This is a genomic window from Nitrosospira sp. Nsp18, assembly GCF_900103145.1.
In the GTDB taxonomy this organism is placed as follows: Bacteria; Pseudomonadota; Gammaproteobacteria; order Burkholderiales; family Nitrosomonadaceae; genus Nitrosospira.
The window spans coordinates 115,343-156,031 of sequence record NZ_FMWY01000004.1; the positions used below are offsets into that span (position 1 = coordinate 115,343).

Here is a 40,689-nt window from a genome sequence, read left to right on the forward strand (position 1 = left end):
TCTTGGCCGAGCCGATACAGACCGTAATGCGCCGCCATGGCATACCGGATTCGTATGAGCAGTTGAAAGAGTTGACTCGTGGCAAAGAGGGTATCAACAGAGATACATTGCACAAATTTATCGACAGTCTCACCCTGCCGGAAAGCGAAAAAATACGCTTATGCAAAATCATGCCGCAGAATTATATTGGCGATGCCGCTGCGCTGGCCCGAAAAATCGGCATTGAAGACAGTTGATTTCTGTGTGCCCTGATTCCTGGGTATCGGTTTTTCCCAATCTTCTTCGGCTCGACACATGGGTACAAGCCACAGGTACAAGCCGGGCGCGACGCCCGTGAGGATTCGGATCTTTCAGTAACATGCCCAAACGAGGTCTTGCTCAACCTGCCGTGGTATTCTCTAGAGCTTGAAATTGAAAAAACTATCCCGATATAGTGATGAACGAAATTAGGAGAAGCGCCATGACTGAGTTAAATCGACCCCAATCAGACCCGACGGAACTGACTGCAGCGATGGATGAAACAAGCGCGTCTGAGGCCAAAGTCAACGAAGACAAGGCACCGGAACCGGCGACGGAATCGATGCCGAGCCTGGAACAGTTACTGAAAAAAGCCGAACTCGATGCGGAGGAGCATCACGATGCATGGCTGCGCGCCAAGGCGGATGCCGAGAATATAAGAAAGCGAGCGCAAATAGACATCGCCAGCGCGCATAAATATGCAGTAGAGAATTTTTCTACTGAACTGCTCGCGGTAATGGACAGCCTGGAAGCCGCGTTGGCGGTCGAAAACGCGACGGTCGAGAATTTCAAAAGCGGGATGGAATTGACGCTCAAGCAACTGACTGCCGCTTTCGAAAAATTCAATATCAAGGTGATCAATCCGGAAGGCGCGAAATTTGATCCGCATCTGCATCAGGCTATGTGTACGGTAAATTCCGATCTCGCCCCCAACACAGTAGTACAGGTGATGCAGAAAGGTTACGTTTTGAACGACCGGGTGATTCGACCGGCATTAGTGTCTGTTTCCAAGGCCGGAGAGACTTGAAATTACAATCTTGATCCCCATTTTCTGCACAAGCGGATATTTTGCATAGTCGAATATTCGATACCAACTACTAACAAGGATCCAAATCATGGGAAAAATTATCGGCATTGACCTCGGCACCACGAACTCGTGTGTGGCTGTCATCGAAAACGGCAAGCCCAAGGTCATAGAAAATTCAGAGGGAGCGCGTACAACACCGTCCATTGTCGCCTATACGGAAGATGGCGAAATTCTGGTGGGTGCTTCAGCCAAACGTCAGGCGGTTACTAATCCCAAGAATACGTTGTTCGCGGTGAAACGCCTGATTGGACGCCGGTTCAACGAGGAGATGGTGCAAAAGGATATCAAGATGGTGCCTTACAGCATTGTAAAGGCCGATAACAATGACGCATGGATAGAGGTGCGCGGCAAGAAGATTGCCCCGCCGGAAATTTCGGCACAAGTGTTGATAAAAATGAAAAAGACCGCGGAGGACTATCTGGGTGAACCGGTTACCGAAGCCGTTATTACCGTTCCTGCGTATTTTAACGATTCCCAGCGGCAAGCGACAAAAGACGCGGGACGCATCGCCGGCCTGGAAGTCAAGCGCATCATCAATGAACCGACTGCGGCAGCCCTGGCTTTCGGCATGGATAAAAAAGAGGGTGACCGCAAGATCGCCGTGTACGATCTGGGCGGTGGCACTTTCGATATTTCCATTATCGAAATCGCGGAAGTAGAGGGTGAGCACCAGTTTGAAGTGTTGGCCACGAACGGAGATACCTTCCTGGGCGGTGAGGATTTCGACTCGCGCGTCATCGAATACCTGGTGGATGAATTCAGGAAGGAAACCGGCATAGACCTGAAAAAAGACATGCTTGCACTGCAACGTCTAAAGGATTCGGCGGAAAAAGCCAAGATTGAACTTTCATCCAGTCAGCAAACGGAGGTCAACCTGCCCTACATTACGGCGGATGCTTCGGGACCGAAACATCTCGCGGTGAGAATTACCCGGGCTAAGCTGGAAAGCCTGGTGGAAGAGTTGATCGACCGAACCATGGAACCTTGCCGGATTGCTATCAAGGACGCCGGAGTAAAGACTTCCGATATCGATGACGTTATTCTGGTGGGTGGGCAGAGCCGTATGCCCAAGGTTCAGGATAAGGTCAGGGAAATTTTCGGCAAGGAACCGCGCAAGGACGTCAATCCGGACGAAGCGGTCGCGGTTGGTGCGGCCATTCAAGGCGGCGTGCTGCAGGGTGCGGTCAAGGATGTGCTGTTGCTGGATGTTACCCCGTTGTCGCTGGGTATCGAAACGCTGGGCGGTGTAATGACCAAGTTGATTCAGAAAAACACCACTATTCCGACCAAGGCGCAACAGGTGTTTTCAACTGCCGAGGAAAATCAGACTGCCGTGACCATCCATGTACTGCAAGGTGAGCGCGAGATGGCTTCCGGCAACAAGAGCCTCGGCCAATTCAATCTGAGCGATATTCCGCCGTCACCGCGCGGCATGCCGCAGATCGAAGTGACATTCGATATCGATTCCAACGGCATACTGCACGTTTCCGCCAAGGATAAGGCGACGGGGAAGGAAAATAAAATCAAGATCCAGGCAAGCTCCGGCCTTTCGGATGAGGAAGTTCAGCGTATGGTCAAAGATGCAGAGGCGCACGCCGAAGAGGATCATAAGACGCTGGAACTGGTCACCGTCCGCAATCAGTGTGACGCCATGATTCATTCAGTGAGAAAAACATTGAAAGAGCATGGCGAAAAATTGGATGCCGATGAAAAATCCAAAATAGAAGATGCGCTGAAAGAGGCTGAGGATGCGCTGAAATCGGATAGCAAGGATGTCATCGAGGCCAAGACTCAGGCACTGGCCGAGGTTTCGCATAAACTGGCGGAGAAGATGTATTCGCAAGAGCAGGGCCAGCAGGCTCAGCCGGGCGCGGAGCATGCTTCACATGGCGGGGGCGAAAAACCTGTTGAAGGCGAGGTAGTAGATGCTGAGTTTGAAGAAGTCAAGAACAAGAAATAAGTAAGCACAGAAAACGTCAAAGCGCAGCAATGCGGAGAGCCATTCTTCTGCATTCTGCGTTTTGCCTATTACGGGAATAGGCAAAACAGTATCGGCTATCGTCTCCGCACTTCCGATTTTCCATTAAAACTGACATGAACAAACGCGATTACTATGAAGTTCTGGGCGTTAACCGCGACAGCAGCGAAGAGGATATAAAAAAAGCCTATCGCAGACTGGCGATGAAACATCATCCGGACCGCAATCCGGATAATCCCAAATCGGAAGAGCATTTCAAGGAGGCCAAGGAAGCCTACGAAATACTGTCGGACTCGAAGAAGCGCGCAGCATACGATCAGCATGGCCATGCCGGCGTGGATCCCAATATGGCGGGCGCGGGTGCCCAGGGATTTTCCGACGCATTCGGCGATATATTCGGCGACCTTTTCGGGGGGCGTGGAGGACAGGCCAATGTTTATCGCGGCGCGGACTTGCGCTATAACCTGGAAATTTCGCTGGAACAGGCGGCACGCGGAACGGAAACCAAAATCCGCATCCCGACGATGGACGCCTGCGGAACCTGCCATGGCAACGGCGCCAAGCCCGGCACTTCACCCGTTACATGCCCTACCTGTAACGGCCACGGCCAAGTCAGGATGCAGCAAGGGTTTTTCTCGATTCAACAAACCTGCCCCAAATGCCATGGAAGCGGAAAATTTATCTCGAGCCCATGCGTTACGTGCGGCGGTTCGGGACGCGTCAAGCACCATAAGACCCTATCGGTAAAGATTCCTGCCGGGGTGGACGAAGGCGACCGCATTCGTTTATCCGGAGAGGGTGAGGCTGGGGTCAACAATGGCCCTCCGGGGGATTTGTATGTTGTTATCCACCTGTCTCCTCATTCCGTCTTTCAGCGCGACCACAACGATCTGCATTGCGAAATGCCCATCAGCTTTACCACTGCCGCACTCGGCGGGGAAATTGAAATTCCTACGCTCGACGGCCACGCCAAAATCAGGATTCCGGCTGAAACCCAGAGTGGGAAAATATTCCGGCTGCGTGGCAAGGGCATCAAAGGCGTGCGCAGCAATAACCAGGGCGATCTATTATGTCATGTGGTAGTGGAGACCCCGGTCAAGCTCACGGCGCGTCAGAGAGAGTTGTTGCAGGAACTGGAAGTGATCAATCAGGAAGACGGTCCTCGCCACAGCCCCCGTGCCAAATCATGGATGGACAAGGTGCGGGAGTTTTTTGCGGAGTAATCTTCCGGCGATAAGAATAAGAAGTAGGGTGCAATAAGCGAAGTGCATTGCACCGTCAATTTGAAACATCACTTGGATAATGGTTGGTAAGGTCTTGGAAAACGCGCTTTTGATCAACCGCGCCGGATTGAAACGCAGCATTTCTGGGCGGGAGTTCGATGACGCAATGAAATTAGACGCGACTCTATAATAGTCATGCATGGCAATAGTTCGAGAAGATTCTCATACGGCGCAATGCGCTTCGCTTATTGTCGCCCTACGTCTACTGCAATTACGTTTACCGTAACGACTGCGATCTGACATTTATAACGCCTAAGAAGACTGGTTGCTCCGCTTCAGAATCTCAGGTACTTCGCCATCAATATAGAACCACTGCCCGGCCTCGCGCACAAAACGGCTGATTTCATGCAAACGACGCGCCCGACCGTCCACCTTATAGCGCGCCACAAATTCCATCAACATACTGTCCGGCTCTAGCTGTTCATGACGCCTCACTTCCAGCCCCAGCCATTTGCAGTGCGCGCTGTGCGGTTTGTTTGCAAGTTCAAGTGAAGAGGGACCTGTACTGTGGTGCCAGGTCCTCAGCAGATAATCTTCACGACCGAGGGTATAGGCGGTGTAGCGTGAGCGCATCAATGCTTCTGCAGTGGGAGCCGCTTCGCCATCATCCAGATAGCGGCCGCAGCAGCCGACGTATGTTTTGTTGCGGTCCGATGAAGAGGAGCGCGGCCGGGTTCCCTTCGTTTTCGCTGTTTCCTCTGCGCCGCGGCATGGGCAGCACATCGTTTTCGCGTCTATATCCATATCCACAGAAAGCCGCTAGATTTGTCTGAATTTCTCAAATTATTTTTTTTTGCCACAACATGACCACATGTGAGCAACGTTACGCCTGCCGCAGCGGCGGCTCATCCATCAGCGCGATCTGTTCGCGCAACTCAAGGATGCGATCCTGCCAATAGCGTTGGGTGTTGAACCACGGGAACGCCTGCTTGAAGGCGGGATCATCCCAGCGCTGCGCTAGCCACGCTGCATAATGAATCAGGCGCAGCGTGCGTAGCGCCTCGACCAGATGCAATTCGCGTTGGTCGAAATCACAAAAATCCTCATATCCGGCCAACACGTCGCTCAATTGCCGTACCATATCGGAGCGGTCCCCCGACAACAACATCCACAGGTCCTGCACTGCCGGTCCCATGCGGCTGTCATCAAAATCCACAAAATGCGGACCGTCGTCCGTCCAAAGCACATTGCCCGCATGACAGTCACCATGCAGGCGCAAGGCATTCACGTCACCCGCGCGCGCAAAGCAGTGGCTAACGCCATCCAGCGCCTGATTCACCGCACTGCGATAGGCTGCATTGAGATCGGCCGGAATGAATTCATGCGTTAGCAAATAGTCCCGCGGTTGTTCGCCGAAGCTGGCTATATCCAGTGAGGGACGTTCCCGAAACGGCTTGAGTGCGCCAATGGCGTGGATGCGTCCGAGGAATCGCCCCATCCACTCCAGCGTGTGGCGGTTTTCCAGTTCGGGGGCACGGCCACCATGTTTTGGAAAAACAGCGAAGCGGAATCCTTCAAAATTATGCAGGGTTTTTCCATTCAGCACCAGCGCGGGCACGACGGGGATTTCGCGCTCGGCCAACTCCTGAACGAAGGCGTGTTCTTCCAATATCGCGGCGTCCGTCCAGCGTTCGGGGCGATAAAATTTTGCCACCAGCGGCGCGCTCTCTTCCATGCCGATCTGATAGACACGGTTCTCGTAGCTGTTGAGCGCCAACAGGCGGCCATCGCTGTAGAAGCCCACGCTTTCCAGCGCGTTCAACACACAATCGGGAGGGAGTGTAGAAAAATTTCGGGGCGGGTTACTCGTTTTTATCACTTCCAAACACTCAAGATGATGCGGTGCCGGTTTTCTTTTTTCACCGGGTGGGGGTTGCGTGCTGCAGTTTTTCAATTCGGAAGGACTATACCGTAAACGACTGGTGAGTTGCTACTTGCAGTATTCGTATTCAGGAGTGAAATAATGGTGTCTGGCCCTGAGGGGCCTTCCCGGTTGCTTGAGGTCGAAAGCCATGGGATAGCCAGGCGTCCATCGAGGAAAGCTCCATAAAACTTTCGATACTGGTTTCCCGCAAGGGCTTGTTGGTGGGAAGATGGCGGGTCCACACCAAGACCATGAGCACATGCATACTGTGTCAGGTTGGCGAATTTCAGCTTGTGGCGTGTCAGACCCGCCTTCAAAAATCCGGTTTGCTTTCTTTTCAAAATACAAACCTGCGGCTTGAATTTAGGCTACCACGGTACTATGCATAATAGCCATGGCTGATATTAGACGAGGTGTGCCGATATCGGATTCTCATGCGTGTTCTTTGATTCAACAAATTTTTTAGCTTTAAGATAAACCCTTAGCCCAATCTTTTCTCTTACGGCGCTTATTGAGATCATATCGCCTCCGAGCGATAGCGCTACCTAAAAAATACCATCTTCGCCAGGGAGGTAGCCTGGTCATCGCTGTGCGGCTTACCATTGCTATACGGCCAACCTATACGGCCAACCGCTTCTTCATTGGAGTCAAATAATGGATAAAGGTGTTTGTGTGATTGTAGGTGCCGGTCCTGGTAACGGTGCCGCTATTGGCGCGCGGTTTGCGGAAGATGGCTATCGGGTGGCGCTTTGCGCCCGCAATAAAGAGAAACTGAATAAAATCGCCGGGAAGATCAAGGGTTCTCGTGCATTTCAATATGATGTCAAGGATACGGAGACGGCATCCGAGGTTTTTGCGGAAATCCGCCAGCAGTTCGGCCCGGTGGAAGTTCTAATATACAACGCTGGCGCCGGCGCATTTCAAAACATAGATGACGCGACACTGGAAAGTTTTCAGGACGCTTGGGAAGTCAATTGCCGCGGGTTGTTCCAGACAGTAAAAGAAGTGCTTCCGGATATGCGAGCTGCGGGAACCGGTAATATAGTCATTATCGGCGCGACCGCATCAATTAAAGGCGGCGCCAACTTTGCTCCTTTTGCGTCTGCGAAAGCGGGTCAGCGCGGCCTCGCCCAATCATTGGCGCGGTATCTCGACCCTGAAAGGATTCACGTCAGCTACGTGATTCTAGACGGTATACTGAATTTGCAGCGAACCCGGCAGCACATGGAAGGCAAACCTGACGAATTCTTCATGGAACCCTCTCAGATAGCGGAAACTGTTTACTTCCTTACGCAACAGCAATCACAGGCTTGGACCTTCGAGCTTGATCTTCGGCCTTTCGGAGAGAAATGGTGAAAGAGGAAATTGCTTGATTTACAGGATGTTGAAATTTCCACTGATTCGTTTGGCTACCGACCATTGATGACGACGAAATGGATGAGAAGCGTTTGGTCACCGCATAGCGACCGAATGCATCAACCAGCGCCGGTTTCATTATTGACGAGGATTGCGGAAAGTTTCCTATGCATTATGGGTGGCTCACCGCCATCCAAAAATGGGTGCATAGAGCAATGGGACAGCGCCATCGCAGAGCGCAGGTCGGCAATGTTCACGAACATGAAAATCGATCACCGATCACGTGTAGATTTCGATCCCCATCTCGCCCATGGATGCACGTGTTACCGGTGCTGCGAGCGGTGGTTGAGGCCACATCGCAATTACTTCTCCTGAGGCACTAGGATTCTGATGGGGTAATTTTAACCTGTTGCCTCCAAAACTCCGGAATATCCGCCCGATATCGTCGCATCACCAGGTTGGCCACTAGCCCGGTCCATCCGGTTTGATGGGCGGCGCCCAGCCCCTGACCGGTCTCGCCATGAAAAAATTCATGGAACAGCAGCAGGTCGCGCCAGTGAGGGTCGGCCTGATGGGGGCTGTTTTCGGGAAAGGCCGGGATCAGACCGGATTCATCTTCGCGGAAAATATCCGCAAGCCGGTCCGCCAGCATGTTTGCCGCATATCTAAGATTGATTTCGTACCCGTTCAGGCAAGGTGCCGGAAAAGTAAAAGCATCGCCCAGGTAACGGTGCATTTTTTCAATAGCCTGAACCAGCAAATAATTGGTTGGCATCCATACCGGTCCGCGCCAGTTGGAATTGCCGCCGAAGAGTCCAGATTCGGATTCGCCTGGCACATAGCGAATAACGGCCTTGCCGATGCCAGGGATATGGCCCAGATTTCGTTCTGCGGCGTGGCGCTTTGAAACGCTCCTCACGCCATACGGGGAAAAGAATTCCTCTTCGTCAAAAATACGCGGCAGCATTTTCACGAACATGGACGGGGTTACCAGCGATAACAAGTGCTCACCGCGCTCGTTCGTATCTACAGGGCACGCGCATATGACGCTTCCGTCGAACATGCCGCCTTTGTGCTCCCAGAGCAAGGCGTTAAAGCGCTTCCTGTTTGCAAGCAAGCGCGCATCCACGACCTCGCATGCAAATAGCGGAATGATGCCGACCCAGGAAAAAACATCGATACGATGTATGTCGCCGTTCGGTTCAACCACGAGATCCTTGAAGAAGCCATCCACATTGTCCCATAGCGATACACCCGCACCGGTATGGCCGGCTATCGTATTGGCAATCGCCAAAAACTGGCTGTACGATTGAATTGCGATATTTTCATAGGCTGGGTCCTCAACGGCAATTTCCAGGGCCATCACCGTGATTTGCAGGGAAAACATCGCCATCCAGCCGGTCGCATCTGCCTGCTTCAGCGTATAGCCTGGGTCTAGCGGCTCGGAGCGATCGTACACCGATATATTGTCCATCCCAAGAAAGCCGCCTTCGAATACGTTCATGCTGTCAGCATCCTTGAGGTTGATCCACCAGGTGTGATTCAGCAACAGCTTGTGCAGCACGCGTTTGAGAAAACCGATGTCACCCCGGCCGCGTTGCACGCGCTCGGCTCGGAATACCTTAAGGGCTCCCATGGCGTGTACCGGCGGATTCACGTCGCCGAGCGCCCATTCATAAGCAGGAATCTGGCCGTTGGGGTGTAGATAGTTTTCATTTAGCAGCAGCTCGATTTGCTCCTTGGCGAAATCCACGTCGATGAGCGCTAGCGGTGCACAGTGGAAAGCGAGGTCCCAAGCCGCAAACCAGGGATATTCCCAGGCATCGGGCACGGAAATGACATGGCTTGCCTTGAGATGGCGCCAGTTGTGGTTGCGTCCGTGCTTCCTCGAAGGGGGCGGCGCTGCCTGGTCGCCTTTCAGCCAGTCGGAAACATCATAGTGAAAGAACTGCTTGTTCCATATCATGCCCGCTAATGCCTGCCGCAGGATGCGTTTATCCTGATCGGCAGCTTCAGGTAGCAAGGTCGCGAAAAAAGCGTCGGCTTCTGCACAACGCTGGGAAAAAATCTCGTCGTGACACACGAATGGTTGAGGCCGCGCGGCGGCCGACAATACCAGATCGATCGTTTCGGTCTTGCCTGGCGCAATAGTGAGTTTATGAACTGCCCCAAATTTCGTTCCCTGCTGGGCCGTATTTACTGCCGTCAGTTCACCATCCACCACGTAGCGGTGAAATGCGTCTTTAACATAAGGCCCGGCGTTGGGCGTGCTCCACAGGCGGGAGTTGTTGCTCTCATTTTCGGTATAAAGGAGGTCGGCTTGCTGCCGCCCGTAGAGATTGTAATTTCCCAGCGCCGGATGCTCCGCCATAACCGCCCAGGCAGCGCCTTCAGGCGCGGGCATGGTGTGCAAGACCGGTTTTACTTCACCTTTTTCCGACCACGACCAATAATTTCGAAACCAGAGTTGTGGCAACAGCCATAGGACGGCTTCGTCTGATCCGCGATTACTGGCGAGTATGCGGATGTGCAACTCGTCGGGAGATGCTTTTGCATAGAATACTTCTACATCCCAATAGCGTCCATCGGCGAAAGCGCCGCTATCAATCAAACCAAAAGGGGGATCCTTGCGTGAACGGCGAGCGTTTTCCTCTACTAGTCGAGTATAGGGGAATGGGGACTGTGGATATTTGTAGAGGTAATGGAGCCAGGAATGCGAAGGTGTCGCGTCAGGATAGAAATAGCATTCTTTTACATCTTCGCCCCGATTGCCCTGGTTGCCGGTAAGGCCGAAAGCACGTTCTTTGAGAATGGAATCCTTGCCGTTCCATAGCGCCAAGCCGAAACAGAGATGCTGTGCCTCGTCGGAAATCCCGCCCAGGCCATCCTCATTCCAGCGATAGGCGCGGGAGCGGGATTGATCGTGATCAAAGTATTCCCAAGCGGTGCCGTCCGGACTATAATCTTCGCGAACCGTGCCCCAGGCACGCTCGGACAGATATGGCCCCCACAAGCGCCAATTTTCCATGCCCTGCCGCTGGTTTTCAAGTCGTTGTTTTTCGCAATCCAGCAGTGGGGACATAGGCGTTACTCCTCTTTTTGCTTGCCGCGCCAGATACTCTCCAGCTTGACCCAGGCTTCCAGTACGCAGGCCACGCTCCATGCTTGTGGCAGAGCGCCGCGCGATGTATGAGGCGGTTCGCCGTCGAAAATTTCTGACAAGGTGCCCAGTCCCGCATCCAGCAGGTGATCACGAAGGAGAGCCTGCCGGGATTGAGCCAACCCGGCATCCCCTGGTGACCCGGTACTCCTCCATCGCAACAGATTGCACAGCCGAAGTGAACGAATTTGGGCAGTTCCATCTTCGCTACTTCAAATGCACAACACGTGAGAATCTTTCTTTGCTTATGTCTTTAGTTCGTTTTCAGCTCGGCTGTCAGGTGCGGCGCAATCACCTGCAGCAGCTGTCCGAAAATTCTCGGATTTCCCGCCAGCACGTTGCCGCTCTGCAAATAAGAGTCGTTGCCTTCCATATCACCCACGAGTCCGCCAGCTTCGGTAATAAGAAGGCAACCGGCTGCCATATCCCAGGGAGAGAGCCCGAATTCCCAGAAGCCGTCATAGCGGCCCGCGGCCACATAGGCCAGGTCCAGCGCGGCCGAGCCCGGGCGGCGAATGCCGGCCACCCTGGGCATGATATCCTTGAACATGGCAAGATAGGCTTCAGCGTGCGTAAATTCGCGAAATGGAAAACCGGTGCCAATCAGGGAATCAGCGAGCTGGGCGCGCTTGCTCACACGAAGACGATGATCGTTTAGATAGGCACCCGCGCCACGACTGGCAGTAAATAGCTCATTAGCGGCCGGATTGTAGACAACTGCCTGAAACAGTATGTTTTTATGCATCAGTCCGATGGATACCGAATAATGTGGAAAGCCGTGGAGAAAATTGGTGGTGCCATCGAGTGGGTCGATAATCCACTGGTACTCGGATTTACTGGCATCACCTTGAGCCCCGCTTTCTTCTGCTAGAATGGAATGATTGGGATAGGCATCCAGCAGTATTCCGATAATGGCCTCTTCAGCAGCGCCATCCACTTCACTGACAAAATCGCTGTGCGCTTTACGCGAGACGTGCAGCAAGTCGAGATTCTGCGCGGCACGATTGATGATACTGCCTGCGCGGCGTGCGGCTTTTACCGCAATGGTGAGCATAGGGTGCATTGGCTGGATTCAGAGTTGGACGAGCGTGAATCTTAACCTAAATCCGGCGCTAAGGCGGATGGAGTGTTCGATTTGCCCCTGTAAAGGCTCAGCTCGCCGGGCAAGGTGAAGGTCACGTGGTGCGAAAAGTCCTTGTGCTCAGCACTAAACCGAATGAACCACCCATTACTTGATTTAGACTCGATATGAATCCTGACGATCCGCTGGATAATGTTCGCGTGGTGTTAAGCCATACCAGTCATCCCGGCAATATCGGCGCGGCGGCGAGAGCGATGAAAACGATGGGGCTGGATTCGCTTTACCTGGTGAATCCAAAGTCGTTTCCCGACAAGGAAGCGGAAAGACGTGCCGCCGGTGCCTGGAGCGTGCTCAACAATGCCAAGGTTTGCCGGAATCTTGACGAGGCTCTGAGCGGCACGGTTCTGGCAGCGGCCATTACTGCACGCCACCGTGATCTTTCGCATGAAATCTTTGATGCTCGCGGCGGCGCGCTGGAGTTACTCGGTCATGCGCGACAAAATCCGGTAGCACTGGTTTTTGGTACGGAAATGTCCGGTCTCACTACGTCGGAAGTGAGTAAGTGTCAAATTATTCTGCATATTCCCGCAAATCCCGAATATTCTTCCCTTAATCTCGCTAGCGCTGTGCAATTGATGGCGTATGAATTACGCATGGCGCTGCCATCAATCGAGCCTTTACCAACGGTTGGCGTGCCAGCAGGCTTCGAGGAAATTGAATTACTTTACCATCACCTGGAGCGGGTCGCGATCAATAGCGGTTTTCTAGATCCGCAGGAACCAAAACGGTTGATGCAGCGGATCCGACGGATGTTTGCCCGTGCCCGCCTGGAAAAGGAAGAAGTAAATATTTTGCGCGGTATGCTTGGCGCCTGCGAAAAACAGGTACAGGCAGCGCATCAGCCCATTTCTTCCAACGGCTCGACCGCCTCTCCAGGACATCTGGATTAGAATCTGTGGTCATTTGATTTGCCCAAATCCAAAAAATTGCCATGTTTACGCGAGCGAGTCACCCTTGCAGCCATGATGAACAGCAGTTCGACCAAGCCTGAAATAAGAGCGGATAGTGCGGCTATAGCGAGTGCTCGGGATTGAGCCAAACTACAGGAAGCCGGATATCCCGCTGGCGAGCGCGATAGTGACCGTTCCTGGATAAGAAATGAAATGTAATATTCCTGCGGCAACGCCCCATACGCTTGCATGGTCGAGCCCGAGCATTTCGAACGCGAGCCAGGTTAGGAGCGCAACCACAGCATTTGATGTCAGCATGATCAGGAAATAGTGCTGGGCCTGCACATCCACCTCCTCGAGTATTCGCAATACATCTTTCTTTCGCGATAGCGACGGCCCGCCATTTGCAACAGTTTGCGTCGGAAATGCATGTCGGATACGAGCAAAAAAATAGGTGAGCAGCAACACTACCGGGCTTGTGCCGCAAATGTGATCAGCAGTGCAGATTGCGCCAGCATAAAATCTGCGCCCCGGTCACCCAATCTGCGTCATTGGCGGAGGAATCTATCGCTACCTGTTTCTTACTGGATCAATGCAATTATCCTGGTAGGCGTCCTGACGATAATTCTATTTGCCGCTGTCGCTGCGATTGTCAACAGCAATGCAGGCTTACGCATCGTGTCATTTGCAAGCTTGAGTACCTTGCTTTTCTCAGCCGCGGCATGGTTTTGGTCCATGGTCGGAGTTTAGCGTTCCGCCGGCCATCACGTGGAGAAAGGTGGAGCTTCCGGCTGGGCAAACACGGCGAGAGCAATAGTTGTGCTTGGATTCGTCGGCATGTCGGCTAATCTTGTCAATACCATCCCACAGGTAAAAGAATACGGTCTTATTGCGATTGGCAGTGATCCTATAGGAGATATTCACGTAGAGGTCTCGCCGAACGGGCAATCCATGATCGTCAGCGGCATCTTGCGAGAGGGCTCGGCAATGAAAATAATAAACATTCTCGAGGCCGCCCCAGGGGTGACAGGGCTCGACCTCGACGCGCAGAGAACGATAACGCGGGACATGCAGGATGTCTACAAATCCGCCGGTTTACCGGATGCATTCGTGCAACGTATCGTGCAGACCGTGCCACAGGATATGTGGTATCCAACACGTGACGAATTGATTAGCTCTAATGTCATTAGCCACGTTTCGTCCGGAAAATATGGCCTGGTCCCCCGGAACTAGCAAATATGACCCAGTAGAATCCTGGTGAGTGTCGTCAGCCGCTATAAACGCTATAGACGCTATAACGGGGCCGATTTAGCCGCCGCACCTCCGCGAGAACAAACCAGAGGTCCAGAGGTTATTGGGCCGGTAAAGCGGAGAAAAGTTGACAACCGTCAAATTTGATTCAAATTAGCTGAACAAAATAGTTGACCGGGATGGAGGGGATTCATATACTTGACTAACGTTGTCGGGTATTAAGCCGATAACTTCAGCAGATGTTAACCTGGTATAAATCCAATTGGAGCGAAAAAATGCGATTAACGACTAAGGGGCGTTTTGCGGTAACCGCGATGATTGATCTTGCGTTGCACAGTGCGGAGGGTCCGGTTACGTTAGCGGGTATCAGCGAACGGCAGAAAATTTCGTTGTCCTATCTGGAGCAATTATTTGGAAAGCTGCGTCGTAATAAGCTGGTGGGTAGCGTGCGCGGACCGGGCGGCGGCTATCGCTTGACAAAACCGATGAACGAGGTGTCCGTGGTAGACATCATTTTTGCCGTGGATGAGCCGATCGATGCGACGCAATGCGGAGGCAAGGAAAATTGCCACAACGACCAGCGATGTATGACCCACGACTTGTGGGCCACTCTTAATGGCAGGATACGGGATTACCTGGCATTGGTTACGCTGGATCAACTCGTGGCAAATCCAAAGGTGAAGGACATTGCTGTACTGCAAGACATGAGAGCATGCAAGAAATCTCATGGAACGGTTCTGGCTTGAGTGGTGGCTCATATCAACAAAGGTAGAATTCGATCCAGACGGGATGTGCACAAAAATCGGTAATTGCCGGGAGCGGAAAAAGTGACTTACGCTTATTTCGATCATAACGCCACGACAGCGGTTGATGAGGCAGTGCTGGATGCAATGCTGCCATATTTTCAAAAAGAGTACGGCAACCCTTCCAGTCGCCATGCGAAAGGCATAACAGCCCGCCACGCGGTGAACCAGGCGCGCGAGCGGGTCGCGGATTCAGTAGGCGTGCAACCGGCGCAGGTTATTTTCACCAGCGGCGGGTCGGAAGCGAATAATCTGTTTATCCACGGGGCGGCAGGTTATCTGAAGCCGGCGCGAATTGCCGTGAGCGCGGTCGAGCATCCCTGTGTGATGCGATCCGCTCAGGCATTGGTCCGGAACCCGTATGGCTGGAATTTGCATCGATTGACGGTAGATAATCTCGGGCGCGTAGATATGGCGGATCTGGACAACGCCTTGCCGGACCGACACCCCAGTCTGGTATCGGTAATGCTGGCGAACAACGAAACCGGCGTTATCCAGGATGTGGCGGCGATTGCCGAGAAAGCACGGTCATGCGGCGCCTGGGTTCATACCGACGCCGTACAGGCATTCGGCAAAATTCCTGTGGATTTTGCTTCGCTCAATGTGCATGCGCTGACATTATCCGGGCACAAGATTTATGGACCCAAGGGTGCGGCAGCGCTGATTATCGATAAACGGTTATTGCTCAAGCCCCTTATCTATGGGGGAGGTCATGAGAACGGATTGCGCTCCGGTACTGAAAATGTTCCGGCCATTGTGGGGCTCGGCGTCGCCTGCGGATTAGTCAAGGCACGGATAGCGGAAAGGACGGCGCATATTTCGGCGTTACGCGCCCGACTGGAGCAAGGGTTGGTTGAGATGGGCGCTGTTATTTTTGGGTTAGGTGCGTCGCGTTTGCCCAATACCTGCTATTTCGCATTGCCCGACATTGAAGGCGACACGCTGGTCGTGCGCCTCGACAAGGCAGGTTTCGCAGTAGCAAGCGGAGCGGCTTGCTCCAGTGTAAACCCCGGCAGAAGCCATGTCCTGGAAGCGATGGGGGTGGAATCCGATTTGGCGCGCTGTGCGGTACGTGTAAGCTTGGGCGATGGCAATTCAACGGCACAGGTGGAGAATTTTCTTAAGGCCTTAAGTAGCGTTGTTCAGGAATTAAAGCAAATGAACATGGCCTCGATTTGAGCACCACCTTGATCACGGATGAGCTCCTGGTGGAATTTATGGTCGAGTACGGATCACGGCGTTCGTCTTGAATACCGATCTCTCCTGGGGGCTACATGTATCATGGTTTTACGACTGCGGAATGGGTCGGCGATAGCTACCGGTCGCTATCAGTCGAAACGATGATTGATGATATGCCTTCGTCTTGCCAGGAGGCGCCAGGAAGCGTTAAGCGGGGGAATACTGTCTTCCCGGAATAATTGAATAATCTTGTCCGTTATCTGACAATTTATGGTTATACTCTAATTTCATCCAGAGGGAATCGATGCCTCACTGATTCTCATAAGTTCTAATCAACCGTGTCATTTCACTTATTACTTATCGTGAGACATAATTATTCTACTTCCCTCCTGTTGTTGATATGCGTAGCGCTGCTTTCGGGTTGCGCTACCACGCGACCAAATGACCAAAGAACAGAATCGTTCGATCCGGTCGATCCTTATGAAAAAATCAACCGCAAGTTCTATACGTTCACCGATGTGGTTGACCGGAAGATCATGGAGCCGATTGCCGATTTCTATATCGATTACGTACCCAATCGTGCACAGCGCTCCGTCGGAAATTTTTTCGACAACCTCCAGTATCCAAATGTCATTCTGAATGACTTCCTGCAAGGCAAGGTACGCCAGGGGTTTCGGGACACCCTTCGTTTTGCTGTCAATTCAACCATTGGCGGCGCTGGGCTCTTCGATATGGCTTCACCTATGGGTTTGGCGCAGCACGACGAGGACTTCGGGCAAACGTTGGGAGTATGGGGTGTTGATGCAAAAACTTATCTGTTTGTTCCTTTGCTTGGCCCCAGCAGCAACCGCGACATATCCGGCATTCCTGTCACCGCCCTCACCAACGTTCTCTTCTGGACAGGTATTTTCGTAATCGGTGCGCCCGTCACGGTGCCGCTTGGCTTTATCGGCGCCGTTGACAAGCGAGCGAGGCTGGCTGGCCCCATGCGCATCCGTGACCAGGCAGCGCTGGAGCCTTATCTCTTTGTGCGCGATGCCTACCTGCAGCAGCGCAAGCACGTGATTTACGACGGAGAACCCCCACCCGAAGCTTACGATCAACCCGTCGAGGATCGATCTACGGATAAATTATAGTAGCTCTGCAGGTGTCCAGAGGTGTTTGCGCTACGGTATCGCAAACACCTCATCTTCCAGGTTGGGTGTTGCGCAATTATTCGCTCAGAGGGGGATATTCGAAACATGAGTGAAGTCGGCTCACGAGTCGTGCCCACCGTCCCTCCGGCAGACCTCGTCCGTCTTACGCACATCATTTATTTACTGCATGGTTTCAGCGTCCTGATGGGTATTCTAGGGCCGGCGCTTATCATTACGACATTTCTCAGCGGCTGGCCTTCAATTATCGCTGTGATCCTTAACTATTTGAAGCGTAAAGAAGTACGCCACACTTATCTTGATTCCCATTTCCGCTGGCAAATACGGACGTTCTGGTATGCCTTGCCCTGGTTGGTTATGGCGGCAATGCCTTTTGCGACAGTCATCGGTATCACTTTTGCATACATACTCGCGGTAGGCACGGGTATCTGGGTCATCTACCGCGTCAGGCGCGGCTGGATGGCTCTTAATGAGGGCAGGTCCATGCCGCTCTGAACCGGCACCCCATCGGATCAAAGCATTTCCCCCAGGTCTGCTGCACGTCCTCAATTCGGGTTATACGGCTGGGGTAGGATGCTCTACTCTCGCCTATTCCATCCATTGATGGTTTTACTGCCATCATGGTCACCCCGAGCTTTCTTCCACTGATTTGATCCATCGAGGCCTTGTGCCTATGTGTGTCGCCGTACAGAGCCACCTGTTCTCGGGCATTAACATTTTACCAATCTGAGCTTTCAATAGCGGGGATGGTATCCCGAAACCAGCCCAAAAGCGGCAATACATCGCGGCTAAATCATACTCTCGGCTAGGAATTGCGAGACGTATTCTTTTGATACGACAACCAATACTGGGATTTATTATGCCTGCGCCTCAAAGCCCCAAGCAGAACAGAATGCTGGCAGCACTTTCTCTTGCGGGTTACACACACCTGTTACCTCTCCTTGAGCTGGTACCGATGCCTGCGGGGTACGTGATTTACGAGCTTGGGCTCCCCATAAAGTATCTATATTTTCCGACCACGTGCATCGTCACACGACTGTATGAGACGGAAAACGGCGCGTGCACGCAGATTGGGATCATAGGCAACGAGGGTTTGGCAGATATCTCTGTTCTTTTTGGCGGCGAGCGCAGTCGCGCACGGGTAATAGTGCAGAGCACAGGCGAAGCCTATCGGATCAAGGCAGGTATATTAAAAAGCGAATTCGAGGCGGGGACCGAGCTACGACATCTTCTCTTGCGTTTTGCGCATGCGCTGATGATCCAGACGGAACAGATAGCGGTTTCAAATCGATATCATACTGTCGATCAGCAGCTTGCCTACTTTCTGCTGATGAGCCTGGACCGCCTCTCGGGCACTGAACTTCACATAACGCATGAACAGGCTGGGATTATGTTGGGAGTACGGCGGGAAAGCGTAACGGTAGCAGCGAACAAACTTCATATGGCGGGAGCGATTCATTGCAGACGAGGCCACATCGCGATAGCAGACCGCAAACAACTGGAAGCCAGCGCGGGCGAGAACTATAAGATCGTAAAAGAAGAGTATGAGCGGTTGCTGGAGACTTATCTATCGTCTGCCTCCCGTTTTGGACGGTCTCCTGAGAAACAGTTCAAGCGGTTCTTCCAGTCAATCGAGTAGGTTACAAATCTGCCCTGGCATGACAGTCTCGCTGTGGAGAAAGGAAACAAGGCGTCCCCGGTCGAGCGTGTGTCCAAGGAGAAAATGCTCAATTCCTAGCAGCCTGTTGGACTTAAAGGAAATCGGCTGCAAAAGCGTCTGGGTGGTTCATATTTCACTGCTTTTCGACCAATAGAAAAAATCTGCCTTCACCCAGTCACTTTTTCGCCGCGATTCTTCAAGTTCGACAGGCTGCTAGTGTGCGGTTTCGCACAGACCTGCTACCTCAAGCGTGGGAATATTTACGTTACTGATTGAACGTGTGGGATATCCAAAAATGGTCATGAAGAGTTGGTACTCTTTCCGCAATCAGAATGGAGATCTATCATGAGAAGACTGGGTTTTCTGGTGTTCAGCTTAGGATTGACCACGGGAAGTGCTTTCGGCCAGAACGATTACGATAACCGCGCGGAGGATCGGCAATCGCAGGATGCTGTTGTCCGCGCTCAGACTGCGCGCGAAACACGCAGTACCCGGCCCGAACAGCAGAAGAATGAGCACGACCGTTCCAGCGAGTTTGCCGCCACGAATGCGATGCCTTCTTCGCCCGCTTTTGAAAACCAGCCCGACAAGGGAAAGACATTGGGATTCGATTTTTATCGTGATCCCTTGAACGCGAAAAAGCCGATGCAGACTTTCGAGGAAACCATGAAAGCCGATGTGGCCGCTCGCCCCAAAATCATGAAAACACAGCGGGAACTTCTCCTGCGGCGATACGATTTAACGCCCCGGCTTGATAGGGAAGCGAAAATGTCTCGCGGCAAGCCTCTGGCTGTTGGCCCTACGGCTCGCCTGCCGGCAGGAATGACTTGGCAAAAATTGGCCGACATGTCTCCGCCCGAAATACGGGTAAAAAATATGTTTCCGTACCCGGCCTTACCTCACCCGAAACAATCTCCAGGGGGACAAGTCTTCACGCAGGCTCAAATCGACATGTTTCCACGACTGGAGCGGTTTGACGTCGAGCATGATTTGCCAGAAGCATTTCTTCCGGAATTTCCCCCCGCCATTTTTCTTCAAAACCGGCCCGAACTAGGGGACGTTTCTCGCGGGGAAGTCGTATCGATCAATAACTTTTATCGCCTCTTCAAAGACATTCTGACCCCCGTACAGCTTAACGGCCTTCAGATTTTGCTCACCCCTCTTCCCCAGGAAGAATTTAATCCAACTGATGACCGTAAAAGCGCACAGCCCAGCTTGGGCGTCACTTGCTTTGACTGTCACGTGAACGGACATACCACGGGGCAATTTCATCTAAGCCCGGATATCAGGACCCAGGAAAGGCGTTTTCGACTGGATACGGTAAGCTTGCGTGGGATGTTCAATCAGCAAATCCACGGGTCCAAACGCAGCTTGCGCTCGGTGGAGGATTTCACCGAGTTCGAGTTTCGTACCGCTTATTTCAATGGTGACCCGATTCATGCCATGAAAAAGGGATTCCCGGTTCTCGATCGAATTCATGTGAGCCATATGGCGCAGCTTCAGAATATGCTGGACTTTCCCCCTGCGCCAAAACTCGACACGCAAGGCCGGCTCGATCCATCTAAAGCAACCACGCATGAACTTCGTGGTGAAAAGGTTTTTTTCGGGAAAGGCCAATGTGCGAGCTGTCACCAGCCGCCCGCTTTTCTTGATCAGCAAATGCACGACCTGAAACTCGAACGCTTCCTGCAAGAGCCGGGAGACGGGCCAATAAAGACTTTCACTTTGCGGGGCATCAAGGATAGCCCGCCTTATCTGCATGATGGGCGTTTGCTAACCCTCGAAGATACCGTTGAATTTTTCAATCTCGTATTGCAGCTCAAACTGACAGATGAAGAGAAATCCGATCTTGTCGCTTATATGCGCCAACTATAGTTTACGCTTTGCAATTTTGGCGAAAGAGAAAAACTCATTTGTATTGAATGAAACTTGTATTGACTAAAACTCAGTGGAACCCATCCTTGGAATTTTTATGGCTGGAATATAAATGATTGATGTAAAGATGACGAAATAATCAGGAGAGGACTCATGAGCATTTCCGCCGCAACCGCAACCCCAAACCGAAAAGAAGTTGTGTCGCTCAATGGCGCATCTATTCGTAAATCGACAAAACTGGTGCGAAAAGCTGTATTTCCCGTGGCCGGGCTCGGCACGCGTTTTTTGCCTGCAACCAAGGCGGTGGCTAAGGAAATGTTGCCCATTGTAGATCGGCCATTGATTCAATACGCTGTGGATGAAGCAGCGGCGGCGGGTATCGAAGAGATCGTTTTTGTGACCCATCGCAGCAAACGGTCTATTGAAGACCACCTCCATCGCGCGGTGGAACTGGAAAACGAACTGGCCTCACAAGAGAAACATGCCTCGTTGAAAATGCTGCGGCAACTCACACCTAACGGGGTCCGTTTCACTTTTGTGCGCCAGGAAGAGCCCAGGGGGCTGGGGCACGCGATTTTATGTGCGCGACATCAAATTGGAAATGAGCCTTTTGCTGTGTTGCTTCCGGACGATCTGATCGATGCCCAGCCTCCTGTATTGGCACAGATGATTTCCCAGTACGAGCAAGCCCTTAGTAGCCTCGTGGCTGTCCGGTCGGTACCCCACGAAGACACCCGTCATTATGGGATTGTGGATACTTTCGGGGAGGATGCCGAAAGCCGTACCATGAAAATTCGAAGCTTGGTGGAGAAGCCTTCTCCCGATGCTGCCCCATCTAACTTGGCAATTGTAGGTCGTTATATTCTCTCGCCCACCATTTTTGAATGCCTCGCAAACCTGGAACCGGGGATAGGGGGGGAAATCCAGCTTACGGACGGAATCGCGCGACTTCTCAAACTGGAACCTGTGATGAGTTACCGTTACCAGGGCAAGCATTATGATTGCGGTAGCAAGATAGGTTTTTTGCAGGCCACGGTAGCGTATGGCTTGCAGCATCCCGAGGTAGGCAGGCAATTTCGGGAAGTGCTGCTGGAGGTAGGGCGTGAGCTCGCGTCCGAGCATTCCTATCCATCGAATCTCGCTATCGACAGGACTGACACTCGTCCAGCGCTGTTAAAGAGTGCCTCGGCCTGAACAATCTGGAGCAAGCTTATGAGTCCGTGCTGAGTTGGGGGAGGGACGCGCTTCAGATGCAGTTTGTTTGGGGACTTTCAATAACAGTGGGGGTTCAAGAAAGCGGGCCCATCTCATCGAACCCGGTTGACTACACATCCCGATTGTTGTCACTGGTTCCTATGGCCATCATTTCGCCGAAACGGATGGTTCGCATGGGCCCCCAAAGCGAATTAAATTGCATTGTATTTTTGGGAAATAACATCACCACCGTTGAGCCTAGCTGAAAACGGCCCATTTCGTCGCCTTTTCTGAGCATCAGGTTTTGCGAATCGTATCGCCACTCGCGAACACGCCCAGAGCGTTTAGGATTTACGACCCCATGCCAGGTCGTGGCAATACTTCCAACGATGGTGGCGCCTACCAGCGCTAGCACAAATGGGCCATGCTCCGACTCAAATACACACACCACACGTTCGTTACGGGCAAACAGGCTTGGAATACCGCGGGCTGTGAGGGGATTTACCGAGAACAATACGCCTGGGACATATATCATACGGGTCAATCGACCATCGCAAGGCATATGCACCCGATGGTAATCCTTAGGGCTCAGATACAGCGTGGCAAACTTGCCCCCGCGAAATTTCTCAGCCAACTCGCTATCGCCGCCTACCAACGCGGTTGTAGAATAATTATGCCCCTTGGCCTGAAATATTTGATCACCGCGAATAACGCCTAGCTGGCTTATACTGCCGTCGACTGGACAAATAAAGTCCGCTTGAGCCAGAGGCCGCTTCCCTGGTAGTAACGCACGAGTAAAAAAATCATTAAAGGTCTTGTAGCTGTGAATATCAGGATTAACTGTTTCTTCCATATTCACATCGTAGCGCTTGATGAACCAGCGAATCAAAAATGCCGTCAGGCGACCCGCACGGGCACTTGCAACCTTTCCGGCAAATACGGTAATTGCCTGCTTGGGTAGCAGATATTGCGGAAGAACCGAAAAAGACGCCTTGGACACTTTGAGGTACCTTTGGAAGCCGAACGGTAATTATATTAGGTTGGCCACATTAAGTCTTGCTAAAACTCCCTACAGAATCCGTTTGTGCTCTATGGATCAAGATTATTTTGACCGCTCAACTTTTTTGACACGGGAAGGCCATAAAAAATTCCAACCGGATTCCACATGACCTTGCAATGCAAGTCATTTACAACAATTACAATAGATGACTTGCATAATGCTTAATGGGAGAAGCTTTTCAGGCGCGTCGCATTTTTTCCAGTAGTAGGGGTGGGGCCGCGCTGGTTTTTCTGATTTTGTAGAGGGCGCTTCAACGTTATCCGGGTTCGCGAATAGTGGCGTTTATTCTGAATAATAGCAAATGATGGAAATGATGGTTAATGGAAAATTTACCCCGGGCCTGCGATGGTATCCGCTTGCGCTTTGGGGCCATCCAGCAGTTGTCTCGTTTGTTCTTCCTGCTGCTGAAGTTCCCACATATGGGCATAAGTACCATTTGCTGCAAGTAGCTCCCAGTGGGTGCCACGTTCGATAATACTGCCTTTGTCCATGACCAGAATCTGGTCGGCATCCGCGATAGTGGACAATCGATGCGCAATGGTCAGCGTAGTCCGATTCACGGCAATGCGCTTTAACTCTGCCTGGATGGCTTTTTCCGATTTTGAATCAAGTGCCGAAGTGGCCTCATCGAAAATAATAATTTTGGGATTTTTCAGAATTGCGCGCGCGATAGCGACACGCTGCTTTTCTCCACCAGAAAGTTTTAATCCTCGTTCTCCTACGGTAGTTTCATATTTTCCCGGAAGGCTTTCGATGAAGTCGTGGATGTGTGCCAGCCTGGCAGCTTCGAGTACTTCTTCACGAGTTGCATCAGGGCGCCCGTATGCAATATTGTAATAAATACTGTCATTGAACAGGACGGTGTCCTGAGGTACGATACCCACCGCCGCACGCAGGCTTTGCTGAGTGACATCGCGGATATCCTGGTTGTTTATCAAAATACGACCGCTGTCGATGTCGTAGAAACGGAACAGCAGGCGGGCCAGCGTCGACTTGCCGGATCCGCTATGCCCGACCACTGCTACATTACGACCAGCCGGTATATCGAAGGTCACGTTAAACAGAATCTGGCGATTGGACTCATAGCTAAAATTCACTTCCTCAAAGCGAACCGCCGAATATCCGGGAATGAGATTGGCTGCGCCTGATTTGTCTTTTATCTCCTCATTCTCCGCCAATAAGCTGAACATTTTTTCCATATCCGCCAGGGAATGCTTGATTTCGCGATAAACGAATCCCAGAAAATGCAGAGGCATATATAGCTGGAGCATAAAGGTGTTGACCAGTACCAGGTCGCCCAACGACATCGTGCCCTTGATGACGCCATCCGCCGCCAACCACAGCAGCAAGGTTACACCAACCGCGATTATGGCACTTTGTCCGGAATTAAGCGCGGCCAGAGAAGTCTGGTTACGCACGGCCGCAGTCTCCCATTTTTGCATATGCTCGTCGTAGCGCCGCGCCTCCCATGACTCATTGCCGAAATATTTAACCGTTTCATAGTTCAGCAAACTGTCTATGGCTTGAGTATTGGCTTTCGAATCCATGTCGTTCATGGTGCGACGAAAGATCATGCGCCACTCGGTAACGATCAGCGTGAGTGCAATATAAGCAGCCAGCGTTGCAAAAATAACCACGGAGAACCAGATGTCGTACCTTGAGAGAAGAATAGCGGCTACTAAACCGATTTCGAGCAACGTAGGCAGAATGTTGAACAGCATGAAGTTAAGCAGAAACGAAATACCTCGCGTGCCGCGCTCGATGTCGCGGGAGACACCACCTGTTTGACGCTCCAGGTGAAAACGCAGGGACAATGCATGCAAGTGATTGAACACCCTGATAGCTACCCGCCGAATAGCCCGTTGTGTCACCTTGGCGAATACGGCATCCCGCAGCTCACCGAACAGTGTGCTGCACAGGCGCAAGATGCCGTAGGCCAGGAGCAGTAGAGCCGGCAGAACCATCAGCGCGCGCGGACGATCAAGCGCGTCTATGATTTCTTTGAGAATTAGCGGCACGGACACGTTGGCGAGCTTGGCCATGATCAGCAGCGTCAATGCCGTGATTACCCGGCCTTTGAATTCCCACAGATAGGGCAGCAAGGAACGAATGGTCTGCCAATCGTTGCGATTGGCGGATGGTTTTTCCAGACGGGTGGGGCGCATCAGTTATTTTTTCGGATGAATGTCAAATGATCCTAAATCCGGTAGTTGGACGGGGTGAAGTGTACTGTTTTTGGGGTGCAGGGCAAGGCGCAACGACGCGGAATGGTCGTTCCATTCCAAGAAGTTGCAACGCAGCCATGTGCCGCAAAAACTGTGCAATTCCCCCTGTAGCGGCCTCACCTAGAAGGTGAGTGTCAAATAATATGAAATATTTGTTATTAATCATAACACTGACCTATTAAATGAGCGGTCAACTACCGGATTTAGGATGGTAGAATAAGTATAACGTGGTGCTGTCGCTAATGACGTGGCAGATGACCCCGCAGGCATGTCGTTCCGCTATGCAAAAAAAAGGCGCCCGAGTGGGCGCCCTCATGTCACGCTTTGATAATTTCAGTGTCGTTTTATTATGAATTGATATACCAGATCAACCGATTGACGGTATCTCATTCGCTCCCTCATCGCCATCCAGATCCACCGCGCCTTCCTTGAACACCCGGCTTGCGCGGATGTCTTCAGCTTCGATAGTCATCAGATCTATTCGCGAAAGGTTTTTCTTCGCCCCGGCGAACAGGCGATTGGCTTGGCGCAGACGCGCTCGATCAAGCGCATTGCGAACGGAACGGGCATTTGCAAAATGCTCCAGCTTCATTCTTAGCCCGATATATTCGCGAAAAGCTTTCTCGCCCTCTGGACTGAAGCGGTAGTTTTGCGCAGCCAGCATGAGCTTGGCGATGGCGACCAACTCATCGGCGCCATAGTCCGGGAAGTCGATATGATGCGCTATGCGCGAACGCATGCCCGGGTTGCTATGGAAAAATTTATCCATCCGGTCTTTGTAACCTGCCAGTATTACAACCAGGTCGTCACGGTTGTTCTCCATGGCCTGTAACAGAATCTCTATCGATTCGGCACCGTAGTCGCGTTCATTCTCGGGTTTATAAAGATAGTAGGCTTCGTCAATGAACAGGACGCCGCCCATTGCTTTCTTCAATACCTCTTTGGTTTTAGGTGCAGTGTGGCCGATATATTGACCCACCAGGTCATCACGTGTGACCGAGACAAGATGCCCTTCACGCACATATCCCAGGCGGTGCAGGATTTCGGACATGCGTAACGCCACGGTTGTCTTCCCGGTACCGGGGTTACCGGTGAAACACATGTGCAGGCTGGGTGCCCCGGCGGTCAGATCCAGTTTTTTGCGCAGGCGATCGACAAGCAACAGTGCAGCTGTTTCGCGAATACGCGTTTTAACCGGCTTAAGGCCGATCAACTCGAGGTCCAGCTTGTCTAACACCTCCTTGATGTTGGAGTCGCGAAATTCCGCAGCCAGATCAACCGGGTTATCATCATCCGAAGAAATGGGTTCTTTTGAAGGTTTTTTCACGTTTGATCCATACAAAATAGCCATACAAAGCTTGTACGGGGTAAATTATAAAGTTATTCGCGCCCGCCAGACACCCTAGGTGTGGCGTGTGCCGCCTTGCTACTAATTTAAATCAGGGTAGTGCTAAGAGCAACCAGGGAAGAGGCAGAAGTCGATTGAGCGCTGTTGGCTACCCATTCGTTTCCTGCCTCCAATCAGCCCCTTATCCGTCAAAAGGGATAGGGGAGATCCTGATTAATACCGCTCGGCTTCCGGTTTGTCGGTTGCGTAGGAATGAATGGTGTAGCGAATGCTGCGGCCTTCCGTTTCCTGACGGACCACGCCAAAGCCCGGTTCGGTTTTGGGACGGTTGACGATGTACGACATGGTCGGGCTCTCCACCCCACGAGTGGAGTTGAATGCCGTTACCCGTATGTAATGATTCGGATAGGTTTTACGGCAGTCATTGATCTCGCCCAATATGCCGGCAGGATCCTTCAGATCGAACATCGGATTACCGAACATCTCCCAATAAGTGTTGCGTGGATGCGGGTCATCGGTATATTCAATGCCGATTGCCCAATTGTTCTTCAGCGCATATTTAATTTGCGCCGAGATTTGTTTGTCCGTCAATGGGGGCAGGAAAGAAAACTGCCCCTGCGTGACGAGATTTCCTACATTGGTCATCATGGTTTATATATCTCCTTGAATATGATTAAACGCTGGCCGTGGTGGACGGCACAAAATCGGCAGTATCAGTGGATTCGTAGTTGAAGGTGATGTCTTTCCAGGTATCCAGCGCTTGCTTGAGCGGCGTGCACCATTTGGCGGCGGCTTCGAGAATCTTGGGGCCTTCATTCACGTAATCGCGACCTTCATTACGCGCCATGACCATCGCTTCCAGCGCAACACGATTGGCAACAGCACCGGCCTGTATGCCCATCGGGTGACCGATCGTTCCGCCGCCAAACTGCAATATCACGTCTTCGCCGAGATAATCAAGCAACTGGTGCATCTGACCCGCGTGAATGCCGCCTGAAGCGACCGGCATGACCTTGTTCAGAGAAGCCCAGTCCTGCTCGAAGAACAGGCCGGTTTCGAGACTCTTCGGAGTATGCGTGTCGCGCAATGTGTCGTAAAAGCCTTTGATCATGAGTGGGTCACCCTCAAGCTTCCCAACGACCGTACCTGCATGTATATGATCCACGCCCGCCATACGCATCCATTTGCAGATCACGCGGAAATTCATGCCGTGATTCTTCTGGCGCGAGTAGGTTGAGTTGCCGGCGCGGTGCAGGTGCAGAATCATGTCGTTCTTGCGGGCCCATTTTGCCATTGACTGGATAGCCGTATAGCCGATCACCAGATCGATCATGATGATGACCGAGCCCAGCGACTTGGCGAATTCGGCGCGCTCGTACATTTCTTCCATCGTACCCGCCGTGACGTTCAAGTAGTGGCCCTTGACTTCACCGGTTGCGGCGGAAGCCTTGTTGACGGCTTCCATACAATAGAGAAAACGGTCGCGCCAGTGCATAAAGGGTTGCGAATTGATATTCTCGTCGTCTTTCATGAAGTCGAGACCACCCTTGAGCCCTTCGTATACCACCCGCCCATAATTACGTCCTGACAGGCCCAGCTTTGGTTTGGTGGTAGCGCCGAGCAATGGGCGTCCAAATTTATCGAGGCGTTCGCGCTCTACCACGATCCCGGTAGCGGGACCCTGGAAAGTTTTCAGGTAAGCAACCGGAATGCGCATGTCTTCCAGGCGTAGTGCTTTTACGGCCTTAAAACCGAAAACGTTGCCAATGATGGATGCGGTCAGGTTGGCAATGGAGCCGCCTTCAAACAAATCCAGATCGTAGGCAATATAGGCGAAGTACTGAGCCTCGTTCTTGGTACCGGGGCCCGTGTTGGGCACCAACTCCGAGCGATAGGCCTTGGCACGGTAGAGCTCGCAGGCAGTCAGCCGATCGGTCCATACCACGGTCCAGGTTGCGGTGGAAGATTCGCCGGCAACAGCGGCGGCCGCTTCCTCATGCTCCACCCCTGGTTGAGGGGTGATACGAAACACGGCAATGATATCCGTATCCTTGGGTACGTAATCGGAATCCCAGTAACCCATTTTTTTGTATGGCAGTACGCCGGATTTGTAGCGTTCCTTGTCCGTTAGCGTTTCACTCATGTTGATTCTCCTCATAGGGGTAGATAAAAGTACTACAGGGTGCATTGTAACCGGAATTATCATAAACAACAGTCACGTGTTTTGATTGTTATGATAATCTTTATCTTATATGGTTCCTCAAAATCTTCCCCGGCAAAACGACCATGCTACATCTCACTTTGAGGCAATTAAAGGTTTTTGAGTCCGTTGCCAGCTACCTGAGTTTTTCGCGCGCGGCTGAAAGCCTCTTCCTGACCCAACCCGCGGTTTCGATGCAGATCAAGCAGTTGGAGCAAAGTATCGGTCTGCCGCTGTTCGAACAGATGGGTAAGAAAATCTATCTGACGGATGCGGGGCGCGAACTTTATCATTACAGCCGCGCAATCTCCCAGCAACTGGCCGATATGGAGCTGGCGCTCGATGAATTGAAGGGTCTGGAGCGAGGCAAATTGAATATCGCGGTGGTAAGCACCGCCAATTATTTCGCCCCGCACCTGCTCGCCAGGTTTTGCCAGCGCTATAGCGGCGTTACCGTCAGCCTGAATGTCGCCAACCGGGAAACGGTTTTGAAGCAATTATCCGACAACCTGGTCGATATGGCCATCATGGGGCAGCCACCGGATGATCTGGATATCGTCACCGAATCTTTTATGGAAAATCCATTGGTGGTCATTGCTCCCCCGAATCACCCCTTATGCAAGATGCGCCGTATTCCCGTAAAACGGCTGGAGCGGGAAACTTTCCTCGTGCGTGAGCCCGGTTCGGGCACGCGCGGTGCGATGGAACGTTTTTTTGCGGCGCACCATATTGCCATTAACCGGGGGATGGAAACGGATACCAGCGAGGCGATCAAGCAGGCAGTACAAGCGGGGATGGGGCTGGGCATCATGTCGTTGCATACGGCCGAGCTGGAATTGGAGACAAAGCGTCTCTCGATTCTGGATGTGCAGGATTTTCCAATCATTCGCCATTGGCATGTGGTACACCGAAAAAACAAACGGCTTTCAAGCGTAGCGCAAGCATTCAGGGAATTTTTGTTGAAGGAGGCACCGGCGCTGATGCCGGGAATAACAGGAGCAAAGAATTAAAGAAGCTTCCTGTTATTCACCTTGTTACGACCGAGACGGCTGATTCCGGCAGCCAACATTTGTGCTGTTCACATAGCCGCTATGGTTTTTCTTCAGAAGACAAATCACCAGCCGGAATTTGCTGAGGCTCGGCTGTTAGTCGCTTGCTTCGCCGAGCGATCTTGCCGATCATGACAAAAAAGAGCGGTACAAAGAAAATGGCCAGGAATGTGGCAGCCAGCATACCGCCGAACACGCCCGTCCCGATGGAATTCCGGCTCGCCGCTCCTGCCCCGGACGCAACCACAAGGGGAAACACACCCAGGATGAAGGCCATGGAGGTCATGATGATAGGCCGAAAACGAAGCCGTGCCGCTTCGAGCGCGGCATCGACCAATGGCACGCCCTCGGTGTAGCGTTGGTTTGCAAATTCAACAATCAGGATTGCATTTTTTGCAGTTAGACCGATCAACGTTATCAACCCGATTTGAAAATAGATGTCATTCGTTAACCCACGAGTCCATATAGCCAGCAGTGCGCCCAAAACCCCGAAAGGTATCGCAAGAATGACTGCGAAGGGAACAGACCAGCTTTCGTACAAGGCAGCCAGTACCAGAAAGACCATGAGCAGAGCGAAGGCAAACACCATGATGGACTGTCCTCCAGCCTTCTGCTCCTGAAAAGATATCCCGCTCCAGTCGATTGTATAGCCGCGAGGTATCAGAATTTCATTTGCTGCTTGCTCCAGCGCTTCCAGCGCCTGCCCCGAGCTGTATCCCGGTGCGGCGCCGCCCAGCACGAGTGCGGTATTGAATCCGTTGAAATGTGTAACCGGATCCGGGCCGCTGCTGAATTCGGTGGACACGACCGAGTCCAGCGGGATCATGGTATGTTCCGTCCCATTCTTGGCGCGCACATATACCTTGCTGATATCGTCCGGGCGGGAACGATACTCCGGTAGCGCCTCTGTTTGCACCCGGTAGACGCGACCGAATTTCACAAAATCGTTTACATACAGATTTCCAAAATAAGCCTGCATGGTATCGAAGACCTCAGAAATGGGCACGCCCAGTGCTTTAGCCCGCTCGCGGTCTACCTGGGCATACAACCGCGGGGTACTCACGCGAAAATTCGTATTGGCAGCCGCGATCGCCGGATTTTCCACCGCCTTGGTTACAAACTCCTGAGCGACAGCGGCGAACTCCGTAAAATCGCCACCGCTGGGGTCTTGCAATTGAAGCGAAAAACCTCCCGTGGAACCAAGACCCGGAATAGAGGGCGCATTAAATGCAAGAATCAAGGCTTCGGGAATTTTGGCAAATTCCCCGAAAGCCGCCGCAATAAGACCCGGGACCTGATCGCTGGGATTGGTGCGTGTATCCCAATGTTGCAGCGGAACGAACATCGTTGCTTGATTCGTGCCCCGCGTGCCGAACACAAAATTCTGGCCCGCCAGGACATCCGTTGAATGGACCGCCGGATTCGCCATGAAATAGCGTTCTATCTTTTTCAAGACTTCGATTGTTCGTGTCTTGGAGGCACCCTCCGGCAGTTGGACGATGGTAATAAAATAGCCTTGATCTTCTTCCGGAAGGAAACTGCCCGGAATGGTTTTGAACAGCCCGAGGATGACGATTACCAGCGTTGCGAAGATGGCCAGGGCAATCAAGGATCGCTTCAGAATCATCCCCACGGTTCCAACATAGCGACTCTGGAGCCAGTCAAACGACCGGTTGAAAATATTCCAGAACTTATTGGCCGAGTCATGGCCCGGCTTGAGAACCAGCGCGCAGAGCGCGGGGCTGAGCGTTAGCGCCACGAACCCGGAAATCGCCACAGACAGGGCAATGGTGATGGCAAACTGTTTATACAGCTCGCCAGTGATACCGCCTAAAAAAGCGACCGGAACAAAGACGGCAGCCAGCACAAGGACAATTGCAACCACTGGCCCCGTTACCTCATCCATGGCTTTTTTGGCTGCGTCCCTGGGTGACAGGCCTCCCTTGGTCATATGTCGCTCTACATTCTCCACGACGACGATCGCATCATCCACGACGATACCGATTGCCAGAACCATGCCGAAGAGAGTCAGCGTGTTGATCGAGAATCCCAGCGCTTCCATCCCGGCCAGCGTTCCGATGAGTGATATTGGGACGGCGACGGCCGGGATGAGCGTCGCACGCCAGCTCTGAAGAAAAAGAAAGACGACCAGGATGACCAGCAGCGTGGCTTCAATAAGGGTTTTCACCACTTCCTTGATGGAGACATCAATGAATGTGGTCGTGTCATATGGAATGTCGTAGGACACGCCTGCCGGGAAACTTCTCGACAGCTTTTCCACTTCCTGGCGAACGTGTTTGACGGTCTCGAGCGCATTGGCGCCCGGGGAAAGAAAGGTCAGCAGGAACGCATTGGGCTGTCCGTTCCATCGCCCTTCGAGGTCATACGATTGAGCACCGAGTTCCACCCGCGCGATATCCCTCATCCGGACCATGGAACCGTCCGGATACGCTCGAACGATCATATCTTCGAATTCCTTGACCTCGCTCATTCGGCCACGTGTAATGACGGGAATGGTGAGTTCGGTGCCTTTGGGCGTGGGTTCGCGGCCTATCCTCCCGGCTGGGAAATCCCGATTCTGCTCGCGAACCACGGCCGCAACTTCGGTCGGCGTGATATCGAGTTGAGCCATGCGGACAGGATTGAGGATCAACCGCATCGAATAATTTTGCGCACCGAAGATGATGGCGTCGCCGACACCCGGGATTCGTTTGACGTTGTCGAGAACGCGAAGCAGGGCATAGTTCGAGAGAAAAACAGTCTCATGCCTGGGATCGGTCGAGGTCAGCATGATGACCGCCAGCAAATCCGGCGACGTCTTTTTTACGGTTACACCCTGGCGGATGACTTCATCGGGCAACTGGGGTTCGGCAAGGCGTTGCCTGTTCTGGGTCTGGACCTGCGCGATATCCACGTCAGTGCCAATCTCGAACGTGAGCCTCATCGTCATGTGCCCATCATTCGTACTGGTGGAGTCGTAGTAGAGGAGATTGTCGATACCGGGAAGCTGTACCTCGATCGGCCGCGCCACGGCTTCTGCGACAACTTCCGCGCTTGCGCCGGGATAATCCGCATCGATCTGCACCATAGGTGGCGTGATTTGCGGAAATTGCGCTATCGGCAGCTTTTGCAAAGACACCAGGCCCAGCACCACAATAATGATGGACAGGACCGAGGCAAAAATTGGACGATCAATAAAAAAATGGGAGCTCATGGTGCGTTCTGCGTGGGTTTTTCCTCCGGAAGACTATTGTGAGTCTTTCCACTCTGGAACGGGACAGCGGTCACCTGAGCCCCTGGCCGAACCCGATGAAAACCCTCCACCACCACCCGTTCCCCTGGCTGAAGGCCATCGTCGATCAACCACTCGTTTTCATACCACAAGCTCGCTTGCACCGGACGAAGCTCCGCCTTGCCGCCCTCGCCGATCACGTAGACAAACGATCCGGTAGGCATTTGTTGAACGGCTCGTTGCGGGATGAGGATCGCATCGGGCCGGATATACCCCTTGAGGCGAATCTTCACGAACTGCCCCGGATAAAAGTAGGATTGCCCTGGCGCGAAGCCCCCTTCGGGATTAGGAAATGTGAACCGCGTCTGTAGCATCCCTGTCTCGGACCGCAGGTTGACATCGGCGAAATCAAGCAGGCCCTCTCCTGGATATACGCTCCCGTCCGAAAAGGTCATCACACCCCGCAGTTGAAAAATGTCCGGTCTCTCGATCCTGCGCTCGGCAAGATCGCGACGCCGCCGCAGGAGATAGCTTTCCGGGACGCTTACGTTGACGTACATGGGGTCCAACTGATCGATAGTCGTAAGAAGGGTTGTCTGCGCGGAGACCAGCCTCCCTTCGTAGAACTGGCTACGGCCGACTCGGCCGCTTACCGGCGCCGTGATCAGGGTATTATCCATATCGAATTTCGCCTTCACCAGGTCGCTTCGCGCGGCTTCCAGCGCGGCTTTGGCCGCCAGCGTCTCGGCCACGGCATCGTCGACATTTTTTCTGCTGACAGCCTGTTCCTCAAGAAGGGGCCTCACACGGACCAGATCCTGCTCCGCCTGGACAAGTCGCGCCTGAGCCTGGGCCACGCGAGCGTTGGCACTGAGATAAACAGCTTTAAAGGGAACAGGGTCAATGAGATATAACTGTTCACCTTTGCGAATATTCCGGCCTTCGGTAAAAAATATTTTTTGAATGATACCGGTAACCTGTGGCCGAATTTCCACGGGGCGGAAGGCCTCTGTTCGTCCGATAAACTCCGGCTCGTCCGGAATCGTTTGTGTGGTTACGGTAATGACTTCCACTTCAGGGGCAGGCTGGGCTGAGGGTGGCGCTGATTTCTCAGAGCACGCGGCGAGGAGGATCAGGAGTAATCCCACGCTCATGCGAATAACGAGGGTTCCATCCCGGATGACTAATTCTATTAACCGCTGAGTTAGCAGATTCATATGCCCCGGCTCTCGGGTTGCCCCGGATAAAAGACAGGTTCCCCAGGGATCGTATTACCGGCGATTGGGTTTTGCCGGAAATTCAGCTCTGGGTAGTCGATAATCGATATTCGTATTGCGGTTTCGGTTGAGACCACGACTGACACATAGCGGGAGGCCATGGGCTATGAATGTCGTATTGTTTCCGCCTGCTGCTCTTGATTCCCGCCGCGCCTCAGCCGCAATTCGCTATGAAGTACGAACTGCCAGCAAATTAAAAAACTAAGCGCTTCCTTGCTTCTTCCATTATGAGTGATCCGCAGCAGGCCAGTGAAGCAATATAAAAACGTAGCGAAGCTTGCGAAGGGTACTGGTACATGAGGATACGTCTGGCCGGTGCTTAAACGTCAAACCTTGCAAGTCTTGCAAAAAGACCGGGTACAAAGAAAATACGTCAAGAACTGAAGGACAGGTAACATTGCTGGCCGGGGCTAAATGGTATCGTGATGCTCGTTTACGATGGCAACCATCCTCCGCCCAAGGCCTTATATAGCTGAATGACAGACACCAGATGCATCCGGCGTGTTGCCGAGAGCCCAAACTCGGCATCGAACAGATTGCGCTTGGCAAGAAGCACGTCCACATAGCTGGTAATGCCTCCCTTATAGCGAAGGTCAGCCACACGCAAAGCCGAGCGCAATGCCTCGACCTGTTCCTGCTGCGCCGTACGTTGATCATTGAACGTACGAACAGCCACTAGGGCATCTTCAACCTCCTTGAAGGCCACAAGAATGGTCTGCTCGTATTTGGCCAACACCTGCCTTGCCTGAGCCTCAGTTGCCCGCTGTTCGAACCCCAGGCTTTGCGGATTCAGCAATGGGCCTGCCAAGCCGACGCCCGCCGCTCCAAATTCGCTTCCCGTAACAAGCAGCTTGGACAATGCCGGACTTGCCACGCCCAGAAAACCGGTGATCGAAATTCTGGGAAACCGCGCCGCTTTGGCCATTCCAATTCTGGCGGTTGCTGCTGCCAGCGTCTGTTCTGCTTGCAGGATATCGGGGCGCCGCTGCAAAAGCTCCGAGGGAAGGCCGGCCGGCACCACGGGCGGCAACAGTTGCTCTGTCAATGCAATCCCCCGACCGATCGGTACCGGATTCTTGCCCAGCAATACGCTCAGCTCATTCTCTTTTTGAACCATTTGACGCTCGATCTCCGCCACGCGCGTTGCCGCGTTGGCCCGTTCTGCCTCGAACTGATCCAGATCAAGTCTCGAGATGACGCCGCCGCGTAGTTGTGCCCGGGAGAGGGCGACCGATTCTTCCCAAGACCGCAGTGCGTTTTGCGCAATACCCAACTGCATGTCGAATTGCAAAAGATCGAAATAGGATTGTGCTACCGAGCTCACCAGTGTGAGGACAACGGCCCGGCGATTTTCTTCGCGCGACATCAAGTCGGCACGAGTGGCTTCGTTGGCGCGGCGGAGCCTGCCCCAGACATCTATTTCCCAAGCCACGTTATTTTGTGCGAAGTAGCTGTACGGTGTGGGAAATCCGGGGAAAAGGAATCCACCGAGAGTGCCGAATGCAGGCGCGTTGATGTTGTATTCGAGCTTCGGGAGCAGGTCAAAACGGCTGATTGCGCTGCGGGCCTCGAGTTCCTCAACGCTTGCCACGGCCTGCTTGAGATCTTTATTTTCCGCTAAAGCCTGCCGGATAAGCTGTTGAAGTACATCATCGTGAAGCAACTCCCACCATGGCAGATTGGCAATGGAGTGCCCTTCATTTTCAGCCATGCGAAACCTGTCAGCGGTGTCGATATGGGGACGGACATAGTCGGGCCCCATGGCGCAAGAGGTCACGACCAGGATCGGGAGTAAGAACAGTATTCTGACCCATGCATTATAGTGGCGCATTTGCCCTTTCCTCTTGTACATGTTGTACATCTTCAGCCGACTTTCCCGGGTTTTTGCGAGTAAGCCATGTGAAGAATAACGGAATGAATATGGTTGCGACAAAAGTCGCAAGCAGCATGCCGCCAAAGACGCCGGTTCCCATTGAGCGGCGTGCGGCGGCCCCGGCCCCGGTCGCGATTACCAGCGGTACGATCCCCAGCACAAAAGCCATGGAAGTCATGACAATAGGGCGAAAACGCAACCGTGCAGCTTCAACCGCGGCTTCTGCAACCGGCATTCCTTCTTTCATTTTCTGGCTGGCGAATTCCACGATCAGGATTGCATTTTTTGCCGCCAGCCCTATAAGTGTAATCAAGCCAACCTGAAAGTAAATATCATTCGGCATCCCGCGTACCAGCACCGCCAGAAGCGCACCTGTCAGCGCAAAGGGCACGGCCATGATAACGGCCAGAGGCAATCCCCAGGTTTCGAATTGCGCAGCCAGAATCAGAAATACCATAATAATGGCAAAACTGAAAGCGAGAGTTGCTGCGGAACCCGTGCGTTTCTCCTGGAAGGCCTGTGCCGTCCAGCTAATCTGATAATTATCCGGCAGGTTTTTTGCCGCGATCTCTTCCACGAGTTTAATGGCGTCACCTGAGCTTACGCCGGGTGCGCCACTTCCCATGATTTTAGCGGCAAGAAGACCATTATAGCGCTCCAGTTGTTCCGCACCGACGATGCTTTTTATCGTGCTCAGCGCCGACATGGGCACCATCGCACCGGATTCGGAACGCACGTACACTCTGCCGAGATCTTCCGGCTTCATACGGTATTGGGGTTCTGCCTGCAGTTGTACGCGATAGGTGCGACCGGACTTGTTAAAATCGTTGATATAGAGCGAACCCATAGTACTCTGCAAGGTGGCATACAGGTCAGCAATTGATACTCCCTGCGAAATCGCCTTGGCCTCATCCACTTCGATAAAAAATTGCGGTACTGTGGGACGGAAGAAAGTATTGATGCCAGCGAGGCGCGGTTCCTGGTTCAATGCGTCGATGAGATTGCTCACGACCCCCGACAATCGCAAGGGGTCCGATCCGCCGCGGGCCTGCACATAAACTTCAAACCCCCCTGCGGTACCCAACCCCCGGATGGCAGGGGGATTAAATGCTATCGCGATGCCGTCAGGCTGCTGCATGCCGATACCGAACAGCTTGTTGACGATATCCTCGGCAGTGGCAATTCTTTCGGACCAATCTTTGAATGTCACGAACATGGTTGCCGAGCTTGTCTTGTTTCCGCCGCCGATAAGATCGTAACCGTTGACCACAAACTGGTGGGAAACTGCCGGGTCTTCCGCAATGGCAGCGCGCACGGCTTCAGCCGTCCGGGTTGTTCGAGACAGCGTTGCGCCGTCAGGCAGAATCGTCGCGGCCACCACATAGCCTTGGTCTTCAGGCGGCACGAAACTCTCGGGAACCGTTTTGCCCAGGTAAATTGCCACGCCGACGATTCCTGCGAATACGAGCGCGCCAATAATGGGGTGATGTAATGTCAGGCTGACCGTGTGAGTGTAGAAATTGGTCAAGTGCCTGAATCCACTGTTAAATTTTCTGAAGAATGCAGATTCTCCATGAGTGGTTTTCAGGATAATGGCACACAACGCCGGTGTGAGCGTCAACGCTACTATGCCGGAAATTACCACTGCCACCGCAACCGTCACGGCAAACTGGCGATATAGCTCACCGGCAATGCCGCCCATGAAGGCTACAGGCACAAACACTGCACACAGCACTAATACAATGGCTACAACGGCCCGTGAAACCTGCTCCATGGATTTGATGGCAGCTTTCATCGGTGATAATTGTTCCTCGTCCATCAAGCGCTCGATATTTTCCAGCACCACTATCGCATCGTCCACCACAATGCCGATAGACAGCACCATCGCAAACAGCGTAAGCGTGTTGATGGAGAAGCCGAACAACCATAGTCCCGCAAACGAGCCAATGAGAGAGATCGGCACCGCGACAAGGGGAATGAGCGTGGCGCGCCAGCTTTGCAGGAAAAGGTACACAACCAGTATCACCAGTATCATCGCTTCGCCCAGCGTTTTAATGACCTCCCAGATCGAGGCTGTAACGAACAGGCTGGTATCGTAAGGCACTACATAATCCATTCCTTCAGGGAAATGAGTCTTCAATTCCTCCATTTTGGCGACAAGGGCTTCTTTCGTCTCCAGCGCATTTGCACCGGGCTGAAGGAAGATGGGAATGCCCGCGCCCGGTTCGCCATTGAGTGCAGTGCGCACATCGTAACTTTGCGCACCCAGTTCGATGCGGGCTACATCCTTGAGATAAAGTGCGCCGCGCGGCCCATCGGCCCGCAGGATAATATTGCCGAATTGTTCAGGTTCCAGCAGCCGGCCTTTGGCGTTAACGGTATAAATCAGCTGCTGATCCGCAGGTGCAGGTTCCTGTCCTATCTTGCCCGCAGCATATTGAGCGTTTTGAGATCGAATAGCTGCGGCAATATCCGTGGTAGTAACGCCTAATTGAGCCATGCGGTCAGGGCGCAGCCAGATACGCATGGAATAATCCTGTCCCCCGAAAACTATCGCGTCACCCACTCCTTTGGTGCGTTTTAGCTCATCCAGCACGTTAAGCGTCGCATAATTGCTCAGATACAGGGGGTCGTACTTGCCCTTCTCCTTGGAGACGAGCATAAAAACCAGAAGAATGTCGTTGGAACGCTTTTGTATTATCAGGCCGGTGCGGCGGACTTCCTCCGGTAAGCGCGGCAGAGCAATATTTACCTGGTTGCTTACGTTGAAAGTTGCCTGATCGACATCCGTGCCGACTTCGAAGGTCACGGTTATTGTCAGCGTACCGCTCGAATCGGCGCTGGAGCTGAAATACAATAGATCTTCGACACCGCTTAACTGCTCCTCAATCGGTGCAGCGACCGTTTTAGCCAAGGTATCGGCGCTGGCGCCTGGAAAGGTCGCGGTGATCAGCACGGTCGGCGGCGCAATTTGCGGATACTGTGCGATGGGCAATTGCATCGCGGCTGCCAACCCCGCAAGTACGATGATAATGGATACTACGGACGCAAAAATAGGTCGCGTGATGAAGAATCTTGTCATGATGATTTCCGCCTAAGTCTGTTTCTCTGGGTCGGGCCGAGCAGAAGTCTCAGCAGGCGGTGATCCCGGAGCATGGGTCGCCACGGGTGTCTCTGGACGAAGCAGGTTAGGCGCCACAGCGGCTCCGGGGCGAAGCTTGATTATATTGTCGACTATGACTTTATCACCCGCTTTGAGACCGCTCAGGATGACCCACTCCTTGCCCAGCCAATGGCCGGTTACAACCGGTTGCATGGTGGCTTCATTTTTTTCATTGACGATATACACGATATTTCCCAGATCGGACGTCTGCACTGCAACCTGGGGTACGAGAAAAACGCCATCACGTTCGCCGGTGGTTACGCGCGCACGCACAAACTGCCCTGGCAAAAGCCGCTGATCCACGTTTTCGAAAGTTGCGCGCAATTGCTGCGTACCCAGCATTGGATCGATTTCGCTGGCTGCAAAATTCAACTTGCCTTTTTTGGGGTATTCCGAGCCATCCGGCAGTATCAAGGTTACCTGCTGCACGTTTTGTTCATGTAGCGGACCACCGATCTGCGCCAGTTCGTTATCCGATAAACTGAAGCGTACCCAGATCGGCGATAACTGGACAATCGTCGTCAGAAGACTGGTGTTGGCTTCAACCAGCGTTCCCTCGGAAAATTGGAAGCGGCCGGATACTCCGGTCACCGGAGCCGGCACGGAGGTATAAGAGAGATTTAGCTCGGCATCGCGCACGCGAACTTCCGCCTGCTCCAGGGAGGCGTTTGCGATTGCGTTATCGGAGACTGCATTATCGTACTCGCGCTGGCTGACGGCCTGCGTTTCAAGTAGATCGCGCAAGCGCTTTTCTTCGCGCTCCGTCTGTGCAATGCGGGCTTTCTGTTCTGCGAGTTGCGCTTTTGCTTGGGCCAAGGCATTTCTATAGGGTACAGGATCAATCAGGAACATGGGTTGGCCCAGCTTTACCGCCGCCCCCTCTTCATAGAGGCGTTTGAGCAAAATACCGCCGACGCGAGGACGTATCTCGACTTCCTTGGCGCCTTCGGTTTGTGCGACCGCCTCGGCACTGATCGGCACACTAGTGGGTTGTACTTCGATCACGCTTACCGGGAGCGCCATTCCAGCAGGCGGTTGATTGGAGGCCTGATCACTCTTGCCACAAGCGGCCAATGCAATGTTCATGGCAATGCCAATAATAAACGCGATGGTCGCTTTCGAATGCGAAGTCGCCATCAGATTGCCAAGTCTGTTTTTATCATTTTTATAATATTTGGCAGCTGACATCTTTAACCCCACGCAGTAAACGGAAACAGTCAAAAAGAAACATCTTGCATACATTCGTGTATGTATGTAAATTATATACATAAGAACGAATTGCGCCGAATTAAATGTAACCGAAAGGTATTCTGAGAAATAACGTTGCGCCATATTGAAGGTTACCGAAAAGGAGACCTTGATATGGTAA

31 protein-coding genes (1 of these 31 running past the window's edge) are annotated in these 40,689 nt (G+C 52.7%); 15 read left to right on the forward strand and 16 right to left on the reverse strand.

Going from position 1 to position 40,689, the window contains the following annotated elements; genetic code table 11:
- From purB to dnaJ, 4 genes are all read left to right on the forward strand, one after another.
- Nucleotides 1-236 carry the 3' portion of an adenylosuccinate lyase gene (gene purB / locus BLS94_RS03080; RefSeq protein ID WP_090957714.1) on the forward strand. 1,150 nt of this gene lie to the left of the window's left edge, so only the last 236 of its 1,386 coding nucleotides appear in the window; its start codon lies beyond the left edge, outside the window; its stop codon occupies nucleotides 234-236.
- A gap of 224 nt (nucleotides 237-460) precedes the next feature.
- Nucleotides 461-1,045: a nucleotide exchange factor GrpE gene (grpE, locus tag BLS94_RS03085; protein WP_090957715.1), complete on the forward strand. Its 585-nt coding sequence runs from the start codon at nucleotides 461-463 to the stop codon at nucleotides 1,043-1,045.
- A gap of 88 nt (nucleotides 1,046-1,133) precedes the next feature.
- Complete coding sequence (gene dnaK, locus BLS94_RS03090; protein ID WP_090957716.1) at nucleotides 1,134-3,065, forward strand: molecular chaperone DnaK; 1,932 nt, start codon at nucleotides 1,134-1,136, stop codon at nucleotides 3,063-3,065.
- Between the two features lie 134 nt (nucleotides 3,066-3,199).
- Nucleotides 3,200-4,306 carry a molecular chaperone DnaJ gene (dnaJ, locus tag BLS94_RS03095; protein ID WP_090957717.1) on the forward strand — a complete coding sequence of 369 codons (1,107 nt, stop codon included), beginning with the start codon at nucleotides 3,200-3,202 and terminating at the stop codon, nucleotides 4,304-4,306.
- Between the two features lie 312 nt (nucleotides 4,307-4,618).
- Here the strand turns inward: dnaJ and BLS94_RS03100 are convergent, their stop codons facing one another.
- Nucleotides 4,619-5,110 carry a YchJ family protein gene (locus BLS94_RS03100; protein WP_090957718.1) on the reverse strand — a complete coding sequence of 164 codons (492 nt, stop codon included), beginning with the start codon at nucleotides 5,108-5,110 and terminating at the stop codon, nucleotides 4,619-4,621.
- 79 nt (nucleotides 5,111-5,189) lie between these two features.
- Entirely contained in the window at nucleotides 5,190-6,185 is a 996-nt protein-coding gene (locus tag BLS94_RS03105; protein WP_371130208.1) for a serine/threonine protein kinase, read from the reverse strand.
- Between the two features lie 699 nt (nucleotides 6,186-6,884).
- Between BLS94_RS03105 and BLS94_RS03110 the strand changes: the two genes are divergently transcribed.
- Entirely contained in the window at nucleotides 6,885-7,586 is a 702-nt protein-coding gene (locus BLS94_RS03110) for an SDR family NAD(P)-dependent oxidoreductase (protein ID WP_072767214.1), read from the forward strand.
- Between the two features lie 379 nt (nucleotides 7,587-7,965).
- Here BLS94_RS03110 and BLS94_RS03115 read toward each other — a convergent pair whose 3' ends face one another.
- The 3 genes from BLS94_RS03115 to BLS94_RS03125 all read right to left on the reverse strand — a co-directional run bounded on the left by BLS94_RS03115 (nucleotide 7,966) and on the right by BLS94_RS03125 (nucleotide 11,809).
- Nucleotides 7,966-10,668: an MGH1-like glycoside hydrolase domain-containing protein gene (locus BLS94_RS03115; protein WP_090957719.1), complete on the reverse strand. Its 2,703-nt coding sequence runs from the start codon at nucleotides 10,666-10,668 to the stop codon at nucleotides 7,966-7,968.
- Between the two features lie 5 nt (nucleotides 10,669-10,673).
- The gene (locus tag BLS94_RS03120; protein ID WP_256325265.1) at nucleotides 10,674-10,868 is read right to left on the reverse strand and encodes an amylo-alpha-1,6-glucosidase; all 195 of its coding nucleotides are present in this window, start codon (nucleotides 10,866-10,868) and stop codon (nucleotides 10,674-10,676) included.
- Nucleotides 10,869-10,999: 131 nt separating this feature from the next.
- Nucleotides 11,000-11,809, reverse strand: coding sequence for an inositol monophosphatase family protein (locus BLS94_RS03125; protein WP_072767212.1), 810 nt, complete (start codon nucleotides 11,807-11,809; stop codon nucleotides 11,000-11,002).
- Between the two features lie 185 nt (nucleotides 11,810-11,994).
- Between BLS94_RS03125 and BLS94_RS03130 the strand changes: the two genes are divergently transcribed.
- Entirely contained in the window at nucleotides 11,995-12,777 is a 783-nt protein-coding gene (locus BLS94_RS03130; RefSeq protein ID WP_090957720.1) for an RNA methyltransferase, read from the forward strand.
- A gap of 150 nt (nucleotides 12,778-12,927) precedes the next feature.
- Here the strand turns inward: BLS94_RS03130 and BLS94_RS03135 are convergent, their stop codons facing one another.
- A complete protein-coding gene (locus tag BLS94_RS03135; protein WP_176767773.1) occupies nucleotides 12,928-13,245 on the reverse strand; it encodes an AI-2E family transporter in 318 nt (105 codons plus the stop codon).
- A gap of 369 nt (nucleotides 13,246-13,614) precedes the next feature.
- Between BLS94_RS03135 and BLS94_RS03140 the strand changes: the two genes are divergently transcribed.
- From BLS94_RS03140 to galU, 8 genes are all read left to right on the forward strand, one after another.
- On the forward strand, nucleotides 13,615-14,010 hold the full coding sequence (locus BLS94_RS03140; protein ID WP_143021640.1) for a hypothetical protein: 396 nt from the start codon (nucleotides 13,615-13,617) through the stop codon (nucleotides 14,008-14,010).
- Nucleotides 14,011-14,303: 293 nt separating this feature from the next.
- Nucleotides 14,304-14,774 (forward strand): Fe-S cluster assembly transcriptional regulator IscR, encoded by a 471-nt coding sequence (gene iscR, locus BLS94_RS03145; RefSeq protein WP_072767309.1) that lies wholly within the window; start codon nucleotides 14,304-14,306, stop codon nucleotides 14,772-14,774.
- An 81-nt stretch (nucleotides 14,775-14,855) separates the two neighbouring features.
- Entirely contained in the window at nucleotides 14,856-16,010 is a 1,155-nt protein-coding gene (locus BLS94_RS03150) for a cysteine desulfurase family protein (protein WP_090957723.1), read from the forward strand.
- Between the two features lie 362 nt (nucleotides 16,011-16,372).
- Entirely contained in the window at nucleotides 16,373-17,146 is a 774-nt protein-coding gene (locus tag BLS94_RS03155) for an MlaA family lipoprotein (RefSeq protein ID WP_090957724.1), read from the forward strand.
- Nucleotides 17,147-17,251: 105 nt separating this feature from the next.
- Nucleotides 17,252-17,659 carry a DUF4870 family protein gene (locus BLS94_RS03160; protein WP_072767208.1) on the forward strand — a complete coding sequence of 136 codons (408 nt, stop codon included), beginning with the start codon at nucleotides 17,252-17,254 and terminating at the stop codon, nucleotides 17,657-17,659.
- Nucleotides 17,660-18,023: 364 nt separating this feature from the next.
- Nucleotides 18,024-18,803, forward strand: coding sequence for a Crp/Fnr family transcriptional regulator (locus BLS94_RS03165; protein WP_090957725.1), 780 nt, complete (start codon nucleotides 18,024-18,026; stop codon nucleotides 18,801-18,803).
- Between the two features lie 366 nt (nucleotides 18,804-19,169).
- A complete protein-coding gene (locus BLS94_RS03170) occupies nucleotides 19,170-20,699 on the forward strand; it encodes a cytochrome B6 (protein WP_090957726.1) in 1,530 nt (509 codons plus the stop codon).
- A 153-nt stretch (nucleotides 20,700-20,852) separates the two neighbouring features.
- Complete coding sequence (gene galU / locus BLS94_RS03175) at nucleotides 20,853-21,893, forward strand: UTP--glucose-1-phosphate uridylyltransferase GalU (RefSeq protein WP_090957727.1); 1,041 nt, start codon at nucleotides 20,853-20,855, stop codon at nucleotides 21,891-21,893.
- Between the two features lie 130 nt (nucleotides 21,894-22,023).
- Here galU and asd read toward each other — a convergent pair whose 3' ends face one another.
- The 5 genes from asd to BLS94_RS03200 all read right to left on the reverse strand — a co-directional run bounded on the left by asd (nucleotide 22,024) and on the right by BLS94_RS03200 (nucleotide 28,669).
- A complete protein-coding gene (asd, locus tag BLS94_RS03180) occupies nucleotides 22,024-22,893 on the reverse strand; it encodes an archaetidylserine decarboxylase (RefSeq protein ID WP_090957728.1) in 870 nt (289 codons plus the stop codon).
- A 389-nt stretch (nucleotides 22,894-23,282) separates the two neighbouring features.
- Complete coding sequence (locus BLS94_RS03185) at nucleotides 23,283-25,118, reverse strand: ABCB family ABC transporter ATP-binding protein/permease (RefSeq protein WP_090957729.1); 1,836 nt, start codon at nucleotides 25,116-25,118, stop codon at nucleotides 23,283-23,285.
- Nucleotides 25,119-25,545: 427 nt separating this feature from the next.
- Nucleotides 25,546-26,505, reverse strand: coding sequence for a CbbX protein (gene cbbX / locus BLS94_RS03190; protein WP_090957746.1), 960 nt, complete (start codon nucleotides 26,503-26,505; stop codon nucleotides 25,546-25,548).
- A gap of 234 nt (nucleotides 26,506-26,739) precedes the next feature.
- Nucleotides 26,740-27,174, reverse strand: a complete 435-nt coding sequence (locus BLS94_RS03195) for a ribulose bisphosphate carboxylase small subunit (protein ID WP_090957730.1) — start codon at nucleotides 27,172-27,174, stop codon at nucleotides 26,740-26,742.
- Nucleotides 27,175-27,199: 25 nt separating this feature from the next.
- Nucleotides 27,200-28,669, reverse strand: a complete 1,470-nt coding sequence (locus tag BLS94_RS03200; protein ID WP_218124728.1) for a ribulose-bisphosphate carboxylase large subunit — start codon at nucleotides 28,667-28,669, stop codon at nucleotides 27,200-27,202.
- Nucleotides 28,670-28,812: 143 nt separating this feature from the next.
- Between BLS94_RS03200 and BLS94_RS03205 the strand changes: the two genes are divergently transcribed.
- Entirely contained in the window at nucleotides 28,813-29,736 is a 924-nt protein-coding gene (locus BLS94_RS03205; RefSeq protein ID WP_090957732.1) for a LysR family transcriptional regulator, read from the forward strand.
- A gap of 79 nt (nucleotides 29,737-29,815) precedes the next feature.
- Here the strand turns inward: BLS94_RS03205 and BLS94_RS03210 are convergent, their stop codons facing one another.
- From BLS94_RS03210 to BLS94_RS03230, 5 genes are all read right to left on the reverse strand, one after another.
- Nucleotides 29,816-32,989 carry a multidrug efflux RND transporter permease subunit gene (locus tag BLS94_RS03210; RefSeq protein WP_090957733.1) on the reverse strand — a complete coding sequence of 1,058 codons (3,174 nt, stop codon included), beginning with the start codon at nucleotides 32,987-32,989 and terminating at the stop codon, nucleotides 29,816-29,818.
- Complete coding sequence (locus BLS94_RS03215) at nucleotides 32,986-34,224, reverse strand: efflux RND transporter periplasmic adaptor subunit (protein WP_090957734.1); 1,239 nt, start codon at nucleotides 34,222-34,224, stop codon at nucleotides 32,986-32,988. The genes BLS94_RS03210 and BLS94_RS03215 overlap by 4 nt, the downstream gene beginning before the upstream one ends.
- Before the next feature lie 493 nt (nucleotides 34,225-34,717).
- Nucleotides 34,718-36,115 carry an efflux transporter outer membrane subunit gene (locus BLS94_RS03220; protein ID WP_090957735.1) on the reverse strand — a complete coding sequence of 466 codons (1,398 nt, stop codon included), beginning with the start codon at nucleotides 36,113-36,115 and terminating at the stop codon, nucleotides 34,718-34,720.
- On the reverse strand, nucleotides 36,102-39,239 hold the full coding sequence (locus tag BLS94_RS03225; RefSeq protein ID WP_090957736.1) for an efflux RND transporter permease subunit: 3,138 nt from the start codon (nucleotides 39,237-39,239) through the stop codon (nucleotides 36,102-36,104). The genes BLS94_RS03220 and BLS94_RS03225 overlap by 14 nt, the downstream gene beginning before the upstream one ends.
- Nucleotides 39,240-39,251: 12 nt before the next feature.
- Nucleotides 39,252-40,457 carry an efflux RND transporter periplasmic adaptor subunit gene (locus BLS94_RS03230; RefSeq protein WP_256325266.1) on the reverse strand — a complete coding sequence of 402 codons (1,206 nt, stop codon included), beginning with the start codon at nucleotides 40,455-40,457 and terminating at the stop codon, nucleotides 39,252-39,254.
- Nucleotides 40,458-40,689 lie beyond the last annotated feature (232 nt).

What these genes read in the sequence shown, in the direction of transcription:
- BLS94_RS03110 (WP_072767214.1), top strand. Translation starts at nt 6,885, where the DNA reads ATGGATAAAGGTGTTTGTGTGATTGTAGGTGCCGGTCCTGGTAACGGT.
- BLS94_RS03230 (WP_256325266.1), bottom strand. Translation starts at nt 40,457, where the DNA reads ATGGCGACTTCGCATTCGAAAGCGACCATCGCGTTTATTATTGGCATT.
- BLS94_RS03115 (WP_090957719.1), bottom strand. Translation starts at nt 10,668, where the DNA reads ATGTCCCCACTGCTGGATTGCGAAAAACAACGACTTGAAAACCAGCGG.
- BLS94_RS03130 (WP_090957720.1), top strand. Translation starts at nt 11,995, where the DNA reads ATGAATCCTGACGATCCGCTGGATAATGTTCGCGTGGTGTTAAGCCAT.
- BLS94_RS03195 (WP_090957730.1), bottom strand. Translation starts at nt 27,174, where the DNA reads ATGATGACCAATGTAGGAAATCTCGTCACGCAGGGGCAGTTTTCTTTC.
- BLS94_RS03200 (WP_218124728.1), bottom strand. Translation starts at nt 28,669, where the DNA reads ATGAGTGAAACGCTAACGGACAAGGAACGCTACAAATCCGGCGTACTG.
- galU (WP_090957727.1), top strand. Translation starts at nt 20,853, where the DNA reads ATGAGCATTTCCGCCGCAACCGCAACCCCAAACCGAAAAGAAGTTGTG.
- iscR (WP_072767309.1), top strand. Translation starts at nt 14,304, where the DNA reads ATGCGATTAACGACTAAGGGGCGTTTTGCGGTAACCGCGATGATTGAT.
- BLS94_RS03165 (WP_090957725.1), top strand. Translation starts at nt 18,024, where the DNA reads ATGCCTGCGCCTCAAAGCCCCAAGCAGAACAGAATGCTGGCAGCACTT.
- dnaJ (WP_090957717.1), top strand. Translation starts at nt 3,200, where the DNA reads ATGAACAAACGCGATTACTATGAAGTTCTGGGCGTTAACCGCGACAGC.
- BLS94_RS03160 (WP_072767208.1), top strand. Translation starts at nt 17,252, where the DNA reads ATGAGTGAAGTCGGCTCACGAGTCGTGCCCACCGTCCCTCCGGCAGAC.
- BLS94_RS03205 (WP_090957732.1), top strand. Translation starts at nt 28,813, where the DNA reads ATGCTACATCTCACTTTGAGGCAATTAAAGGTTTTTGAGTCCGTTGCC.
- BLS94_RS03185 (WP_090957729.1), bottom strand. Translation starts at nt 25,118, where the DNA reads ATGCGCCCCACCCGTCTGGAAAAACCATCCGCCAATCGCAACGATTGG.
- BLS94_RS03125 (WP_072767212.1), bottom strand. Translation starts at nt 11,809, where the DNA reads ATGCACCCTATGCTCACCATTGCGGTAAAAGCCGCACGCCGCGCAGGC.
- dnaK (WP_090957716.1), top strand. Translation starts at nt 1,134, where the DNA reads ATGGGAAAAATTATCGGCATTGACCTCGGCACCACGAACTCGTGTGTG.
- grpE (WP_090957715.1), top strand. Translation starts at nt 461, where the DNA reads ATGACTGAGTTAAATCGACCCCAATCAGACCCGACGGAACTGACTGCA.
- BLS94_RS03170 (WP_090957726.1), top strand. Translation starts at nt 19,170, where the DNA reads ATGAGAAGACTGGGTTTTCTGGTGTTCAGCTTAGGATTGACCACGGGA.
- BLS94_RS03220 (WP_090957735.1), bottom strand. Translation starts at nt 36,115, where the DNA reads ATGCGCCACTATAATGCATGGGTCAGAATACTGTTCTTACTCCCGATC.
- BLS94_RS03100 (WP_090957718.1), bottom strand. Translation starts at nt 5,110, where the DNA reads ATGGATATAGACGCGAAAACGATGTGCTGCCCATGCCGCGGCGCAGAG.
- BLS94_RS03215 (WP_090957734.1), bottom strand. Translation starts at nt 34,224, where the DNA reads ATGAATCTGCTAACTCAGCGGTTAATAGAATTAGTCATCCGGGATGGA.
- BLS94_RS03225 (WP_090957736.1), bottom strand. Translation starts at nt 39,239, where the DNA reads ATGACAAGATTCTTCATCACGCGACCTATTTTTGCGTCCGTAGTATCC.
- BLS94_RS03210 (WP_090957733.1), bottom strand. Translation starts at nt 32,989, where the DNA reads ATGAGCTCCCATTTTTTTATTGATCGTCCAATTTTTGCCTCGGTCCTG.
- BLS94_RS03140 (WP_143021640.1), top strand. Translation starts at nt 13,615, where the DNA reads ATGTCGGCTAATCTTGTCAATACCATCCCACAGGTAAAAGAATACGGT.